This window comes from Mesorhizobium sp. ISC25 (genome assembly GCF_042295465.1).
Lineage (GTDB): Bacteria > Pseudomonadota > Alphaproteobacteria > Rhizobiales > Rhizobiaceae > Mesorhizobium.
On sequence record NZ_CP135441.1, the window covers coordinates 2,074,865 to 2,132,535 of the forward strand.

At 62.8% G+C, this 57,671-nt stretch carries 48 protein-coding genes and 1 tRNA gene (1 of these 49 cut by a window edge); 26 read left to right on the forward strand and 23 right to left on the reverse strand.

All coding sequences use genetic code 11. The features are described from left to right. Nucleotides 1-86 precede the first annotated feature (86 nt). From RQ479_RS10570 to dapA, 4 genes are all read right to left on the reverse strand, one after another. Nucleotides 87-314, reverse strand: coding sequence for a hypothetical protein (locus RQ479_RS10570; protein ID WP_352862677.1), 228 nt, complete (start codon nt 312-314; stop codon nt 87-89). Nucleotides 315-477: 163 nt separating this feature from the next. Further along, the gene (locus RQ479_RS10575; RefSeq protein WP_376705026.1) at nt 478-1,206 is read right to left on the reverse strand and encodes a GH25 family lysozyme; all 729 of its coding nucleotides are present in this window, start codon (nt 1,204-1,206) and stop codon (nt 478-480) included. A gap of 106 nt (nt 1,207-1,312) precedes the next feature. Next, entirely contained in the window at nt 1,313-1,792 is a 480-nt protein-coding gene (gene smpB / locus RQ479_RS10580) for an SsrA-binding protein SmpB (RefSeq protein ID WP_023768487.1), read from the reverse strand. Nucleotides 1,793-1,817: 25 nt separating this feature from the next. Beyond that, nucleotides 1,818-2,699, reverse strand: coding sequence for a 4-hydroxy-tetrahydrodipicolinate synthase (gene dapA / locus RQ479_RS10585; protein ID WP_376705027.1), 882 nt, complete (start codon nt 2,697-2,699; stop codon nt 1,818-1,820). Between the two features lie 327 nt (nt 2,700-3,026). Here dapA and RQ479_RS10590 point away from each other — a divergent pair, with 327 nt between their 5' ends. Both RQ479_RS10590 and RQ479_RS10595 read left to right on the forward strand, forming a co-directional pair. Then, nucleotides 3,027-5,060, forward strand: coding sequence for a lytic transglycosylase domain-containing protein (locus tag RQ479_RS10590; RefSeq protein ID WP_376705903.1), 2,034 nt, complete (start codon nt 3,027-3,029; stop codon nt 5,058-5,060). Between the two features lie 158 nt (nt 5,061-5,218). Next, the gene (locus tag RQ479_RS10595; RefSeq protein WP_376705028.1) at nt 5,219-6,112 is read left to right on the forward strand and encodes an alpha/beta fold hydrolase; all 894 of its coding nucleotides are present in this window, start codon (nt 5,219-5,221) and stop codon (nt 6,110-6,112) included. A 319-nt stretch (nt 6,113-6,431) separates the two neighbouring features. Here the strand turns inward: RQ479_RS10595 and RQ479_RS10600 are convergent, their stop codons facing one another. Both RQ479_RS10600 and RQ479_RS10605 read right to left on the reverse strand, forming a co-directional pair. After that, nucleotides 6,432-7,490 carry a tyrosine-type recombinase/integrase gene (locus RQ479_RS10600; protein ID WP_376705904.1) on the reverse strand — a complete coding sequence of 353 codons (1,059 nt, stop codon included), beginning with the start codon at nt 7,488-7,490 and terminating at the stop codon, nt 6,432-6,434. A 237-nt stretch (nt 7,491-7,727) separates the two neighbouring features. Then, on the reverse strand, nt 7,728-8,909 hold the full coding sequence (locus RQ479_RS10605; protein WP_376705029.1) for a porin: 1,182 nt from the start codon (nt 8,907-8,909) through the stop codon (nt 7,728-7,730). A gap of 448 nt (nt 8,910-9,357) precedes the next feature. Here RQ479_RS10605 and RQ479_RS10610 point away from each other — a divergent pair. Together RQ479_RS10610 and RQ479_RS10615 are read left to right on the forward strand one after the other, a co-directional pair. Continuing rightward, nucleotides 9,358-9,448 (forward strand) — tRNA-Ser (locus RQ479_RS10610). 588 nt (nt 9,449-10,036) lie between these two features. After that, nucleotides 10,037-11,188: a porin gene (locus RQ479_RS10615; protein ID WP_352467224.1), complete on the forward strand. Its 1,152-nt coding sequence runs from the start codon at nt 10,037-10,039 to the stop codon at nt 11,186-11,188. A gap of 257 nt (nt 11,189-11,445) precedes the next feature. Here the strand turns inward: RQ479_RS10615 and RQ479_RS10620 are convergent, their stop codons facing one another. Then, a complete protein-coding gene (locus RQ479_RS10620; RefSeq protein ID WP_376705030.1) occupies nt 11,446-13,098 on the reverse strand; it encodes a sulfotransferase in 1,653 nt (550 codons plus the stop codon). 119 nt (nt 13,099-13,217) lie between these two features. On the opposite strand from RQ479_RS10620, the gene RQ479_RS10625 reads away from it, so the two are divergent. Continuing rightward, a complete protein-coding gene (locus RQ479_RS10625; protein WP_376705031.1) occupies nt 13,218-14,330 on the forward strand; it encodes a pyridoxal phosphate-dependent aminotransferase in 1,113 nt (370 codons plus the stop codon). 31 nt (nt 14,331-14,361) lie between these two features. Here the strand turns inward: RQ479_RS10625 and RQ479_RS10630 are convergent, their stop codons facing one another. Beyond that, a complete protein-coding gene (locus RQ479_RS10630; RefSeq protein WP_376705032.1) occupies nt 14,362-14,862 on the reverse strand; it encodes a MarR family winged helix-turn-helix transcriptional regulator in 501 nt (166 codons plus the stop codon). Between the two features lie 199 nt (nt 14,863-15,061). Between RQ479_RS10630 and RQ479_RS10635 the strand changes: the two genes are divergently transcribed. From RQ479_RS10635 to RQ479_RS10685, 11 genes are all read left to right on the forward strand, one after another. Next, nucleotides 15,062-15,340 carry an acylphosphatase gene (locus tag RQ479_RS10635; protein WP_352467228.1) on the forward strand — a complete coding sequence of 93 codons (279 nt, stop codon included), beginning with the start codon at nt 15,062-15,064 and terminating at the stop codon, nt 15,338-15,340. A 149-nt stretch (nt 15,341-15,489) separates the two neighbouring features. Continuing rightward, nucleotides 15,490-16,152 (forward strand): TetR/AcrR family transcriptional regulator, encoded by a 663-nt coding sequence (locus RQ479_RS10640; RefSeq protein WP_352467229.1) that lies wholly within the window; start codon nt 15,490-15,492, stop codon nt 16,150-16,152. A gap of 48 nt (nt 16,153-16,200) precedes the next feature. Further along, nucleotides 16,201-17,364, forward strand: a complete 1,164-nt coding sequence (locus tag RQ479_RS10645) for an isovaleryl-CoA dehydrogenase (protein WP_352517148.1) — start codon at nt 16,201-16,203, stop codon at nt 17,362-17,364. Between the two features lie 82 nt (nt 17,365-17,446). Continuing rightward, on the forward strand, nt 17,447-17,839 hold the full coding sequence (locus RQ479_RS10650) for an AbrB/MazE/SpoVT family DNA-binding domain-containing protein (RefSeq protein ID WP_352467231.1): 393 nt from the start codon (nt 17,447-17,449) through the stop codon (nt 17,837-17,839). After that, the gene (locus RQ479_RS10655; protein ID WP_023677795.1) at nt 17,836-18,219 is read left to right on the forward strand and encodes a type II toxin-antitoxin system VapC family toxin; all 384 of its coding nucleotides are present in this window, start codon (nt 17,836-17,838) and stop codon (nt 18,217-18,219) included. The genes RQ479_RS10650 and RQ479_RS10655 overlap by 4 nt, the downstream gene beginning before the upstream one ends. 4 nt (nt 18,220-18,223) lie before the next feature. Beyond that, nucleotides 18,224-19,831: a carboxyl transferase domain-containing protein gene (locus tag RQ479_RS10660; protein WP_352467232.1), complete on the forward strand. Its 1,608-nt coding sequence runs from the start codon at nt 18,224-18,226 to the stop codon at nt 19,829-19,831. A gap of 1 nt (nt 19,832) precedes the next feature. Continuing rightward, a complete protein-coding gene (locus RQ479_RS10665; RefSeq protein WP_352517149.1) occupies nt 19,833-20,363 on the forward strand; it encodes an O-acetyl-ADP-ribose deacetylase in 531 nt (176 codons plus the stop codon). Nucleotides 20,364-20,478: 115 nt separating this feature from the next. Then, complete coding sequence (locus RQ479_RS10670; RefSeq protein WP_352467248.1) at nt 20,479-20,853, forward strand: hypothetical protein; 375 nt, start codon at nt 20,479-20,481, stop codon at nt 20,851-20,853. 31 nt (nt 20,854-20,884) lie between these two features. Then, the gene (locus RQ479_RS10675) at nt 20,885-21,265 is read left to right on the forward strand and encodes a hypothetical protein (RefSeq protein WP_352467234.1); all 381 of its coding nucleotides are present in this window, start codon (nt 20,885-20,887) and stop codon (nt 21,263-21,265) included. Between the two features lie 43 nt (nt 21,266-21,308). Continuing rightward, the gene (locus RQ479_RS10680; RefSeq protein WP_352467235.1) at nt 21,309-21,683 is read left to right on the forward strand and encodes a hypothetical protein; all 375 of its coding nucleotides are present in this window, start codon (nt 21,309-21,311) and stop codon (nt 21,681-21,683) included. A gap of 112 nt (nt 21,684-21,795) precedes the next feature. Then, complete coding sequence (locus RQ479_RS10685) at nt 21,796-23,760, forward strand: acetyl/propionyl/methylcrotonyl-CoA carboxylase subunit alpha (protein ID WP_376705033.1); 1,965 nt, start codon at nt 21,796-21,798, stop codon at nt 23,758-23,760. Nucleotides 23,761-23,872: 112 nt separating this feature from the next. Here RQ479_RS10685 and RQ479_RS10690 read toward each other — a convergent pair whose 3' ends face one another. Then, nucleotides 23,873-24,994 (reverse strand): branched-chain amino acid ABC transporter substrate-binding protein, encoded by a 1,122-nt coding sequence (locus tag RQ479_RS10690; protein ID WP_292660052.1) that lies wholly within the window; start codon nt 24,992-24,994, stop codon nt 23,873-23,875. A gap of 388 nt (nt 24,995-25,382) precedes the next feature. Beyond that, nucleotides 25,383-25,649, reverse strand: a complete 267-nt coding sequence (locus RQ479_RS10695) for a sel1 repeat family protein (RefSeq protein ID WP_010915070.1) — start codon at nt 25,647-25,649, stop codon at nt 25,383-25,385. A 460-nt stretch (nt 25,650-26,109) separates the two neighbouring features. On the opposite strand from RQ479_RS10695, the gene RQ479_RS10700 reads away from it, so the two are divergent. Then, nucleotides 26,110-26,454 (forward strand): DUF2147 domain-containing protein, encoded by a 345-nt coding sequence (locus RQ479_RS10700; protein ID WP_352467237.1) that lies wholly within the window; start codon nt 26,110-26,112, stop codon nt 26,452-26,454. 129 nt (nt 26,455-26,583) lie between these two features. On the opposite strand, the gene RQ479_RS10705 is transcribed toward RQ479_RS10700, so the two are convergent. Further along, on the reverse strand, nt 26,584-26,943 hold the full coding sequence (locus RQ479_RS10705; protein WP_376705034.1) for an invasion associated locus B family protein: 360 nt from the start codon (nt 26,941-26,943) through the stop codon (nt 26,584-26,586). Between the two features lie 200 nt (nt 26,944-27,143). Then, nucleotides 27,144-33,833, reverse strand: a complete 6,690-nt coding sequence (locus tag RQ479_RS10710; protein WP_376705035.1) for an autotransporter domain-containing protein — start codon at nt 33,831-33,833, stop codon at nt 27,144-27,146. A 436-nt stretch (nt 33,834-34,269) separates the two neighbouring features. Between RQ479_RS10710 and RQ479_RS10715 the strand changes: the two genes are divergently transcribed. Then, the gene (locus RQ479_RS10715; RefSeq protein ID WP_023718367.1) at nt 34,270-34,422 is read left to right on the forward strand and encodes a hypothetical protein; all 153 of its coding nucleotides are present in this window, start codon (nt 34,270-34,272) and stop codon (nt 34,420-34,422) included. A 29-nt stretch (nt 34,423-34,451) separates the two neighbouring features. Then, nucleotides 34,452-34,646 (forward strand): hypothetical protein, encoded by a 195-nt coding sequence (locus RQ479_RS10720; RefSeq protein ID WP_376705036.1) that lies wholly within the window; start codon nt 34,452-34,454, stop codon nt 34,644-34,646. A 78-nt stretch (nt 34,647-34,724) separates the two neighbouring features. Here RQ479_RS10720 and RQ479_RS10725 read toward each other — a convergent pair whose 3' ends face one another. Continuing rightward, entirely contained in the window at nt 34,725-35,660 is a 936-nt protein-coding gene (locus RQ479_RS10725) for an IS110 family transposase (protein ID WP_352469387.1), read from the reverse strand. Nucleotides 35,661-35,987: 327 nt separating this feature from the next. Between RQ479_RS10725 and RQ479_RS10730 the strand changes: the two genes are divergently transcribed. Together RQ479_RS10730 and RQ479_RS10735 are read left to right on the forward strand one after the other, a co-directional pair. Next, nucleotides 35,988-37,490 (forward strand): AMP nucleosidase, encoded by a 1,503-nt coding sequence (locus RQ479_RS10730; protein WP_352468990.1) that lies wholly within the window; start codon nt 35,988-35,990, stop codon nt 37,488-37,490. 80 nt (nt 37,491-37,570) lie between these two features. Continuing rightward, nucleotides 37,571-38,608: an endonuclease/exonuclease/phosphatase family protein gene (locus RQ479_RS10735; protein ID WP_376705037.1), complete on the forward strand. Its 1,038-nt coding sequence runs from the start codon at nt 37,571-37,573 to the stop codon at nt 38,606-38,608. Between the two features lie 30 nt (nt 38,609-38,638). Here the strand turns inward: RQ479_RS10735 and RQ479_RS10740 are convergent, their stop codons facing one another. The 3 genes from RQ479_RS10740 to RQ479_RS10750 form a co-directional block, all read right to left on the reverse strand. Next, nucleotides 38,639-39,235, reverse strand: coding sequence for a DUF922 domain-containing protein (locus RQ479_RS10740; RefSeq protein WP_352490868.1), 597 nt, complete (start codon nt 39,233-39,235; stop codon nt 38,639-38,641). A gap of 112 nt (nt 39,236-39,347) precedes the next feature. Beyond that, a complete protein-coding gene (locus RQ479_RS10745) occupies nt 39,348-41,027 on the reverse strand; it encodes an electron transfer flavoprotein-ubiquinone oxidoreductase (protein WP_376705038.1) in 1,680 nt (559 codons plus the stop codon). A 106-nt stretch (nt 41,028-41,133) separates the two neighbouring features. After that, entirely contained in the window at nt 41,134-41,316 is a 183-nt protein-coding gene (locus tag RQ479_RS10750; protein WP_352469009.1) for a hypothetical protein, read from the reverse strand. Here RQ479_RS10750 and RQ479_RS10755 point away from each other — a divergent pair. From RQ479_RS10755 to RQ479_RS10765, 3 genes are all read left to right on the forward strand, one after another. After that, complete coding sequence (locus RQ479_RS10755; RefSeq protein WP_376705039.1) at nt 41,267-41,911, forward strand: hypothetical protein; 645 nt, start codon at nt 41,267-41,269, stop codon at nt 41,909-41,911. The genes RQ479_RS10750 and RQ479_RS10755 overlap by 50 nt on opposite strands. 37 nt (nt 41,912-41,948) lie before the next feature. Next, nucleotides 41,949-42,830: a uracil-DNA glycosylase family protein gene (locus RQ479_RS10760; protein ID WP_292660023.1), complete on the forward strand. Its 882-nt coding sequence runs from the start codon at nt 41,949-41,951 to the stop codon at nt 42,828-42,830. A 105-nt stretch (nt 42,831-42,935) separates the two neighbouring features. After that, nucleotides 42,936-43,754, forward strand: coding sequence for a helix-turn-helix domain-containing protein (locus tag RQ479_RS10765; protein ID WP_376705040.1), 819 nt, complete (start codon nt 42,936-42,938; stop codon nt 43,752-43,754). On the opposite strand, the gene RQ479_RS10770 is transcribed toward RQ479_RS10765, so the two are convergent. After that, nucleotides 43,755-44,732 carry a DMT family transporter gene (locus tag RQ479_RS10770; RefSeq protein WP_376705041.1) on the reverse strand — a complete coding sequence of 326 codons (978 nt, stop codon included), beginning with the start codon at nt 44,730-44,732 and terminating at the stop codon, nt 43,755-43,757. Continuing rightward, the gene (locus RQ479_RS10775; RefSeq protein WP_376706083.1) at nt 44,729-44,953 is read right to left on the reverse strand and encodes a hypothetical protein; all 225 of its coding nucleotides are present in this window, start codon (nt 44,951-44,953) and stop codon (nt 44,729-44,731) included. The genes RQ479_RS10770 and RQ479_RS10775 overlap by 4 nt, the downstream gene beginning before the upstream one ends. Nucleotides 44,954-45,107: 154 nt before the next feature. Here RQ479_RS10775 and pepN point away from each other — a divergent pair, with 154 nt between their 5' ends. Next, complete coding sequence (gene pepN / locus RQ479_RS10780; RefSeq protein ID WP_376705042.1) at nt 45,108-47,753, forward strand: aminopeptidase N; 2,646 nt, start codon at nt 45,108-45,110, stop codon at nt 47,751-47,753. Between the two features lie 180 nt (nt 47,754-47,933). Next, the gene (locus RQ479_RS10785; RefSeq protein WP_376705043.1) at nt 47,934-50,261 is read left to right on the forward strand and encodes a PAS domain-containing sensor histidine kinase; all 2,328 of its coding nucleotides are present in this window, start codon (nt 47,934-47,936) and stop codon (nt 50,259-50,261) included. Nucleotides 50,262-50,313: 52 nt separating this feature from the next. Here the strand turns inward: RQ479_RS10785 and RQ479_RS10790 are convergent, their stop codons facing one another. From RQ479_RS10790 to RQ479_RS10810, 5 genes are all read right to left on the reverse strand, one after another. Further along, entirely contained in the window at nt 50,314-50,793 is a 480-nt protein-coding gene (locus RQ479_RS10790) for a hypothetical protein (RefSeq protein ID WP_376705044.1), read from the reverse strand. A gap of 147 nt (nt 50,794-50,940) precedes the next feature. After that, nucleotides 50,941-53,907 (reverse strand): bifunctional [glutamine synthetase] adenylyltransferase/[glutamine synthetase]-adenylyl-L-tyrosine phosphorylase, encoded by a 2,967-nt coding sequence (locus tag RQ479_RS10795; RefSeq protein WP_376705045.1) that lies wholly within the window; start codon nt 53,905-53,907, stop codon nt 50,941-50,943. Next, a complete protein-coding gene (locus RQ479_RS10800; protein ID WP_376705046.1) occupies nt 53,907-55,376 on the reverse strand; it encodes an ATP-binding protein in 1,470 nt (489 codons plus the stop codon). The genes RQ479_RS10795 and RQ479_RS10800 overlap by 1 nt, the downstream gene beginning before the upstream one ends. Before the next feature lie 6 nt (nt 55,377-55,382). Next, a complete protein-coding gene (locus tag RQ479_RS10805; RefSeq protein WP_352469008.1) occupies nt 55,383-56,057 on the reverse strand; it encodes a response regulator transcription factor in 675 nt (224 codons plus the stop codon). A 301-nt stretch (nt 56,058-56,358) separates the two neighbouring features. Beyond that, nucleotides 56,359-57,671 carry the 3' portion of a Do family serine endopeptidase gene (locus RQ479_RS10810; protein ID WP_352469002.1) on the reverse strand. Its footprint extends 244 nt past the window's final position, so 1,313 of the gene's 1,557 nt are visible here — the last part of the coding sequence; its start codon lies beyond the right edge, outside the window; it ends in the stop codon at nt 56,359-56,361.

Here is a 57,671-nt window from a genome sequence, read left to right on the forward strand (position 1 = left end):
TGCGATTTGAATAGTTAGCGGAAGCGTAAAAGGCGGGGCGGTGACGTTCAACTTTTAGGGGAAACAATGAATCGGGCGGCGATTGATCAATCTACAAAATCCCTTGGAATGTCACCTTTGAACCTCGCAATGGCCTCCTCGACTAACTCCAAAGGAATCTCCTTCCGGTAGAGGGTTACCTCTCGGGTTCGCCTTGTGTCGTCACGGAAAATCTCCAACACGAGGTCGCCTTCAATCCAAAGCTCGATGCCGATTCCGTCCCGGTCGGCTACGTCGCTTGCGACTATCCAAGATTTTTTTGGTGCTGCGGCCATTGGCTAATCCAAAAGTATGCGGCCAAGCTATCTCCGCCGATGAAGTCTGCAAACGGTCGTAAGCTGAACTCAAAACTGAGACGCTATCGAATAGCCGTATTTGTCAAGGCTTCGTCGTTCCGTCTTCGGGCCATTGAGGGTGTTTTAGTGGACGGGAATAGCGTCAATCCGACGACATCGCTTCAGGGGCTGCGGCAAACAACGCGGCCAGCGTCGCCGGTCCGCCCTGGAGAACATTCAAATCGACGTCGCCGCTGATGCCGTCGACGCGGCCCCGGTTGTGATACTGCCAGTAGATCCAGTCGTCATGGCCCGGCCGCAGCGCCAGCGAACGCAGCCAGCGCGGGCGGCCGGCCAGCTGCCTGGCATAGGCTTGCGCCGCCTCGTCGGTCACATAGAGGATCGCCGTCTTGCCGAACGCTGCCTCGACCGGGCCGAGGAAGGCGGAGAGTTCGGCGCTCAGCTGTTCGGGAGTTGGCCGTTGCGGGCAATTGCCGCCGAACTCGATATCTACCACCGGCGGCAGCAAAGGCTGATCGCGCGGCACCACCGAGATGAAGTTGCGTGCCTGATCCGCACCCGGCCTGCAGAAGGTGAAGAAATGATAGGCACCCACGGCAAGGCCGGCGGCGCGGGCCGCACGCAAATTGGCGGCGAAGGCATCGTCGACATGGTCGCCGCCTTCAGTTGCCTTGATCACGGCGAAGGCGACATCGTCGGCGGCAACACGCCGCCAGTCGATCTGCCGCTGATGATGGGAAACGTCGATGCCCCTGACCGGATATTTGCCGCGGTCCAGAGAAAACGTCTGGAAGTAGGTATAGCCGCCGGCCAGAACGAGGCCCGCCGTGAGCAGACCGGCCGCGCCCCACAAGACGATCCGGTTTTTCAACAGAGACCTATCGCTATTGGTCCGCCCTGCCCGCCGCTATGGCTCCGGACGTTCGCCGCTCGAAAAGCCAAATCATTGGCTTTTCGTCCGCTTCGCGGGCTGCTCCTCACCCTCGCTCCTTCAGCAGCCGGCCCTTCTCGCGCGACCAGTCGCGCTGCTTTTCGGTCTCGCGCTTGTCGTGCAGCTTCTTGCCGCGGCCAACGGCGAGCAGCAGCTTGGCACGACCCTGGTCGTTGAAGTAGATCTTCAGCGGCACCAGCGTCATGCCCTCGCGGTCGACGCTTTGCGCCAGCTTGGCCATCTCGCGCTTGTTGAGCAGCAGTTTGCGGCGGCGGCGTGGCTCGTGGTTGAAGCGGTTGGCCTGCAGGTATTCCGGCAAATAGGAGTTGATCAGCCAGATCTCGCCGCCCTCGACCGAGGCGTAGCTGTCCTGGATGTTGGCCTGGCCCTGGCGCAGCGATTTCACTTCGGTACCGGTCAGCACCAGGCCGGCCTCGATCGTGTCGAGCACCTCATAGGAAAACCGCGCCTTACGGTTTTCCGCAACGGTCTTGTTGTTGGGATCGGCTTTTCTGACTTGATTCATGATGCGGAGAGGTGGCGCCTCATCCCTAGTTTATCAAGCCGGCGTGCTTCATCGCCGCGTCGATCTTCTCGGCGGTCGACGGCTCGACCGTCACTAGCGGCGAGCGCAGCACGTTCTCGACCTTGCCCAGCTTCGACAGCGCATATTTCGCGCCGGAAACGCCGGGCTCCATGAAAATCGCCTTGTGCAGCGGCAACAGACGGTCCTGCAGGTCGAGCGCCTTGGCGCTGTCGCCGGAAAGCGTTGCCTCCTGGAATTCAGCGCAAAGCCTGGGCGCGACATTTGCCGTCACCGAGATGCAGCCGACGCCGCCATGCGCGTTGAAGCCGAGCGCCGAGGCGTCTTCGCCGGAGAGCTGGATGAAATCCTTGCCGCAGGTGGCGCGCTGCTCCGAAACCCGCTCGACCTTGCCGGTGGCATCCTTGACGCCGACGATGTTCTTGAAGTCGTGCACCAATTGCCCCATCGTCTCCGGGCTCATGTCGATCACCGAGCGGGGCGGAATGTTGTAGATGATGATCGGCAGGCTGGTTGCCTTGGCGACGGCGGCGAAATGCGCATAGAGGCCGCGCTGCGTCGGCTTGTTGTAATAGGGCGTGACGACAAGGGCCGCGTCGGCGCCCGCCTTTTCGGCGTACTGGACCAGACCGATCGCCTCTTCGGTGTTGTTGGAGCCGGCGCCGGCGACGACCGGAACCCGGCCCTTGGCGACCTCGATGCAGACCTTGACGACCTGGCGGTGCTCGTCATGCGACAGCGTCGGCGACTCGCCGGTGGTGCCGACCGGGACCACGCCCGTCGTGCCTTCGGCGATCTGCCAGGCGATGAACGCGCGAAAGGCTTTCTCGTCGAAACGGCCGCTCTTTTCGAACGGTGTAACGAGCGCGGTCAGCGAGCCTCTCAGCATGTCGTCCAACTCCTTGGGACTAGCGCATGACCCCGAAAATCGCAGTCGATTTTCGGAAAGGATCATGAGCCAAATTTAAATTGCTACAGCGTCCTTTGCGCGACTGAGAAGACGCGCGGCGCTGTAGGTGTTTGTCGTGCGCGCCTTCTAGCCGAAAGCGAAGCGGCGCACCATAGTCTCGACATTGTTGCGCGGCAAGCATTGCGCCGGCAATTGCAATTCGAACGACCTCGACAAGGTTTTCTTTACGGGCCCTTCATCACAGACGAATAGGCTTCAGTTCATCTGTGTCTGTTGTAGCGTCGAAGAACGGGGATGATCAAATCCATGCCGACCAGGCGGCCTCATCTTTTCGCGCTTCTCGGCGCGATCGTTGTGCTGATTCCCGGCGCCGCGATCGGCAGCAGCGTCGATGTGCAGGTCACGTCGGCGATTCCGATGACCGAGCCGCAGAACGATGCGCTGCAGCAGTCGCCGTCCGCCAGCGTCGCGGCGCTGAAGAGCGGTCTCGATGCGCTGGCGGCAAACGACATTCAGCGCGCGCGCCAGGTGCGCGAGGCGCTGCCGACAAAATCGCTCGATCGGCACATCCTTGCCTGGGCGATTGCGCTCTATGGCGGCGACCAGGTGCCGAGCGGCGACATCGCCGATGCGGCAAAAATGCTGCCGAACTGGCCGGGCACGATCGCCTTGCGCAAGAACAGCGAGCGCGCGCTCTACCGCGAGAACCCAGCACCGCAGGTGGTGGTGCGGGCGTTCGACGGCAGTCAGCCGTTGACCTTCGAGGGCGTGGTGATCCTAGCCCGCTCCTATGTAGCGCAGGGCGATACTAAGGCGGCGCGCTCGGTGCTGTCGCCATTCTGGCGCACCGAAAAGCTCGAAGCCAGGGACGAGGCGGCGGTCATCCGCGAGTTCGGCGCGCTGATCCCGGCCGCCGACCATCGCTTCCGCATGGAGCGCATGTTCTATGCCGACCGGGTCGCTTCGGCGCTGCGCGTCGCCGGTCTCGCCGGCGCGCAGCAACTGGCCGATGCCTGGGCGGCAGTCACCAAAGGCGACAAGAACGCGGCCAAGCTGCTGAAGGCGGTGCCGGCAGCGCAGCGGGCGGCCGGCTATCTCTTTGCCGAAGCCGAATATCTGCGCAAGCAACAGAAATTTTCCGACGCCGCCGCGCTGGTGCTGAAGGCGCCGGGCAACCGTGACGCTCTGGTCGATCCCGACGCCTGGTGGGTTGAGCGCCGGGTGCTGTCGCGCGAGGTGGTCGACCAGGGCGACATGAAGACCGCCTACAGAATAGTCGCCGCGCATGCCGCCGAAAGTCCCGCCAATGCCGCCGAGGCGGAATTCCATGCCGGCTGGTATGCGCTGCGCGGCCTCAACGACCCGAGCACCGCCGCCAAGCATTTTGCGCGAATCGCGGAGCTCGCCCAAGGGCCGATGTCGCTGTCGCGCGCCTATTATTGGCTCGGCCGCGCCGCCGAAGTCGGCGGCCCCGGCAGTGCCAAGGATTATTTCAGCCGTGCCGCCAGCTACGGCACGACCTTTTACGGCCAGCTTGCCGGCGAGCGCGTCGGCCGGCAGACCCTCAACATCGTCTACCCACAGCCAAGTGCTGCCGACCGCCGGAATTTTGCCACCCGCGAGGCGGTCAGCGCCATCAAGCGGCTGCAGGAGGCCGGCTATGATCGCTATGCCGAAACACTCTACCGCGATCTTGCCGGGCAGCTGAACAGCCCCGGCGAACTGGCGCTGCTTGCGGCGCTGGCGGAAAGACAAGGCAACCATTTCATGGCGCTCAAGGTCGGCAAGATCGCCGGCGCCCGCGGCATCGATGTCGGCGCGCTGTCGCATCCGCTCGGCGTCATTCCCGACACCGCCAACATCTCCGGCTCGGGCAAGGCACTGGCCTATGCGATTGCCCGCCAGGAAAGCGAGTTCAACATCGGGGCTGTCTCCAGCGCCGGCGCGCGCGGACTGCTGCAACTAATGCCGGGCACGGCCAAGCAATTGGCGAAGAAGGCCGGCATGACTTTCTCGCAGGCCCGGCTGACCACCGATGCCGGCTACAATGCAACACTGGGCGCCGCCTTTCTCGGCGAGCAGCTCGGCCGTTTCGACGGCTCCTACGTGCTGACCTTCGCCGGCTACAATGCCGGCCCAACCCGCGCCGCCCAGTGGGTGGCGAAATACGGCGACCCGCGCAGCAAGGACGTCGACGCCGTCGTCGACTGGATCGAGCGGATTCCCTATACGGAAACAAGAAGTTACGTCCAGCGCGTGATGGAGAATTACGAGGTCTACAAGATGCGTATCTCCGGCAAGTACGATATTGTCGGAGACTTGGTGAACGGCCGGGGGTGACGACCGGGCTTCAAGCCAAGTCAGGCTGCGATCCTTCGCGCCGCCCTCTGTCCTGCCGATGTCTCGAAGATTCTCAGCGTCGACGCTTCGATTTGACCGTCTCTGCCATCGCCTGTAGCAGTCGGAAACGATCCGGCGAGTGCGAGGAAGCGGTCCACATGGCAACCGAGCAGGGTTTCTCCGATTTCTTCTACGCCGCGCCGGACGGGCTGTCCCTGCACGCCCGCATCTATGGCGAAACGAATTCCGGCCATTGGCCAGTCGTTTGCCTGCCCGGCCTGACCCGCAATTGCCGTGATTTTCACGAATTGGCGCTTTTTCTGTCGGCGCAGACGAAGCGCAAGGTCGTCGCCTTCGATTATCGCGGGCGCGGGCAGTCCGCCTACGATGCCGACATCGGCCATTACACGGTCGGCATCGAAGCGGGCGACATTCTCGCCGGGCTGGCAGCACTTGGCATTGAGGCGGCTGGCTTCATCGGCACCTCGCGCGGTGGACTGATCATCCATGTGCTTGGGGCGATGCGGCCGGCCATGCTGAAGGCCATGGTCTTCAACGACATCGGCCCGGTGGTCGAGGCGCAAGGTCTCGCCCATATCCGCTCCTACCTCGACCCCGCGCCAAGGCCGAAGACGTACGCGGAGGTGGTCCGCGACCTGCGCAGCACCCATGGCGCGGATTTTTCGGCGCTGACCGATGCGGATTGGGAGCGGATGGCGTCAGCCCTTTACCGCAAGACCGAGGAAGGGTTGTTGCCCGATTTCGATTCGAGATTGGTCGACACGCTGGCCGGCCTGGACCTCTCCTCGCCGCTACCCGATCTTTGGCCGCAGTTCGACGCGCTGACGGCGATCCCGATGCTCGTCATACGCGGCGCCAACTCGAAGTTGATGTCCGCCGAAACGCTCGAGCAGATGCGGACGCGCCATACCGATATCGAGACGATCACCGCCCATGGCCAGGGGCATGCCCCGTTTCTCGAAACCGGCGGCCTGCCGGGCAAGGTCGCTGGCTTTTTCGATCGGGCGGAGCGACGGGGTGGCGGGAAGTAAAGCTCGACCGAGTGAAGTAATTCACGCGCAGGTTTTGCGTCGATCAAAGCATTCCGACGGCCGTTGACAGTTCCGTTGGAATTAGCGGTGAAATAATTTTATCGATGTCGGCGCTGCCCCTCATCCGCCTGCCGGCACCTTCTCCCCGTATAGTGACGGGGAGAAGGGGCTGGCCAGAACGCTGGCGACTAGCGAAATCTTTCGCGAGGGTACCTTTCTCCCCGTCACTATACGGGGAGAAATGCCCGGCAGGGCAATGAGGGGCAGCGCTAACCTGAAGCAACTGCCCTGAAACCCAATGCCAGATCCACCCAAACCGTCAGGATTTGGCGCTTCTCTTCGCGGGCTTTGGGGCCTTGCTTGCGGCCGGCTCGCTTTTTGGCTCTCGCCTTGGCGGAGGTGGAGAAGACAAAGTGCTTGCACCGCCGCTGTCCGAGCCACTGCACCGCGGCGTCTCCAGCACAGTGACGCAGCCGTCGAGGTCGTTGGTGGCCAGATGCGCGTAGCGCATGGTCATCGACAGCGTCTGATGGCCGAGCCACATCTGCACGCGCCTGATGTCGATGCCGCCCTGGACGAGACGCGAGGCGCAAGTATGGCGCAATATATGCGGCACGACCTGATCGTCGGCGCCGAGCCCGACTTCGGCCTTGGCATCGTTCCAGATGGCGCGAAACTGCGCCTGGCTGAGCTTGGTGAACGGGCCTTTGGGCCGGCGGCCCTCGGTGGGCGGCAGCTTGATCACCTCTTTTACCCGCTCGGTCATCGGAATGGTGCGGCTGCGGCCGGATTTGGTGATCCAGAAACTGACGCGGTGCTCCTGGATATCGTTCCAGATCAAGCCCAGCGCTTCGCCGAGGCGGCAGCCGGTGTCGACGAGAAAGACGGAAAGCCGATAAGCGTCCTCGCTGCGGCTCTTGATGGCGGCGAAGAGCCGGGCCTCCTCGTCTCTTTCGAGAAAACGAATCCGTCCCGCCCGCTCCTTTTGGCGGCGGAACTCGGGCAGGCTGTGGATATCCCCCATCTTGTGAGCCTTGCGCAGCAGTTTGCTGAGGGCAGCCATCTTCCGGTTGATGGTTGCGTTGCTGTTGCCGCGCTGGCGCAAGGTGCCGATAAGGTTGTCGAGGGTGCTTTGGTCGAAGGCGCTGAAACGCTCCCCAAGAAGGATCTCGTCTATTTCGCCGATGAAGGAGCTGACATTGTATTTATGCCGCCCGTCATCCCAAAGTATGTCCCGGTATGCTGAAAAAAGTTCTCCGATCCTGTGCGACTTTACTTCCCGTATCTTATTGTAACTGTATTTTATCTTTGCAGTTTGAGAAGAAAACATCGAAAAATGATCAGAGGTTCCTCCCTCTTGAATCGCATCGTTCGTCATTATTCGCCACACCCCCGAGTGGATAGGCATAGACCTACCTGCTTGGCGGTGCCCTTTCAAGAGTTTTAAGCGTTGCGGCCGATTTCATCCACCGGTGGCGGATCCCAACGACATCGTTCCACAACCCTGTTCAGCTACCGAACCCCCTTTTCCTTCTGTTTGCTACCAGTCGCGAAAACAAAACAGCCCGGGCGGTTGAGCGCCCGGGCTGGATTTCACTTGCTTTAGGTCCAGCCCTTAGAACGAGCGCTGGAAGCGGAGGATACCACCGATGGCGTCCTTCTTGTCGCCCGGGATGCCCGTCCAGTTGTATACATAGCCACCGAAGTCGCCGCCGGCCACCTTATGGCTGTTATGAGCATAGTCCACTTCGGCCGTGATCACCAGGCCGGGAACGATTTCGTATTTGATATTGGCCGCGACGCCAGCTTCCTTGGCTTCGTCATACGACGCCTGGAGGTTGAACGAGGTCTTCTCGTTGATGGTGTAGGTACCACCACCCCAGACTGCCCAGTTGCCGCCCCATTGCTTGTAGAAGTTGCGCGGGAGGTTGTCATCAGAGCCGTAGCCGGCCATCAGGAACAGCGACAGGTTCTGCATCGGCGTCACGTCGAGACGAACCTTGGCAGCCCATTCTTCTATGCTGCTGTCATAGGCAGCAACACCGGTGATCGAACCCCAGCCCTGCGTGTACTTCAGGCCGCCGACAACATACGGAACATAGCTGTCGATAGAGTCGGAGCCAAAGTCGCCACCGAGGAAGCCACTAGTGAAGGTGCCTGAACCGGTTTCCAACGAAGCCACGGCCGAGAAGCCGTTGCCGCCGTCGAAATAGTACTGGACGACGTTGGTGTCGAAGCCGCCGTACGGAACGATCGTATCCTGGATGACGTCGCCGGCGTAGCCGATGAACGTATCGAAGGCCGATTCGTCCTTACCGACGCGCAGACCACCGAGCTGGATCCAGGCAAAGTTCAGCGAAACGCCCTGGCTGCCAAAGTTAGAAAAGCCATACGCATCATTACCGGATCCCCAGTTGAACCGGGTTTCGGTGTAGGTCTTCAAGGTGCCCATCTCGGTTTCCTGGCCGGTATAGGTCCTCAGCGTGAAGCGAGCCCGTTTGTAGTAGCCGTCATTTTCATTAAATTCGCCGTTGTCCAGGAAATCCTTGGCGTCGATATATCGATTGCCGTCGAACGAGCCAGCCTGGCCGGCGGAGATATCATAACGGACATAGCCGCCGATGCGCAGGCAGATTTCGGTGCCGGGGATGTAGAAGTAGCCAGCGCCGTAGACGTCGCAGATCTTGACGTATTCAGCGGGTTCCGGCTCGGCGACGACGACGGCGTCGGCGGCGCGCGCACCGGAAACTGCGATCAGTGCCGCAGCGGAGCCGAGAAGCAGGCTCTTGATGTTCATTTTCTGACCTCCAGTCAAAAGTTAAAAAACGGGTCTGGGTATTCTTTGCTGAAGGACAGCGTTCCCTGCCCCATCCCCACTACCGAAAAAGATGCGCACCGCGCCGCTCCTTCAAACCCGACATTACCCATGACACGGCGGCGTTCAACCACGATCATACCGGCAAAAGGTTTGTGTTGGCGCTATACCCCGGCGTTGTTGCACAAATGACACGATTTGGCCTCACTCCGAAAGCTCCCGTTAACCAACAGCCCTTCGCAAGTCCTTGCAGCCCGCGGAATCCGGCGGCGGCCCGCCGAAATTGCGGCCATGACCCGACTCGCCGGCCAGGGAATTGCCGCAGAGTCGCCACATGACTGGGCGGCGCTTTGGCGAAGGTCGATTTTTCAAGGATAATAGCGCCAGCTTGTTGATTGTGCCGGCGCTTTTCTTTATCCACCGGCGCAACGGAGAGGTGGCCGAGTGGTCGAAGGCGCTCCCCTGCTAAGGGAGTAGAGGTCAAAAGCTTCTCGTGGGTTCGAATCCCATCCTCTCCGCCACCCTACGCCCTGCGGGCTTCGGGTGGCAGGCCATTCTGCTTCGCGCTGCGCGCTTCGCAGGACAAGTCCAGCGAAAATCTCGCAAAAACAGGGGCTAACCGCCTTCGGGGCTTAGGCCAGGCGAGTTCACGCAAGCGTTAGGCAATGATCCTGTGGCGCTGAAGGTTAGCGAAATCCTTGGAAAGGTGTCCTTCTCCCCGTCACTATACGGGGAGAAGTGCCCGGTAGGGCGATGAGGGGCAGCGCAACCTGAAGTGATTGCTCTGTTGGAAGCTCAGCGTTTCAGAAAGAGATCACCTCTGGATTATGCTGGAACGACTAATTTAGAGGCCGGCGCTGCCCCTCATCTGCCTGCCGGCATCTTCTCCCCGTATGGTGACGGGGAGAAGGGGCTGGCCGTGACGCTGGCACCCTCTTTCCCGTTTTGTCAGGCCCCCGATTTTTGGCGTTATCTCAAAATCCGGATCCGGCATGTTTTTGCCCAGCAAATAGCTATTTTCCGAAATAACAACGAAATCCCAGATACTTACTACCGAACACACGGCGCCAACTCCGCTCTTTTGTTCGATTCTGACTGGAGGTCAGAAAATGAACATCAAGAGCCTGCTTCTCGGCTCCGCTGCGGCACTGATCGCAGTTTCCGGTGCGCGCGCCGCCGACGCCGTCGTCGTCGCCGAGCCGGAACCCGCTGAATACGTCAAGATCTGCGACGTCTACGGCGCTGGCTACTTCTACATCCCCGGCACCGAAACCTGCCTGCGCATCGGCGGCTACGTCCGCTATGACATCGGCATCGGTGACGTCGGCTCATTTGACGGTGCAAGGACCACCGATCAGCAGGACGGCGACTCGCAGGATACCTACTACAAGCACGCCCGCTTCACGCTGAAGACCTGGACCGGCCAGGAAACCGAGCTCGGCACCTTGAAGACCTACACCGAGACCCGCTTCAACTGGGGTAACCACAATGATTACCTTGATGACAACTTCAATGGCGGTACGAGCGTTTCGCTGAACTTTGCCTGGGTCCAGCTCGGTGGTCTGCGCGTCGGTAAGGACGAATCGGCCTTCGACACGTTCATCGGCTACGCCGGCAACGTCATCCAGGATACGCTGGTCCCCTACGGCGGCTTCGACACCAACGTCGTCCAGTACTACTTCGATGCCGGAAACGGCTTCTCGGCCGTGGCTTCGTTGGAAACCGGTTCGGGCAGCGCCGCTGCGGATCCTGGCATTTTCCAAGACAGCAACAGCGGTAATGATTCCATCGACAGCTATGTCCCGTATGTCGTCGGCGGTATCAAATACACGCAGGGCTGGGGCTCGATCACCGGTGTTGCCGCCTATGACAGCACGTGGGAAGAGTGGGCAGGTAAGGTTCGCGTCGACGTTACGCCGATTCAGAACCTGACACTGTTCCTCATGGCCGGTTACGGTTCCGACGACAACATCGACCGCAACTTCTACAAGCAGTGGGGCGGCAACTGGGCAGTCTGGGGCGGCGGTACCTACACCATCAACGAGAAGACCTCGTTCAACCTCCAGGCGTCGGTTGACGACGACAAGAACTACGGCGTCGCCGCGAACGTCGCCTACGATATCGTTCCGGGCTTCACGATCACTGCCGAAGTCGATTGGGCCCACGACGGTCAGTTTGATAAAGCCTACGATCGCAACTGGACTAATGCCGACGACAAGGACAGCATTGGCGGCATGCTCCGCTTCCAGCGCTCATTCTAACAGTCCGAGCCAGATTGAGATTAAACCCGGCGGGCGACCGCCGGGTTTTTCGTATCGGGCGACGCAGCTATCAACGCTCGATAGATCATGCAGGCTGCTGCTGAGCAGCCGCAGGGCTGGTCGAATGCAACGCTCGCTCCGCACGCTTGTTCGTGCAAAGAAAAACTTGGGCCGATCTGAAGGGCTGGCCTATCGAATCAATGTATCTCGACAGCAAGTCACGATCGACCTCGGCCGATCGAGCGCATCCTACTTGTTCAAAGTTCGGCCAGATCGCCCAAGGCATCAATCAGCGGTTGAATTGTGCTCTCGTACTTTTTCCAGCGTTTGACGGATGAACTATAGATCGGCTGCCGGACCTGCCAGCGGCTGAGGGTATTGACCGACCCGCTCCTCTCGAAAAAGCGCAGGCAGGAATCGTCCCAAGGCAAGCCGAGATGATCGATGAGACGGCGCGATTGGGCCTCCTGATCGGCAATCAGCGTCTCGTAGCGGTTTTCGAAAATACGTCCGGGAAAGACTTTATTCCAATGCCGCATCAAGCGATCATATTCGCGGTAGTATAGGCCGAGTGTCTCAAGGTCGGCGTTGTAGCCGTGCTCCTTGGTGAAATGCAAGACGAAGCACGAGACGCAATTGTCAATGGCATCGCGGCGGCAATGAATGATGCGCGCGTTGGGAAAGAGAACTCCGATTAAGCCGACAAGCTCGAAGTTGTGAGGCCTCTTGTCGACGACGCGGAGCGCGCCAGGCGCGTGTTGACGCAGATAGGACAGGTATTCTTCGGCCAGCGCCCTCGACTGATTCCTCGTCATCGACATGATCGAACTGCGCAAGGCCTCATCAGACTCTGTCCTGAAGCCCATCGAGGTCGCAATTCGCCGTAGCTTCGAAAGCTCCCCGGCGCCATGAACATCCGGATGGCTCGCACAGATCTGCTCGGTGAGCGTCGTCCCCGACCGGGGCATGCCCAGCACAAACACAGGCATCTCGGACGGACTGCCGTGGCCAGCCTTGGCTTCCAATAGTGACGGGCTGAATATCTCGATCATGGAATCGACACTTCGGCGGTAGTACTCCAGGTCAAAATCGTGACCAGCGGCCTTTTTCGCCCTCTTGAAGTGATCCATCGCCTCTTCATAGCGCTGAAGATCGTTCAGCACTTTGCCTGCGGCGTGATGGAGCTGCGATGCAGCAACCGGTTCGAGCCTGGGATTGGACAGTTCGCGCAGGATAGAGTCGAGCTCGGCAGGTTTTTCGGTGAACTTTTGCGTGTCGACCAGGTAGTTGTAGGCTGCCCCAACATCGACGCGACGTTCTATTGCCTGATTGAGATAGGCTCTGGCTTCGTCCATGCGACCGAGGCTGGTGAGCGCACCAGCCAGACCAATCCGGACCATGGGGTGGTCGCCGTTGATCGTTAGCGCCTTCTCGTAAAGGGGCAAAGCCATCTCGGCCTTGTCGAAGTTGACGTAGGCACGCGCCAGTCCGCAAAGCGCTTCCACCAGATCGGGCTTCAATTCGCAGGCATGCTGCAGGTGCTTGATCGCAAGCAAGCTGTCGCCGACCTTCAGACAGGCCTCTCCCAGGCTGAGGTGGAAATATGGGTTTTGAGGCGTCTGGCTTACTGCCCGCGCGAAATATTTAAGAGCCAACTCGTCGTCGATACCGAGCCCCAACGTACCGAGGATGTATAGCGAAAGGGGATGGTTGGGCGTGCGCGCGAGAACGCGATGGCATAATTCCTCGGCCTCCGGGAGCCGCTTGGCTTGCTGGAGTTCGAGGGCCTGTCTCAGCAGCGCATCGTCAGCTTGCGCGCGCGACGGCGGTTTCACTTTCGGCGGTTGCACGTTCGACGCCGAACGGGACTTTATATGCTTGGACCAAGCAGGCGGCAGTCGGTTACTCATCATGTCTCGCTAGCAAAATGATGCGGGAGAATCCAGCCTGACGATTCCCGCTGGCCGCAGAACTTGCGCAGTCCAAGCTGGCAGGCTAGCAAGAAGGCCCCTTTCGAACGAGACTTATCATGCGCCTGCGCCCTCCCCTTACGCCGCTCATCGACGCGCTTCCCTCGACGGTGCCGTTTGTCGGCCCGGAGGCGCAGGAGCGCGACCGCGGCCGCGCCTTTCGCGCCCGCATCGGCGCCAATGAGAGCAGCTTTGGCCCTTCACCGCGCGTGGTTGCCCGCATGGCCGAGATTGCCGGCGACATGTGGATGTATTGCGATCCCGATAATCACGATTTGAAGGTAGCCGTAGCTAGGCATCTCGGTGTCGGTGGCGAAAACGTCGTCATCGGCGAAGGCATAGACGGGCTGCTCAGCCTGGTTGCGCGCATGTATGTGGCGCCTGGCGACGCGGTGGTGACCTCGCGCGGCGCCTATCCGACCTTCAACTTCCATGTTGCCGGCGTCGGCGGGCGGCTGGTCGCGGTACCTTACGAGAACGATCGGGAAAGCCTGGACGACCTGCTGGCGGCAGTCGCCAGGGAGAAGGCGCCGCTGGTCTACCTGTCCAATCCGGACAATCCGATGGGTTGCTGGTGGGAAGCCGCCGAGCTCGGCCGCTTCATCGAAGCGTTGCCGGAGACCACAATGCTGGTGCTCGACGAGGCCTATGGCGAATTAGGGCCATCCTCAGCGCTGCCGCCGATCGATGTGGCGCGGCCGAACGTCATCCGCATGCGCACCTTCTCCAAGGCCTATGGGCTGGCCGGCATACGCTGCGGCTATGCGGTGGCCGAAGCCCAGGTGATTCGCGATTTCGAAAAGATCCGCAATCATTACGGCGTCAGCCGCATGGCGCAGATGGCCGGTGTCGAGGCGCTTGCCGATCAGGCCTGGCTGGAGAGCGTGGTGGCGCGGGTCGCCGCCGGCCGCCGGCGCATTGCCGCAATAGCCGAGGCGAACGGGCTGAAGCCGCTGGCTTCGGCGACCAATTTCGTCACCATCGACTGCGGCCGCGACGGCGCTTTCGCACTAAAAGTGCTGCAGGCGCTGTTGTCACGCGACGTGTTCATCCGCAAGCCGATGGTGCCGGTGCTCGACCGCTGCATCCGGGTCAGCGTCGGCCTCGACCACGAGCTCGACATCTTTGCCGAGGAACTGCCTGGCGCACTGGCGGCAGCGCGAGGAAACTGAAGGGCGCAACGCCGGATCCCGGTGCTGCTCGCTATTTCTCCGCTAGCAGGCGCATGACGCGCTTCAAGGCGTCCGATAATTCGGCAGCCGCTTCATCCGCGAGGCCGGCCGTCAGCCGCGCGAGATCGCGATCCGCCGCAGCCTGAAGCCTGGCGAGCTCCGCACTTCCGCGAGCGGTCAGCGACAGGATGCGTCTGCGCCGATCGGCTGGGTCAGTGCGCATCTCGATCAGGCCGGCGGCGGCGAACCTCCTCAGGACGGGTATGACATACGCCGGATCGAGCCGGAGCTCGGCAGCGATTTCGGAGGCTGCCGGTCCGAGATCGAGGTGGAATGCCCGCGCAAGAAACCCTGCCTCACCGCCGCTATTGGCGGCAGCATGGGATCGGCGGCCCAATTCGAACAGCAGCCGCGCCTCGCCTAGCGTATAGGCGCTGTGCGTCAAGGTCTGGTCGAGCAGCCCGATCAGCCGCGTGTAAAAGCGATTGAAGTCGCGGATCTCCGCGACAAGGGCATTCCGATCGGCCGGCATGTCGACCTCCTTCGGGCTGATCGCTCCGTAAGGACCATGATCGCCTATTATTTGACTTAGTCAATCATTCGATGGAGACGCCGCCCATCTCGCACGTGAAGCTGGCGGATCGCGATCGGCAGAGAGACCTTCGATGCACGCGGCGCGGTTGAATTTGCAAGACGCTGCGCCAGACTCGACTCAAAAGATGGAGAGCGCGATGGACGACCGGACGGTGCAGATACGCATATACGGCAAGGTGCAAGGCGTCAGCTACCGGGTCTGGGCGCGGCGCGAGGCGTCGGCGCTTGGCCTTGCCGGGTGGGTGCGCAACGAAGTTGACGGCTCGGTGACAGCTTTGATTGCAGGGACGGGTGCGGCGGTCTCGACAATGATCGAACGGCTTTGGCAAGGACCGCCAGGGGCAGCGGTTTCGAAGGTCGATGTCGAGGAGATCGAGGCTCGCGACATGTCCGCGGGTTTCAGGATTGTTGCCTAGCAAGGCATGACCCTGCTCATTCGCTTCCATCGCACAAAATCTCCAGGGTGCAGATAGAGCAAACCTGAAGCCATTGCCCTGCCCGGACATACCTCGGCCCTTGAATTAATTGAACGTTTGTTTTATTGTCTGCGAAAAGGCGGTTTGTCATGGCGCGTACGACCGGTTCCGACGGAGAGAAGACCGAAGCTGCGGTCCGCGAGGCGGCGGTCAGCCTGATTGCGCGTCTCGGCTACGAGGCGATGTCGATGCGCCAGCTGGCGGCCGAGGTTGGCGTCCAGGCAGCGGCGCTTTACCGCTACTTCCCGACCAAGCAGGACCTTCTGTTCACCCTGATGCGCGAGCATATGGAAGGCTTGATCGAGGCGTGGCGCGCAACACGCCCTGTCGGCGCCGGTCCGGCAGCGCGGCTCGCCGCCTATGTCGAAAACCACATCGCCTTCCACGTCGAACGCCGCCATTCCACCCATGTCTCGAACATGGAGCTGCGCAGCTTGTCGCACGAAAAACTCACGCAGATCCTGCGCCTGCGCACGGCTTACGAGAAGGAGCTGCGCGCCATCCTGCGCGACGGCGTCGAAGCGGGCTTGTTCAGCATCGAAGACACCGGGCTCACCGCAATGGCGCTGATCCAAATGATGACCGGCGTCATCGTCTGGTTCCGGCCGGGCGAGCGGCTGTCGATCGCCGAAGTCACTGCTACATATCTAGCAATGACAATGCGCCTTGTTGGAGCAAAGAACGATGGCGAGACAACGAGCCACGACGCCGCGCCTCTATTCGGGCGCGCAAAGGACGCTCTAGCAACTTGATTTCGCGCATGATCCCGATTTTCGGGATCGTGCGCCGGGAGGAACGGCATGTACACGCATACGCTCAACTTCGGGCTTGACGAAGACATCGAGGCACTGCGCGACCTGGTGCGGCGCTTTGCCCAGGAAAAGATCGCACCGATCGCCGCCGAAATCGACCGCTCGAACGAATTCCCGGCACATCTGTGGGCGGAGCTCGGCGGGCTTGGCCTGCTCGGCATCACCGCCGATCCCGATTTCGGCGGCAGCGGCATGGGCTACCTCGCCCATGTCGTGGCGATGGAGGAGATTTCGCGCGCCTCGGCCTCGGTCGGCCTCTCCTACGGCGCCCATTCCAACCTCTGCGTCAACCAGATCAACCGCTGGGCAACGCAGGCGCAGAAGGAAAAATATCTGCCTTCGCTCTGCAGCGGCGAGAAGGTCGGCGCACTGGCGATGTCGGAATCGGGTGCCGGCTCCGATGTGGTGTCGCTGCGCCTGCGCGCCGAAAAGCGCAACGATCGCTATGTGCTCAACGGCACCAAAATGTGGATCACCAACGGGCCGGATGCCGAGACGCTGGTCGTCTACGCCAAGACCGATCCGGAACTCAATTCGCGCGGCATCACCGCTTTCATAGTCGAAAAGGCCTTTGCCGGTTTTTCCGTGGCGCAAAAGCTCGACAAGCTCGGCATGCGCGGCTCGAATACCGGCGAGTTGGTGTTCGAGAATGTCGAAGTGCCGTTCGACAATGTGCTGCACGAGGAGGGGCGCGGTGTCGAGGTGCTGATGTCGGGCCTCGACTACGAACGCGCCGTGCTGGCCGGCGGGCCGATCGGGCTGATGGCTGCGTGCCTCGACGTGGCGATACCTTACGTGCATGAACGCAAGCAGTTCGGTCAGCCGATCGGCGAATTCCAGTTGGTGCAAGGCAAGCTCGCCGACATGTATGCGACGATGAACGCGGCGCGCGCTTACGTCTATGCCGTAGCCGCCGCCTGCGATCGCGGTGAGACGGCCCGCAAGGATGCTGCCGGCTGTATTCTCTTCGCCGCCGAAAAGGCGACGCTGATGGCGCTCGACGCCATCCAGCTTTTGGGTGGCAACGGCTACATCAACGATTACCCGACCGGCCGGCTGCTGCGCGACGCCAAGCTCTACGAGATCGGTGCCGGCACCAGCGAAATCCGTCGATGGCTGATCGGGCGGGAAATCATGGCGGAGGGCGCCTGATGGCATCTTTTTAAGATTTTGCCAGAAGCCGCAAGATGTGGCATACTTCGGAATATGTGCCACAATACAGGCGAGACGGACCATGGCGGGCAAAACGGGAAAGTCCGGACTTGAAGAAGACCCGCAAGCACGGTTCGATGCCGGCGCTCGCAAAACGCCGCTTCGGGTTCCGGCGAAACGCGAGCGGGTCAAGCTTGGCGAGGGCGGGCGCTTCGTCATCCCTGCCGCGATGCGCGAGGAGATGGGCGTGAAGCCTGGCGAGGACATGATCCTTCATGTCGAAAGCGGCGAGCTGCGGGTAAGATCGTGGCTGCAGAATCTGCGACGGGTCCAGGCCGAATTGTCAGCGCTGAAACAGCCCGGTGAAAGCGTCGTCGACGAATTTCTGAAGGAGCGGCGGGAAGAGCAGCGTCGAAGCGACAAGCGTCTCGACCGGCTTCACGCCGAAGGGACAACGGGAAAGCGGGCGAAATGAAGCCCTACGTCATGGACAGTTCGGCGGCGCTCGCAATCCTGCTCAACGAGCAAGGCACCGACAATGCTTTGGGGTTCGCGCCGGACGCACAATGCAGTTCAGTCAATGCGGCCGAAATCATCGCCAAGCTGATCGACAAGGGACGCAGCATGGAACAGGCCGCGGACGACCTCGCCAGTCTCGGCATGCCGATCGCCGTTTTCGACGACGCAATGGGCATCGCGGCCGGGCAGCTTCGCCAATTGACGCGGCATCGCGGCTTGTCGCTGGGCGATCGGGCCTGCCTCGCACTGGCAATTCGCGAGAACGCTATTGCCGTCACCGCCGATCGCGATTGGGGCGACCTCGATGTCGGCTGCAAAATCGAGCTGATCCGGTAGCGCCATGGCCCCCCTCACCTCGCAGATCTCGCCCGCCTCCGATATCTTCCGCGCCAATGCCGAGCGCATGCGGGCGCTGGTCGCCGACATCGCTGAAAAAGCCGCCGGCATCGAGCGCGGTGGCTCGGAAGAGGCGCGTGAGCGGCACGTCTCCCGCGGCAAGCTCCTGCCGCGGCAACGCCTCGCGCAATTGCTCGATACGGGCTCGCCGCTCCTCGAAATCGGCCAGTTTGCCGCTTGGTCGATGTATGGCGAGGACATCCCCTCGGCCGGCCTCATCGCCGGCATCGGCCGGGTCGAAGGCACCGAAGTGATGGTCGTTGTCAACGACGCCACGGTGAAGGGCGGCACCTATTATCCGCTGACGGTGAAGAAGCATCTGCGTGCACAGGAGATCGCACTACAGAACAATCTGCCTTGCGTCTATCTGGTCGACAGCGGCGGCGCCAATCTGCCCAACCAGGACGAGGTGTTTCCCGACCGCGATCATTTCGGCCGCATCTTCTACAACCAGGCCAACATGTCGGCCGCCGGCATTCCGCAGATCGCCTGCGTCATGGGTTCGTGCACGGCCGGCGGCGCCTATGTGCCTGCGATGTCGGACGAGACAATCATGGTGCGCAACCAGGCAACCATCTTTCTCGGCGGGCCGCCGCTGGTGAAGGCGGCCACCGGCGAGGACGTCACCGCCGAGGACCTCGGTGGCGCCGACGTGCACACAAGGCTTTCCGGCGTTGCCGACTACTATGCGCTCGACGACGAGCATGCGCTGGCCATATGCCGGCGTATCGTCAAAAACCTGAATCGGAACAAAATTGTAAGCTTGGCCCTGAAGAAATCGATTCCGCCGCTTCACGATCCACATGAACTCTACGGTATCGTGCCTACGGATCTGCGCCAGCCTTACGACGTGCGCGAGGTGATCGCCCGCATCGTCGACGGCTCCGAGTTCGATGAGTTCAAGCAGAATTACGGCACCACGCTGGTCACCGGTTTCGCCCACCTCAGCGGCATGCCGGTCGGCATCGTCGCCAACAATGGCGTGCTGTTTTCGGAAAGCGCGCTGAAGGGCGCGCACTTCATCGAGCTGTGCTGCCAGCGCAGGATTCCGCTGATTTTCCTGCAGAACATCACCGGCTTTATGGTCGGGCGAAAATACGAGGCCGGCGGCATCGCCAAGGACGGCGCCAAGCTGGTGATGGCGGTCGCCACCGCCAAGGTGCCGAAAGTAACGATGATCATCGGCGGCTCGTTCGGCGCCGGCAATTACGGCATGTGCGGACGCGCCTATTCGCCACGCTTCCTGTGGATGTGGCCGAATGCCCGCATTTCGGTGATGGGCGGCGAGCAGGCGGCAACGGTGCTGGCCGTCGTCAAGCGCGAGGGCATCGAGCGCAAGGGCGGCGAGTGGAGCGCCGAAGAGGAGGCAAAATTCAAGAAGCCAATCCTGATGAAGTACGAGCACGAAGGCCACCCGCTCTATTCGTCTGCAAGGCTCTGGGACGACGGCATCATCGACCCGGCCAAGACCCGCGAGGTGCTGGCGCTCAGCCTTTCGGCCGCGCTCAACGCCCAGATCGAGGAGACACGCTTCGGCGTGTTCAGGATGTGAGATGAGCGAAACCGGCCCGAGGATTCGCATTCAAACCGGCGACATAACGAAGCTGGCGGTCGATGCCATCGTCAACGCCGCCAACACCTCGCTTCTCGGCGGCGGTGGCGTGGACGGCGCCATTCACCGCGCGGCCGGCCCCGAGCTTCTGGCCGAATGCCGGATGCTGAATGGCTGCAAGGTCGGAGACGCAAAAATCACCAAGGGCTACAAGCTGCCCGCGCGCTACATCATCCATGCGGTCGGGCCGGTCTGGCAAGGCGGCAGCAAAGGAGAAGCCGAACTGCTCGCCTCCTGCTATCGCCGGTCGCTCGAAATCGCCGCCGCAAAGGACTGCCGGACGGTGGCGTTTCCAGCGATCTCGACCGGGGCCTACCGCTATCCGAAGGATCAGGCGACGCAAATTGCTGTCGGTACCGTGAGTGCCTTCATCGGCCAGAACATCGTTCCGGAAACCGTCATTTTCTGCTGCTTCGACGAACTAACGGCCGAACTGTATCAGCGGGTCGTTGCCGCACTCGGCAAGGTGTAACCCTGCGCCGGCGGCACCCGTCCACATCTCCAGACTATTTTTTGCTTCTTGATCTGGCCAGACGAAAGAATCACGGCTATTGATCATCGCAAATACCAATGGGGATTGGGCGAAGATGAGGCGGCGGGTTTTTCAGAGAACAACTGTGCAGATACTTGCGGCGTTGCTTATATTAGCGACGCATGGCGTTGGTGCGGCGGAGTCGTTGGCGGGAAGCAAGGGCGAGACCCGTTTCTATCCCTATTTGCCGCAGAATCCGAAGGATCAATGTACCATGGCTTACAAGGCCTATGTAGCGGCCGGCGGCCATTCAGCCTATGCAACCACTCCGTATTCCCGGGTCCGTTCGCTGTACATCATCTGCGGCTCGCGCTTGAATGCACCGTCACAGCAAGCTGCCGAAGAGTTGGCGTTGAAATCCTGTCAGGCAACCCGCAATAGTTACAGGGTTACGACAGGTGGGGGCTGCGAAATCGCTGCCTCCAAATAGGCGAATATCTTTCAGTGTTGGGTTTTTTCAAATGGGTTGGGCAATGAAATCTTTATCCATCAGGCGAACAACCATATCGATACTTGCACTGCTCGTGGCCTCTGCACCGAATGTTGGCGCCGCCGAATCGCTGGCGGGAAGCAAGGGCGACAGCCGTTTTCCGGTCTATTTTGCACCGGGTACAATCGGAGGCTGCGGCAAGGACTACAAGGACTATGTGGCAGCGGGCGGTCACTCGGCCTATGCGATGACGCCGTTCAACTGGGCAACCGAATTCATTATTTGCGGTGCTCATCTCAATGCGCCGTCCCAGAAGGCTGCGGAAGCGCTGGCGTTGAAGTCCTGCCAGTCCGCGCGCAGCAAGTACAAGGTCACGACTGCAGGGGCCTGCGCCATAGCTGCCTCCAAATAGGCCGATACTCGTCGGCCTTCGACTTTTTCAATGGTTGGGAAAAATGAAGTCTATAGGCATCAAACAAGCAGTCTTGTCGATAATAGGTGGGTTGCTTCTAATCTCGAGCCCTAATATCGGCGCCGCCGAATCGCTGACGGGAAGCAAGGGCGACATCCGTTTTTACCCGGCTCTATCGCTAGACCCGAAGCGACCGTGCACCAAGGCATACAATGCCTATGTGGCGGCCAGCGGCCATTCAGCCTATGCGACCACACCGTATTCCCGGGTGCGTTCGCTGTACATCATCTGCGGCTCGCGCTTGAATGCGCCGTCGCAAAAGGCTGCCGAGGATACGGCGATGAAATCCTGCCAGGCCACCCGCAACCGTTACAAGGTCACGACCGGGGGAGCTTGCGAAATCGCGGCCTCAAAGTAGGCAGGCCTCGCTTGCCTACCCTTTGACCGCCAGACTACAAAGCAGGGCATCGCCGCAGCTCGCGTGAAGAGAATTCACGCCGTTGGCGGCAAGCTCTGCCTGCGGAGGCCCGATGTTCGCCAAGATCCTGGTCGCCAACCGTGGCGAGATCGCCTGCCGGGTGATCCGCACGGCACGCAGCATGGGTTTGCGCAGCGTCGCCGTCTATTCCGACGCCGACGCTCACGCCTTGCATGTCGAAATGGCCGACGAAGCGGTGCATATCGGCGCCGCTCCCGCCAACGAAAGCTATCTGCGCGGCGACAAGATCATCTCGGCGGCCTTGGCCACAGGTGCCGAGGCCATCCATCCGGGCTACGGCTTTCTTTCGGAAAACCCCGATTTCGTCGACCAGGTCGCGGCGGCTGGGCTGATCTTCATTGGGCCGTCGGCGGCCTCGATCCGTGCCATGGGACTGAAGGACGCGGCCAAGCGGTTGATGGAAAAGGCCGGCGTGCCTGTCGTTCCGGGCTACCATGGCGAAGCGCAGGAGATCGTGTTGCTCGCCTCCAAGGCGCGCGAGATAGGCTACCCCGTACTGATCAAGGCGCGCGCCGGCGGCGGCGGCAAAGGCATGCGGCGCGTCGAGCATCCCGATGATTTTTCGGAAGCACTGTCGGGCGCGCGGCGCGAGGCGAAAGCCGCGTTCGGTGACGACCGCGTCTTGGTGGAAAAATATGTCGACAAGCCGCGCCACATCGAAGTGCAGGTGTTTGGTGACAATTTCGGCAATGCCGTACATCTTCACGAACGTGACTGCTCGGCGCAGCGCCGCCACCAGAAGGTGATCGAGGAGGCGCCTGCCCCGGGCATGACGCCGGCACTGCGCAAGGCGATGACCGAGGCGGCGGTGAAAGCCGCCAAGGCAATCCACTATTCCGGCGCCGGTACCATCGAGTTCATCGTCGATGCCTCGCAAGGTCTAAAGGCCGACCGTTTCTGGTTCATGGAAATGAACACCCGCCTGCAGGTCGAGCACCCCGTCACCGAAATGGTCACCGGCATCGACCTGGTCGAGTGGCAGTTGCGGGTAGCCTCCGGCGAAAAACTGCCGAAGATGCAGAGCGAGATCGCGCTATCCGGCCACGCCTTCGAGGCGCGCATCTATGCCGAGGACGCGGCAAGAGGGTTTTTGCCGGCGACCGGCACCTTGCACCATTTGAAATTTCCGCAGCCGGCACCAGAGGGTGCGACCATGCGCATCGAAACCGGTGTGCGCGCCGGCGATGCGATTTCGCCGTTTTACGACCCGATGATCGCCAAACTGATCGTCCATGGCAAGGACAGACGGGCGGCGCTCACGGCACTTGGCGCGGCGCTGTCGCAGACCGAAATCGCCGGCTCGACGGTCAACACTGGCTTTCTTGCCGCGCTGGCCGCTGATGTGGATTTTGCGGCGGGCGATGTCGATACCGGCCTGATAGCCAGGCATCAACTGGCGTTGACGGCGGTTCCGCCGCCGAGCGGTGAGACAATTGCCGCCGCGGCACTTGCCGCGTCCGGTGCGAGCGACTTGCGGTCCTCGGACGATCCCTGGTCGTCGCTGGCAGGCTATGCGCATTTCCACGCTGTAGCGCGGCGCACCCTGCTGAAATTTGGCGAGCAGGGGATCGTCGCGCGCGTGTCGGTGCGGCCGGACGGACGGTTCGAGGTGGCGCTGGACGCGCCCTATGACAGCGTGAATTCGCATGACCTTCGCGCGACGCCTCGCCTCGCCCGCTGGCCGGGCCACGTCACGGTCTTCGATGGCGCCATCGGCTACGGTTTTGCCGTGCCGGATCCGCTGGCGCGAGCCGACGAAGCCGCCGCCGCTTCCGGAAGCCTGCGCGCGCCAATGCCCGGCCTGGTCAAATTGGTGCGTGCAGCCAAAGGCGAGTCCGTGATCAAGGGCCAGCCGCTGCTGATCCTGGAGGCGATGAAGATGGAGCACACCATTGCCGCCCCCCATGACGGGGTTATCGCCGAGATTGCTGCCGAAGGCGCGCAGGTCACCGACGGGACCGTGCTGGTGCGTTTTGCCGAGGAAGCCCACGGCTGACCGCTGTTCCTCCACAAGTCGATATCGAAGACACGCCCCACAAACGCCGCCCAAAATGAAAATGGCCGGGTCTGACCCGGCCATTTCCGTTTACTGCGGGCGACGCCAGCCACTACGGCTGGATCGGCGCGTATTTGCCGTCGTGCCACTGGTTGATGTCGTAGCTGACGTTCTTGAGGTCGCCCTTTTCGTCGAAAGTGACCGCGCCGACGACGGTGCTGATCGGCTCGCCGCTCTTCAAAGCTTCGGCAACCTTGGCCGGGTCGTCGCTGCCGGCGCGCTTGATGCCCTCCGCAAAGGCCTGGATCACGGCATAGGAGAACAGCGTGAAGCCCTCGGGCACGAAGCCGCCCGCCTTGATCTTTTCGATGGCTTCTTTGGCTTCGGGCTTCGCCTGCGGATCCGACGGGAAGACGAACATGGTGCCTTCGCCGGCCGGGCCGGAAACCTGCCAGAATTCCGGCGTGGCAATCGAGTCCGGCATGATCAGCTGGAATTTCAGGTTCTGTTCCGCCGACTGGCGCAGGATGAGGCCGGCTTCGGGGTGGTAGCCGCCGAAATAGACGACGTCAGCCTTCAGGTCCTTGAGCTTGGTGACAAGCGCCGCGTAGTCCTTTTCACCGGCGTTGATTCCCTCATAGAGGATCTCGTTGAGACCGTTCTGGTTCATCGTTGCCTTGACGACATCGGCGACGCCCTGCCCGTAGGCGCTCTTGTCGTGCAGGATGACGACGTTCTTGCCGGCATATTTCTTGGCGATCCATGGACCGATGAAAGCGCCCTGCGCGTCGTCGCGCGTATAGAGACGCATGATCGTCGGCCAGCCGGCTTTCGCCGCCGCGTCGGTCAGCACCGGGTTCGACGAAGCCGGGCTCATCATCAGCGCGCCGGCTTCGGCATAGACCGCGGAGGCCGGGATGCTCGAGCCCGAACAGGCATGGCCATCGACGAACTTGACGCCGTTGGCAACGACGCGGTTGGCGACCGAAACCGCCTGTTTCGGATCACACTGGTCATCCTGGACGTCGAGCTTGATCTGGCGGCCATCGACGCCGCCGGCCGCGTTGATCGCGTCGGCGGCGGCTTGCGCGCCTTGCTTGAATTGATCGCCGATGGTGGCAAGCTGACCGGTCATCGGTCCGACCACTGAAAAGGTGATGTCATCGGCGAAGGCGACCGGCGCGGTCATCATCAAGCCAAATATGGCTGCGCTCAAAATACTGAATTTCTTCATGGTGACATAACTCCTCCACTCTCGCGCGACCATCCCGGCCGCGCCTCTTCCAGAGTGGCCGGAGAATTTCATCCTTCACCGGAGCTGTCTAGACGCATCGTCGGCGCTCGATTGGGCCTGCAACACGCTGTCGCAAAGACAAAGCCGCGCCAGCCTTGTTCCGGCCGGTCGCAGCTTTTCTCATCGAGCTTCCCGAGATATCAGCATCGGGATCCGCTCGCCTTCCCTGTTTTGTACGGTTTATTGCACGGCTCGTCCGCCTGCCGTGTTCTTGTTGGCCCAGCCGTCTTGCGCGGCCTTGATTTTCGGGTCCAGCCGTCTGCGCGGCTTTGATCCGAAGCGTCCCTGTCGTGAGGTCAGTACCCCTGTGAAGTCGATGCCGGCGAATTCAGTGCATCGTCATCCATTCGCGGGCTTCGCGCAGCGCCTTGGCGATCTCGACCTTCGACATGGCGGCCGACAATTCAGAGCGCAGTTCCGCGGCGCGGGCCGAACCCTTGATCGCGGCGATGTTGAACCATTTGTGGGCGGCGACGACATCGGTCTCGCAATCGCGGCCGGTCGCATACATCATGCCCAACTCGAAAAGAATATCGGCCTGGGCAGTTGCCCCCATGGCGCCGAAGCCGGCTTCAAGCATTTCAAAACGTGCCATTTCAAATCCCCTGTTCTGGCTCCCGAGAGCTGTCTCCGTCTGTCCCTCGGTGTTCTTGATTACCTTCGGGGGCGGCCGCTCTTTCGATGCTTTCGAGAATGCCGCGGAGGCTTGAATCCGTCGTTAAATGGCGTGCTTAATTTGAGGAAAACAAAGCTAAAACAAGAGGTAAACGCGAAAATTCGTTAAGGATACAAAGCCAGCAATCGCGCCGGTTTGCACAAAATTTGAAGAAAACTTGCGAGGCACGGATCAAGACTCCGCTAACCACAGAAGACAAAGACGTGTGCGGCCCGTTTCATTTTTTCGCCGGCGCGGCCGTTCGGGAGCGGGCAAAAACCCGCAACCCCTCCGTGGCGGCACCGCTTTTGTTTTTCCGGGAGCTGGACTAGCTTACGTTTGCGTAAGGGGCAGACAGCCGGGACGGAGCCCGATTGGACTTGCCTGAGGGAGGAGAGACATGTTTCGACAAGTGAGCCCGGCCCTCGCGGCCGCAATAATGATGACCGGCGCGGCATGGGCCGATCCGATCGAAGGCAGTTGGAAAACGCAAGCCGGATCGACTGCCGCCATTTCGGGTGGCGGCGGGGCGTTTTCGATTACGCTCAAATCCGGCAAATTTGCCGGCAAGAACATCGGTTCACTGAAGGTGGCCGGCGACAACAAATATGCCGGCACCATAACCGACCCGGAAACCGACAAGACCTATTCGGGCAAGGCTTCGCTTTCCGGCAGTTCACTCAAGATGAGCGGCTGCGTTTTCGGCGGGCTGATCTGCAAGAGCCAGACCTGGCACAAGCTCTGATTGTGCCCTTCCTGCCGTGGTGAGCGGGGCCAGTCGGCCGCGGCGACGACCGTGCCCTGCTCAGCTTACCGCGAGGTCAGTTTGCAGCCTGTCGAAAAACATATGGAGAGTGACGAGAAGAGCTCGGGATCAAACCCCGCCGAGAACCTGCAGCCTATCGAGCGCGGCAGCCAAGCCTTTCAGCGAAATCGACAGAGCGAATTCTTTGCTGTCGGTGGATTGCGCCTTCACCCGCAGAGCGGTACCGGCCCGCAGCGCTGCAATCATCGCGGCATCGAAGCTGAGCGGCACGATACATCCGCCCGGCAGACAGGTCGAAAAGCGCAAAGGCTTGCGTGACTGCCCATCGTCGATCTGAAGCGTGGCGCCGGCATCGAGCAGCAAACCGAAGGGTAAAACCAGATCGCCGGAAAGAGTATCTTTGCCGTTTCGACGCAATTCGATCGCGAGCACGCGCTGGCCATTCTTCTGCGCCTGTTGCTGGGACACAGTGCAAAGCGCCCGGGGCGCGGCACTTTCGCAGGAGAGGCGCCAGTCCTGGTAAGTTTCCTGGAGAGACGACGCGCCTCCCGGCAGGGTCGACGCAGGCTCTTGCGCCGGCGCGGACACAGGCACCGAGACGATCAAAGCCGCCCTTATTGTCGGGCGTATTTTTCGCCACATCACGGCGACCCTCTTCTCTGTCGTTGTCAGAATTTGACGCGGAGATCCGCCTTGGCGCCATTGTCGACGACGCCGCCGTCGAATTGGCCGGAATAGGACAGGCCGAGCGTGGCATTGGCCGACATTTGCAGGTCGAGGCCGGCCTCGACGAGGGCTGCATCCTGCGCGATCGGCACGCCGGCTATGGTAAAGGCATCGCCGCCGGCGAAGGCGAAGGTCGAAACCGGCGTGACATCGCCAAAGGCGTGGCGCCAGCCGACCATGCCGCGCGCCGTCGCGTTCATGCCGCCAAGCGCGACGTCGGTCGATGCGCGCAGCCCGAGCGTGGTGAAGGTCGCATCCGTGGTCGAACTGGCGCTGGTCAACGCCGCGCCACCACCCTTTTCGGTGAAGCCGTCCGTATGCACGCTGACATAGGCGAGATTGGCGAAGGGCTCGAATTTGAAGCGGCCGGCATCAGTCTTGTAGCCGACTTCGCCGAAGACCTGCGCGGTGGACGCGTCGTAGTCGCCGGTCAACTGGTCGGCAAAGCCATTGAAAGCGACGCTGCGTTTTGTCGAGAGGCTGCTCCAGCTGTAGGCGGCACCGGTGCGGAAGGCGATGGCGCCCCAGTTCGTGCCGCCATAGAGGCCGAGATGATAATTGTCGGCATCGCCCGAGGAATGACGATCGTCGGCGTCGAAGGACGAACGGCTGTAGCCGCCGAGCAGGCCGACACGCCAGTCGCCGACCAGAGTATCTGCACCGGCCAGCAGGCCGCCGATCGATCGGTCGAAGGCGGCAGCGTTGCCGTCCGACTCGCTACTGCCCCACGAGCCGAAGGCCTGGCCCCAGACGGCGAAGCGGTCGGTGTCGGCCGCGACCATCTCCGGCCCGCCCTCGCCATAGGCCATGACCGGCAATGCGGCGGTGCCGGCATCGCCAAAGGCGGTACGGATGCGGTTGGTGGCCGCATCGCGCACGAACTGGCTGTCGTTGAGCAGCATGCCCTTGGCCGACGCATGGATCTCGCCCGACAGCTGGTCGAAGGCGCTGCGGGCCTCCGCGTCGGTGGCCAGATTGGCGACGGCGTTGAACAGGGATCCGGATTCCGGAATGCTGTCCAGTCCCTGACCCGTGGCGATCTGGTTGCGCGTCACGCCGGCATCGGCGAAATCGCGCACCTTCAACACGTCGAGGTAGGCATTGTTGACGTCATAGGTATCCACCATGCCCAGGAAGGCGGTGTTGGCGGGCAGGCCTGTCACCGAGGCGAACTCGCCGGTCAGCCCGGCATCGGCGGTCAGCACCGTATAGTGAGCACCGAAAACCAGACCGCCTAGCCCGTTGACAGCGAGCGTCGAGCCAGTGATCGTCACGGCACCCGCTGCATGAAGCAGATCCGACTGAAGTGCCGCGTCGATATCAATGGCATAGGTGGATCCGGCGGCCAGCGTCGCATCGCCGGAAAGCAAGGTACGGTCGCCGGCGCCGCCGTCCTGCATGGTGAGAAGACCGTTATTCGACAGGGATTCGAGGCCGCTGAAAGTGGTCGTTTCGAGCGTTGCGCCATTGCTGGCGGTGACGAGGGATGCTCCGGCCGCGTTCACCACGCTATCGATGCCAGCGCCGAACAGGCTGGTGCCCCCGGTTGTCCAGATGGCGTTGTTGGTCACCAGGTCGGCGAAGTCCCCGAGCTCCACCCGGCCGGTCAACGCGCCGCCATTGGTGAGCATCGTGGCGCCGCCCGAGGTGGTGATGGCCAGCGCTGTCGCGGTCAGCGCGCTGTTGTGCGTCGCACCGGAAAGGGTGATGCCGATCGCGTGGCCGGTGTTCGATAGCGCGATGATCGCGGCGACATCGCCTTCGATCGTGCCGTTGGCGGTGATGCCGATCGCGCCGCTGCCGTTGTTCAACGCAAAGATGCCGGTCGTGCCCGAGACGTTGCCCGCGGTCACGTCGACCGCACCCGCACCGGCGGCCGAGGTCTGCTGGGCGACGATGGCGGTATTGCCGGTGGATGTGACATCGCCCGCGGTCACCGTGACGGCGCCGCCGGTCGAGAGCGCAAAGATGCCGTTGCCGCTGGTCGCATTGACCGGGCCGACCGTGGTCACCGTGGTCGAGCCCGAGCCAAAGTTCTCGGCGTCGATGCCGAACCGCGCGTCGATCAACCCGTTGGCGGTCACGTCGATGTTGCCCGTGCCGGCGGCCGGGAAGATCGCCGCCACCATGCCAGCATTGCCGGCCTGGATGTTGCCGTTGGCGACCTCCGTGATATTGCCAGTCAGCGACTGCGTCTGGACGTCAATGCCGTCCTTGCCCGCCGTCAGCGCGGTGACCGCACCCGTGGTGACGCTGATGTTGCCGCCAGCTACCGTGTCGCGCACGAAGATGCCTTCGCCGCCGCTCGAACTGCTCGCGCCCGAGATGTCGACCGTGACCGTGCCCGAACCGTTGTTCTTGATGTTGGCCGCATCGCCGGTGCCGCCGACGAAGCCGCCGGTGCCGGTCACGCTGATGTCGCCGCTGCCGCCGGTCCCGCCGATCAGGCTCAGACCACGCGTCGCGCCGGTCACCGTGTCGGCGACATTGACGGTCACGGCGCCCTTGCCGCTTGCGTTGATGCCCTCGGCCGCGGTGCCGGTGACCGTGCCGTTGGCGGTGATGCCGATCGCGCCGCTGCCGTTGTTCAACGCAAAGATGCCGGTCGTGCCCGAGACGTTGCCCGCGGTCACGTCGACCGCACCCGCACCGGCGGCCGAGGTCTGCTGGGCGACGATGGCGGTATTGCCGGTGGATGTGACATCGCCCGCGGTCACCGTGACGGCGCCGCCGGTCGAGAGCGCAAAGATGCCGTTGCCGCTGGTCGCATTGACCGGGCCGACCGTGGTCACCGTGGTCGAGCCCGAGCCAAAGTTCTCGGCGTCGATGCCGAACCGCGCGTCGATCAACCCGTTGGCGGTCACGTCGATGTTGCCCGTGCCGGCGGCCGGGAAGATCGCCGCCACCATGCCAGCATTGCCGGCCTGGATGTTGCCGTTGGCGACCTCCGTGATATTGCCAGTCAGCGACTGCGTCTGGACGTCAATGCCGTCCTTGCCCGCCGTCAGCGCGGTGACCGCACCCGTGGTGACGCTGATGTTGCCGCCAGCTACCGTGTCGCGCACGAAGATGCCTTCGCCGCCGCTCGAACTGCTCGCGCCCGAGATGTCGACCGTGACCGTGCCCGAACCGTTGTTCTTGATGTTGGCCGCATCGCCGGTGCCGCCGACGAAGCCGCCGGTGCCGGTCACGCTGATGTCGCCGCTGCCGCCGGTCCCGCCGATCAGGCTCAGACCACGCGTCGCGCCGGTCACCGTGTCGGCGACATTGACGGTCACGGCGCCCTTGCCGCTTGCGTTGATGCCCTCGGCCGCGGTGCCGGTGACCGTGCCGTTGGCGGTGATGCCGATCGCGCCGCTGCCGTTGTTCAACGCAAAGATGCCGGTCGTGCCCGAGACGTTGCCCGCGGTCACGTCGACCGCACCCGCACCGGCGGCCGAGGTCTGCTGGGCGACGATGGCGGTATTGCCGGTGGATGTGACATCGCCCGCGGTCACCGTGACGGCGCCGCCGGTCGAGAGCGCAAAGATGCCGTTGCCGCTGGTCGCATTGACCGGGCCGACCGTGGTCACCGTGGTCGAGCCCGAGCCAAAGTTCTCGGCGTCGATGCCGAACCGCGCGTCGATCAACCCGTTGGCGGTCACGTCGATGTTGCCCGTGCCGGCGGCCGGGAAGATCGCCGCCACCATGCCAGCATTGCCGGCCTGGATGTTGCCGTTGGCGACCTCCGTGATATTGCCAGTCAGCGACTGCGTCTGGACGTCAATGCCGTCCTTGCCCGCCGTCAGCGCGGTGACCGCACCCGTGGTGACGCTGATGTTGCCGCCAGCTACCGTGTCGCGCACGAAGATGCCTTCGCCGCCGCTCGAACTGCTCGCGCCCGAGATGTCGACCGTGACCGTGCCCGAACCGTTGTTCTTGATGTTGGCCGCATCGCCGGTGCCGCCGACGAAGCCGCCGGTGCCGGTCACGCTGATGTCGCCGCTGCCGCCGGTCCCGCCGATCAGGCTCAGACCACGCGTCGCGCCGGTCACCGTGTCGGCGACATTGACGGTCACGGCGCCCTTGCCGCTTGCGTTGATGCCCTCGGCCGCGGTGCCGGTGACCGTGCCGTTGGCGGTGATGCCGATCGCGCCGCTGCCGTTGTTCAACGCAAAGATGCCGGTCGTGCCCGAGACGTTGCCCGCGGTCACGTCGACCGCACCCGCACCGGCGGCCGAGGTCTGCTGGGCGACGATGGCGGTATTGCCGGTGGATGTGACATCGCCCGCGGTCACCGTGACGGCGCCGCCGGTCGAGAGCGCAAAGATGCCGTTGCCGCTGGTCGCATTGACCGGGCCGACCGTGGTCACCGTGGTCGAGCCCGAGCCAAAGTTCTCGGCGTCGATGCCGAACCGCGCGTCGATCAACCCGTTGGCGGTCACGTCGATGTTGCCCGTGCCGGCGGCCGGGAAGATCGCCGCCACCATGCCAGCATTGCCGGCCTGGATGTTGCCGTTGGCGACCTCCGTGATATTGCCAGTCAGCGACTGCGTCTGGACGTCAATGCCGTCCTTGCCCGCCGTCAGCGCGGTGACCGCACCCGTGGTGACGCTGATGTTGCCGCCAGCTACCGTGTCGCGCACCAAGATGCCTTCGCCGCCGCTCGAACTGCTCGCGCCCGAGATGTCGACCGTGACCGTGCCCGAACCGTTGTTCTTGATGTTGGCCGCATCGCCGGTGCCGCCGACGAAGCCGCCGGTGCCGGTCACGCTGATGTCGCCGCTGCCGCCGGTCCCGCCGATCAGGCTCAGACCACGCGTCGCGCCGGTCACCGTGTCGGCGACATTGACGGTCACGGCGCCCTTGCCGCTTGCGTTGATGCCCTCGGCCGCGGTGCCGGTGACCGTGCCGTTGGCGGTGATGCCGATCGCGCCGCTGCCGTTGTTCAACGCAAAGATGCCGGTCGTGCCCGAGACGTTGCCCGCGGTCACGTCGACCGCACCCGCACCGGCGGCCGAGGTCTGCTGGGCGACGATGGCGGTATTGCCGGTGGATGTGACATCGCCCGCGGTCACCGTGACGGCGCCGCCGGTCGAGAGCGCAAAGATGCCGTTGCCGCTGGTCGCATTGACCGGGCCGACCGTGGTCACCGTGGTCGAGCCCGAGCCAAAGTTCTCGGCGTCGATGCCGAACCGCGCGTCGATCGACCCGTTGGCGGTCACGTCGATGTTGCCCGTGCCGGCGGCCGGGAAGATCGCCGCCACCATGCCAGCATTGCCGGCCTGGATGTTGCCGTTGGCGACCTCCGTGATATTGCCAGTCAGCGACTGCGTCTGGACGTCAATGCCGTCCTTGCCCGCCGTCAGCGCGGTGACCGCACCCGTGGTGACGCTGATGTTGCCGCCAGCTACCGTGTCGCGCACCAAGATGCCTTCGCCGCCGCTCGAACTGCTCGCGCCCGAGATGTCGACCGTGACCGTGCCCGAACCGTTGTTCTTGATGTTGGCCGCATCGCCGGTGCCGCCGACGAAGCCGCCGGTGCCGGTCACGCTGATGTCGCCGCTGCCGCCGGTCCCGCCGATCAGGCTCAGACCACGCGTCGCGCCGGTCACCGTGTCGGCGACATTGACGGTCACGGCGCCCTTGCCGCTTGCGTTGATGCCCTCGGCCGCGGTGCCGGTGACCGTGCCATTGGCGGTGATGCCGATCGCGCCGCTGCCGTTGTTCAACGCAAAGATGCCGGTCGTGCCCGAGACGTTGCCCGCGGTCACGTCGACCGCACCCGCACCGGCGGCCGAGGTCTGCTGGGCGACGATGGCGGTATTACCGGTGGATGTGACATCGCCCGCGGTCACCGTGACGGCGCCGCCGGTCGAGAGCGCAAAGATGCCGTTGCCGCTGGTCGCATTGACCGGGCCGACCGTGGTCACCGTGGTCGAGCCCGAGCCAAAGTTCTCGGCGTCGATGCCGAACCGCGCGTCGATCGACCCGTTGGCGGTCACGTCGATGTTGCCCGTGCCGGCGGCCGGGAAGATCGCCGCCACCATGCCAGCATTGCCGGCCTGGATGTTGCCGTTGGCGACCTCCGTGATATTGCCAGTCAGCGACTGCGTCTGGACGTCAATGCCGTCCTTGCCCGCCGTCAGCGCGGTGACAGCGTTGGTGACCACCGAAATCCCGGTGCTGGTCGCTACGTCACGGACGGTGATGCCTTCGCCAGACGCCGCAAAGACATTGCCGGAGACGTTGATATCCACCGAGCCGACACCACCTGTCTGCCTCGCATCGAAGGCGTTGCCGGTGCCATTGTTGGTGATGTCGCCGCCCGTGTAGGCGATCACGCCACCGGCCGCCGAGAGCGACAGCGCCGCGGTGCCGCCCGCGGTCGGCGTGTTGCCGGCATCGACAATGATCGCACCGTTATTGGTGACAGTGATACCGCCGGCGCCGGTGTTGCTAACCGCAAGACCGTTGCCGCTTACCGTCGTTCCCGCATCGACATTGAGGACAATCGGAGTTGCAATCAGGCCCGCGTAAGCTCGGTCATTAGGTGGGTTGACGGGGAATGTCGTGTCTGTGGTGACGGTATTATTGCACTGGACAATGACACCGCCGACTAAGCAAGCGGCCCAGGCCTGGCTTGGAGCCAACAGGCTCGCGCCGGCCGCGGCCGCAAGGCCGATGGCTGATCTCAGGGCAAGCTGGCTCGCCTGCGAACGCAGGATTCTCCCCGCATTGCCAGTAGGCTGTCGAGGCGTCGAAAAAAGATCGAGATTCCGGGTACACATCATGAAGCCGCCCCCCATGCAGCCAATTCGTGCGACTCCGGATCACCCGAAGCTTACGACTTGTAGGGGTGGCCTCGATGCGAGTCAATCAAGCGCGTCGATTGGAAAAACGAACGTACTTCCGGGAATCAAAGAGCCCTGGCTGGAGGACAACACCCTCCCGTGTCAGATCCTCCATAGCGTAGAAAACTCACGCCCAGAGATCATCAACCATTTTGAACCCCGGATGAACGGCGCCATCAGAGCCGGTTCAGGCTGGGCAAGGCATTGTCATGCGTGTTGAAGGAGACACCGCGCAATGCTTGCCCGCCGCTTCACCATCGTCTGCCTGCTGATGAGCCTGTTCGGCATGTTGTTCGCCGTCCTTGTCGCCGAAGCCGGCCGGCCGGCCCGCGCGTGGGACGTCGCCATTTCCTGCCGGCTCGGTTGCCCGAACCAGCTTCGCCACTGAACCCGACAGCGAGATTTAGAAACCACGCCATGACCCGCCTCACCGCCAATATCCTCAAGAGCCTTCGGCTTCTGCCGCGGACTGCGCTCATCCTGATGTTTCTGGCGGCCCCGGTCCTGGCCGTGCCGACGATGCGCGCCGATGCTGGTTCGACCATCGAGGCGCCTGCGCCGAGGAAGTCCGGCGTCGGCTTTGTGCTGCTGGTCAGCTTGCGGCGCGGCTAATGCATGTCGCGCAAAGGTGTGCAGCGGTTTTGCGACAACGGCATGGATAAAAACAAGAACCTAAAGTATCCGTTTTGATCAAGGGGTTTTAGGGGCCCATTTTCGCTGCGCCTTGAGGAGAGCGTTTGCGAGGATGATGAGCTTTCGCATCAATGCGGTGATGGCGACCTTTGCGGGTTTTCCTGCCGCCTTTAGCGCCTGGTATTTTGCCTTGAGGTCGGGGTTGAAGCGCATGGCGACGAGGGCCGGCATGTAGAGAGCCTGGCGAACATTGGCCCGGCCGCCGCGAATGAAGGCGCGGCCGGTCCATGTGCCCGACTGACGGGCGACCGGAGCGAGGCCGGCGAGGCTTGCGGCCTGTGGCGGCTCGAGAGTTCCGAGTTCCGGCATGTCGATGATGAGTGCGCATGCGGTGGCATCCGAGACGCCGGGTATGCTGGTCAGGATGTCGAGGCGCTGGGCAAGGTCGGGATCGGCTTTGAGGAGCGTAAGGATCGTCTGATCGATATCGCCGAGCTGACGTTGGATCTGCTTCAGGCGCTCGTTGTTGTGGCGCCTGAGCAAGGCAAGGGTCAGGGTTTTGGCTCTGTTGCTGGCTGCGGTGCGATCCTTGATCAGAGCCGCACGGGCCAGGTGCAGGTCCTTGAGTTCATTGAGTAGTGCGCTGCCAAGCGGCCGCGCCGTCAAAGCCAGCACTGCCCCCATGCGCGCCAGCATGGCGGCGTCGCATCGGTCGGTCTTGGCCAGCTTGCCGGTCGCCTCCGCGAAGCGGCGCGCCTGGCGCGGATTGACCTTGACCAGTGGCAGTCCGGCCTTGGCGAGGCGGCGCTCAAACCCGCGATGGTAAGCTCCGGTCGGCTCGTAGACGATCCGGGTGACCCCGGAGCCGATCCAGCGCATCAGCGCCTTGTGGCCCTTGGCCGTGTTGTCGAAGCGGCAGCTCTCGCCGCTTGGGAAGCGATAGGCGTCCAGCGCCTCTTTCGAGATGTCGACGCCAATGGTAATGTCTGTCATCTTTTGCCGTGCCTCTGCTTGTCATGCGCAGCTCAAACTGCGCGTATCCGTTCAGGCCTTCGGGAAAAGACGAGGGTGATCAAACTTTAGCTCGGCCCTCAAATGGCCAGCGCGTCGACGATCCATCCCTCGCCGCTGACGAGAGAGCTGCTACTCTCTCCCAGCGGTTCATTCTCGCCTCTTCGCAATGAATGTCATAAGACAAGCGCGTCGCATGCGGCCGGACGAACGCGACGCGCTGTAGGCCGCTGGAAAGAAAACGCCAACAGGCGTTCTGAGATCACCTTACCCCCTCCCAACTGCGCGCCCAACTCTCTATATTGGGTCATGGAAAAGCGAATCTATCCCCAAGCCATTGAATCGGTCGTCACGCCGGAGCCGTTTGGCCGACAGAGCTTCAACGATGCCAAAAAGGCGGTCGCGGCCCTGCAGGTGCTTTACGATCGCAATACCAAATTCCTGCGCGATTCATTTACCGCTCTCGCCGCGGGCGGCGACAACAACAAACGCTACCGGGCCTTCTATCCGGAGATCGGCGTCACCACGAGTTCATTCACCCAGATCGACTCGCGGCAGGCCTATGGCCACATGCCGACGCCGGGGCATTTCTCGACCACCGTCACCCAGCCGGCTCTTTTCGAGAGTTATCTCACCGAACAGCTTCGCCTGATCATGCGCAACCACGGCGTTCCGGTCACGGTCTCGGAATCGACCACTCCCATCCCGCTGCATTTCGCCTTTCTCGAGGGCACTCATGTCGACGGCACTGCCGCGGAACGCATCAAACGGCCGATCCGTGACCTGTTCGACGTGCCGGATCTCGACGGCACCGACGACCAGATCGCCAACGGCACGTTCGAAGTGGCATTGGGCGAGGCACGGCCGCTGGCACCGTTCACCGCGCAACGGATCGACTATTCGCTGCACCGGATGTCGCATTATACGGCGACCAGTCCCCAGCATTTCCAGAACTTCGTGCTGTTCACCAACTACCAGTTCTACATCGACGAATTCGTTGCCCGTGCACGCGATTTGATGGCCAATGGGGGTGACGGATACGTCGAGTTCGTCGAGCCGGGCAATATCGTGACCAAAGTCGGGGACAGCGCGCCCGGTGAGGGTGCCGCGCCGCCTCGCCTGCCGCAGATGCCGGCCTATCATCTGAAGAAGCCGAACCATGGCGGCATCACCATGGTCAATATTGGCGTTGGCCCTTCCAACGCCAAGACGATCACCGACCACATCGCGGTGCTCCGGCCGCATGCCTGGGTGATGCTCGGCCATTGCGCCGGCCTGCGCAACACGCAGGCGCTGGGGGATTATGTGCTAGCGCATGCCTATGTGCGGGAAGACCATGTCCTCGACGACGATCTTCCGGTCTGGGTGCCGATCCCGCCGCTGGCCGAAATCCAGGTGGCGCTGCAGGAAGCGGTCGCCGAGGTCACCGGGCTTTCCGGCTACGACCTCAAGCGCATCATGCGCACCGGCACCGTCGCCACTATCGACAACCGCAATTGGGAGCTGCGCGACCAGCGCGGGCCGGTGCAGCGGCTGTCGCAGTCGCGGGCGATCGCGCTCGATATGGAATCGGCGACGATCGCCGCCAATGGCTTCCGCTTCCGGGTGCCCTATGGCACGCTGCTTTGCGTATCCGACAAGCCGCTGCATGGCGAATTGAAGTTGCCGGGCATGGCGACCGAGTTCTACAAGCGGCAAGTAGCGCAGCACCTGACCATCGGCATCAGGGCGATGGAGAAGCTGGCTGGAATGCCGATGGAGCGACTGCATTCGCGCAAGCTCAGGAGCTTTTCGGAAACTGCCTTCCAGTAAATGCCGAATTGCATGTGTCGGTCCAGGTCAGGACATTTCGTCATCTTGATTGAGCCGCATTTCTGCCGATAGACAAAGCGATGGCACGTGTTCTGGACATGACGGTTGCGCTGGCATTCGTCGCAATGCTTGCACTCTCGGCCGCGCTGGTGGCCGGGTTCTTCGGATCGCTGCATCCGGCCCTCGATTCCTTTGCTCATTTCCGCGTCCATTTTTCCGTGCTGATGGCGCTTTGCGCGCTGCCGCTGCTCGCCACCTCGTTTCGCCTGCAGGCGGCGGCCGCATTGCTGTTTGCGGTAGCCTCCTTTGCCACCACGTCGAATGCCTTGCCGCTTTCGCGGCTATGGCAGGTGCAGGCGGCCTACGAAGCCAAACCCGGTGACGAGCCAGTCTACCGCCTGCTGCAGATGAACCTCAGGTTCAACAATCCAACGCCTGAGAAGGTGCTGTCGCTGATCGGCCGGACCCAGCCTGATGTGATCACCCTCGACGAGGTGTCCGAGATGTGGAAGGCAAAGCTTGGGCTGCTATCCGGCGCTTATCCCTACCGGATACTCTGCCCGTATCCCAATGGCGTGTTCGGCGTTGCGCTGCTGTCCAGACGACCGTTTGCCGTAGGCACGGAGCCGCACTGCGACAGCCGCGGCGCGATGGCGATCGCCACGGTCGATTTCGGCGGAACCGACGTCGATGTCGCCGCCATCCACCTCACCTGGCCATGGCCGCACAACCAATCACGGCAGATTGGAGGGTTGTCTGACGAAATCGCCTCGCTTGGCGAGACGTCGATCCTGGCAGGCGACTGCAACGCAGCCCCATGGAGCGCCGCCGTCCGGCGCGTCGCATCGCTTGGCAAGCTGACCGTAATGCCGTCGGTCGGGCCGACCTGGCTCTACAGAAGGCTGCCGGATTTCCTGCGCTTCGCCGGACTGCCGATCGACCAGGTTTTCAGCAAGGGCGCCATCGTTATCCGTTCGGCGTCGACCCTTGAGGACACCGGCTCAGACCATCTGCCGGTGCTGGTGGAGTTTTCGCTACGGTCGGATGAACAAAAGCCGCTCGACGAGCACCAGACGGCGACCGCGCTTGCGGCGCTGCCTGGCGGGACGCGAAGCTGAAAATCCGCAGTCCAATCTCGACCTGGCTTATTACTGGCCCACAAAAGCGCGGATGAGGTGCTCGACAGGGCCGCCGTCGCGATGCTCGTGCGCATCAAAGGCGATCTGCTTTGCCTCGTATTCGGCATAGATGGCATTGATCCGGCGCTTTGCCTCGCGACGTGCCGCGAAACAGTGCGGGTCATCACCGACTGTCAGCCCTCGAACCGACTTTTCGGTGGCCCGCATCATCTGTCTGGCGATGCGGCCATGGGTCTCTTCATGGGCGCGGACGCCAGCGAAGAACCGCTTCCACCGCTTCTGCAGCGCCGGCGACGTGGCTGAGGCTAGTTTGGGATAGGTATAGAAGAGATTGAGCGTCCCGTTGGCCTGGCGCAGGCGGCAGACGCCGTTTTCCGTGTAGGCGTCGAAGGTCCAATCATCGACGCTGTAGCCGGTCTGCGCGATGGCGTGGGTCATGAAGCCGTGCTTCGGCCCACCGCGATCCATGGCCTCGATCAGGGCCGCGCCGGTGGTTCCGGCAATGTTATAAGTTCGTGTTTTGACCAATACTTTAGTGTCGGCCAAGGCTGAAGGGGTGCACAACGCCCCGATCGCCACAGCGCTCGTCAGAACTGCCAGACGCATTTTTCCTTCCTCCCTGTCGCCACAGAAAGGAAACACAGGCAGGCGGTCTATTCAACAATCCTACGGTTGCGCTGCTCCTCATCTTGTTTGGTCCGGAGCCAAACCTTGTGACTTACATGTTCTGGTAGACCGGGCCCTCGCCGCCCTGTGGCGGCACCCAATTTATGTTCTGGTTCGGGTCCTTGATATCGCAAGTCTTGCAGTGCACGCAGTTCTGCGCGTTGATGACGAAGCGCACATCCTTGGCGGCAGGATCGGCGGCGGCATTGCCATCCTTGTCGACCCACTCATAGACGCTGGCCGGGCAGTAACGCGTCGAGGGCCCGGCATAGACGTCATGCTCGGAGCGCTTCTGCAGGTCCATGTCGGCGACGAGCAGATGCACCGGCTCGTTCTCCTCGTGGTTGGTGTTGGACAGGAACACCGACGACAGCCGGTCGAAGGTCAGCACCCCGTCCGGCTTCGGGTAGGCGATCTTCTGGTGCGCGGCGGCCGGTTCCAGCGTGGCGTGGTCGGCCTTGCCGTGCTTCATCGTGCCGAAGGGCGAAAAGCCGAACAGCGTGTTCAGCCACATGTCGAGGCCGCCAAGGCCGACGCCGACAATGGTGCCGAAGCGCGACCATAACGGCTTGACGTTGCGCACTTTCTTCAGGTCCTTGCCGATATCGGTAGCGCGCCAGGCGGCCTCGTAGGAGGCCAGCTCGTCATTGGCGCGGCCGGCGGCTATCGCATCACAGACATGCTCGGCCGCCAGCATTCCCGAGAGCACGGCATTGTGCGAGCCCTTGATGCGCGGGACGTTGACGAAGCCGGCCGCGCAGCCGATCAGCGCGCCGCCGGGGAAGGACAGTTTCGGCACCGACTGCCAGCCGCCTTCGGTGATGGCGCGGGCACCATAGCCCAGACGCTTGGCACCTTCGAAGGTGCCGCGGATCGCCGGATGGGTCTTGAAGCGCTGGAACTCGTCAAACGGCGACAGATAGGGGTTCTTGTAGTTCAGGTGAACGACGAAGCCGACTGCCACCTGGTTGTCCTCGAGATGGTAGAGGAAGGAGCCGCCGCCGGTCTTCATATCGAGCGGCCAGCCGAAGGAATGCTGGACAAGGCCCGGCCGGTGGTTTTCCGGTTTGACCTGCCAGAGTTCCTTGAGGCCGATGCCGTATTTTCCGGGCTCGCGGCCGTCGGAAAGGTGGTATTTGGCGATCAGCTGCTTGGCCAGCGAGCCACGCGCGCCCTCGCCGATCAAGACATATTTGCCCATCAGCGCCATGCCTGGTGCAAAGCCCGGGCCGTGCGTGCCGTCCTTCTCGACGCCCATGTCGCCGGTGACGACGCCGGTGACCGCACCGGCCTCGTTGTAGAGCAGGCCGACCGCGGCAAAGCCCGGATAGATCTCGACGCCCAGCGCCTCGGCCTTGGTCGCCAGCCAGCGGCAGACATTGCCGAGCGAGACGACATAGTTGCCGTGATTGTTCATCAGCGGCGGCATCAGGATATTGGGCAGACGGAACGAACCGGCGGCGCCGAGAACCAGGAAATGGTCATCGGTGACCGGTGTCCTGAAGGGATGACCCTCCTCTTCGCGCCAGCCGGGCAACAGCCGGTCGATGCCGATCGGATCGACGACGGCGCCGGACAGGATGTGCGCGCCGACTTCGCCGCCCTTTTCCAGCACGACGACGGAAAGCTCGGGATTGACCTGCTTGAGACGGATGGCGGCAGCGAGGCCGGCCGGGCCGGCGCCGACGATGACCACGTCGAATTCCATGCTTTCGCGTTCGATATCGCTCATCGACCCCTCACTGGCTCGCTAGTCCCGGCATCTTGCTGGCTCACGCGCTGCATAGCGCATCAAATAGCGACGGGAAACCGGCGCGGACGTGACAATACCGATTTCGTCAAAAAGTCACGTCCTGCCGCACAGATTCGCCTTGGCGAGCATCAATCTTCAATCCTATTCCGTTTGCAGAGATATGTCGCACCGATGTTTTTAATTGTTCGACGGCTTGCTTATCGGCCATACTTCCCGCCATGCGCATATTCGGGCCGGCTGGCTTTTCATCGACGCGCTTTTTTTTCACGCCCGGCCGGATTTGCCGTGCGGCACTCTTGGCGCTTCTGTCGCTGACGGCCCTCGCTGCGCATGCCGAGCAGCAACTGGTCTGGGCAACCGGCGCCTATTCCTTTTCCGACGAGCGCGGCGGCTTCCGCATCACCGGGGCTTCCGGCATCGGCACGAAGGAGGATCCGCTGGTCATCACCGAAGAGCTGAATTCAGCGACGCCGGTAACGCTGGCCATTCGCACGACCAAGCCGATCCAGCCGTTCGGCAAGGCGGGAGACTTCGCCAATGGTCTGATGTACATGCGCATCGACGTGCTCAACAATAGCGGCCAGGCCTGGGTCGAGTTCCAGTTCGAACTCCAGGAGATCCTCGACCAGCCGAGCGTGTTCGGGGACGGGCTGTCGTTCGACCAGCGCAACAAAACGCCCGAAAATATCTGGTCGAGCAGCTACGCCGATTTCGACCGCAATTTCGAACCCTATGACCGCCTGCTGTTCAAGAACGGCAAGATCGACCCGCTGAAGACCGCCAGCTTCTATTTCCTGATTACCGACTACACGCCGCGCTGGACGTTCTATCTGGTGCAGGATCCACGCATACCGTCGAGCTGAACTTGCAAATTCAAGCTCCGCGGCCGAATGTGAAACCATGACTGCCGCCCCCCACAATAGCCGAGCCGATCTCGCCGAGTTGCTGGCCTTCTACGCCAGCGCCGGCGTCGACGAGGCACTTGAAGAACAGCCGGTAAACAGGTTTGCAGAAGCCAGGCCACCGGTGCGGGTTCCTGCGGCGGCCGCTATGCCGGCCGGTGAAAATGCGGCGCCACAACGCTCGACGAGCGTGTCGCGCGCCGAAATGGGCGAGAGACCGAATACAGCACCGGCAATGCGAACGTCCCCGGCCATGTCAACGGTGCCCGACGAGGCGCAAGCGGCATTGGCGCGGCAACTGGCGAGATCGGCGGCAAGCCTCGACGAGCTTCGCCAGCACATGGCGGCATTCGACGGCTGCAATCTCAAATTCACCGCCAAGAACCTGGTGTTCGCCGACGGCAATCCGACTGCCGAGGTGATGCTGGTCGGCGAAGCGCCGGGGCGCGACGAGGACATAGAGGGCTTGCCGTTCGTCGGCCGCTCGGGCCGGCTGCTCGACCGCATGCTGGCCGCGATCGGTCTTGACCGGACATCTGCCTACATCGCCAACGTGATTCCCTGGCGGCCGCCGGGCAACCGCACGCCGACGCCGCACGAGACCGAGATCTGCCGGCCGTTCATCGAGCGGCAGATCGAACTGGTCAATCCGAAGGTGCTGGTCAATCTCGGCGGCCCGTCGGCAAAGACCCTGCTCAACACCTCCGAAGGCATATTGCGGCTGCGCGGCAACTGGCGCGTCCACACGACCCCGTCCGGCGTCGCCATTCCTGCCATGCCGACCCTGCATCCGGCCTATTTGTTGAGAACGCCGGCGCACAAGAAGCTGGCGTGGCGGGATTTCCTCGAAGTGAAGGCGAAGTTGCGGGCGCTTGGGTAAGATTGCCGAGCGCGTCTTCCGTTCTCCCCTTGCGAGGAAGGAAGGGCGGCATCATGACCTCGCAGGTAATTGAAATGCTCCCACTGCCGGCCTAGTCATCTCGTCATGACAGCAGCCCAGATTTCCGCCGGCAGTCTCATTCGCGAATGGCGTACACGCCGGCGCATGAGCCAGCTCGACCTTGCTATGGAGGCCGAGATCTCGCAGCGGCATTTGAGTTTCGTGGAAAGCGGCCGCGCCGCACCCTCGCGTGATATGGTGCTGCATCTGGCGGAGCAGCTTTCGATCCCGCTCAGGCAGCGCAACCAGCTGCTGCTGGCCGCCGGCTTTGCCCCGAGCTTCAGCGAACGACCACTTGACGATGCCTCGATGGCACCGGCGATGGCGGCGGTCGAGACCGTGCTCAAGGCGCACGAGCCTTTCCCGGCGCTTGCCGTGGACCGGCATTGGAACCTGGTGTCGGCGAACGCCGCCATCGGCCCGTTCCTCGCCAATGTCGCCGATGCCTCCCTGCTGAAGCCGCCGGTCAACGTATTGCGCCTCAGCCTGCATCCCGGCGGCATCGCACCGCGCATCGTCAACCTTGCGGAATGGCGGACGCATCTTCTGGAGCGGCTGAAGCGGCAGAACGACGCTACCGCCGATCCGGTTCTGGTCGAGCTCGAGCGCGAGCTTCGGGCCTATCCGTCCGGCCTTAAAGGCAGCCGGCCAGCGCCGGTCGAACCGAACGCGATTGTCCATCCGCTCAAGCTTGCCCATGGCGACGCGGTGCTGTCGTTCATCAGCACCATCACCGTGTTCGGCACGCCGCTCGACGTGACGCTGTCGGAGCTGGCGATCGAATCTTTTTTCCCCGCCAACGAGCAGACGCGGGCGGTGCTGATGCGGCTGGCGAAAGAGCGGACCGACGCAGCGAAGGGCTGATCACCCTTCCGGCGCGACGGCCTTGCGGGTGCGGGTGCGTTCGAGACCCAGCTGGCGCTCGCGCCAGATGATGAAAATCCCCGCCGCAACCACGATCATGCCGCCGACCAGCATGTTGATCGTTGCGACGTCGCCAAAGACCAGATAGCCGACGACGACGCCGAGGATCATCGAAGTGTATTCGAAAGGTGCCACGACGGAAGCCTCGGCATGGCGATAGGCCGAGGTCATCAGGATCTGGCCAAGCCCGCCGCAAAAACCCGCGGCAATCAGAAGCCCCGCCTGTGCTGGCGTCAGCGCCTGCCAGCCAAATGGCAGCGAAAGCAGCGCCATGACGCTCGCAGTTACCGAAAACCACAGCACGATGGTCGCCGTCCGCTCGCTCTGGACGAGGTTGCGAACCAGGAGCATGGCGATGGCCGAGATCGCCGCGGCTATGAGGGCGGCGATGACGCCGAGCACCTCCTGATCGCCAAGGGCAGCGCCCGAACTGAGCAGCGTCAGTTCCGGCCATGAGATGATCAGCACCCCGACCAGGCCGACGGCAACCGCACTCCAGCGATAGATGCGGATGGCTTCGCCGAGGAAGATCGAACTGAACACCACGACCAGCAGCGGCTGCGCGTAGTTCAGCGTGATCGCCTCCGGCAGCGGCAGCCGCGTCAGCGCGAAGAAGCCGAGCCCCATGGCACAGACACCGACGACGCCGCGCGCAATGTGGTTGAGCGGGCGCTTTGTCGAAAAGGCGGTTCCGAGTTTTCCCTGGAAGGCGAGGAAGGCGATGATCGGAAAGATGGCAAAGAAGGAGCGGAAGAAGACGATCTGGCCCGCCGGCACGGTGCCTGCCGCCTTGATGCAGGACGACATGCCGACGAAGACCGCCACCGATACGATCTTGAGGACGATCCCGGTCAGCGTGCTGTGTTCGCCGGCGTGGTCGCCGGCAGCAAGCACTGGCAAGTCCGGTTCGGCTGTCACGCCCCTTTTGCTTCCTCGATCGCCGCCCAGATGCGCGCCGGCGTTGCCGGCATGTCGATATGCCTGATGCCGTAGGCGCGGTAGATCGCGTCGGTCACCGCATTGAGCGCGGCAGGCGTCGAGCCGATCGTACCCGCCTTCCTGGCGCCTTTGAGGAAGGCCTGATCCTCGCGACGCAACACAGAGGCGCTCATCCCGAATTTCGGCGTGACGACGGTCATGGAAGCCTCGCGATGATGCTTGGGAGATGATCGCCTGAAATAGACGTCGCTGCAGTTTTGTCGAGGGAGCGTTTCGTGTAAAGAGCGCAGACTTCAAATTATTTGGACCAGCGGACCCGCCCGCCGCTCCCGGATCGACAGGAAAAATCAAGGAATGCGCACAGATACCGGCCAGGTCTTCAAGCTCGAAGACTATCGCCCCAGTGATTATCTCATTCCGGAAACCAGCCTGACTTTCCGCCTTTCGCCTGAAGCAGCGCATGTCACCGCCGTGCTGACGGTCGAACGTCGCGACGGGATTGCGGCGTCGGTGCCACTGGTGCTGGATGGCGACGGGCTGACGCTCCGCAGCATCGCCATCGACGGCCAGGAACCGAGCCCTGCGGATTTTCTCACCACGCCCGATCAACTCACAATCATCAGCCCCCCTGCGGTAAGGCGCTTCCAGCTGAGAATTGAAACCGTGTTGGCGCCGGCGCAGAACGAAGCGCTGATGGGCCTCTATCGCTCCAGCGACGTCTATTGCACGCAGTGCGAGGCCGAAGGCTTTCGCCGCATCACTTATTTCCTCGACCGTCCCGACATCCTGTCGGTTTATACGGTGCGCATTGAAGCTCAGCGCCGTGAGGCGCCGCTGCTTTTGTCCAACGGCAACCCGGTCGACGGCGGCGAGCTTGCCGCCGGCTGGCACTATGCGGTCTGGCATGACCCGTTCCCCAAGCCGTCCTATTTGTTTGCGCTGGTGGCGGGCGACCTCGGCAAGATCTCGGACAGTTTCGTTACCCTGTCTGGTCGCAAGGTCGAGCTCGGAATCTATGTCGAACCGGGCAAAGAGAGGCTCGCCGGCTACGCCATGGACGCTTTGAAACGGTCGATGAAATGGGACGAGGAGGCGTTCGGCCGCGAATACGACCTCGACGTCTTCAACATCGTCGCCGTGTCCGACTTCAATATGGGCGCGATGGAGAACAAGGGTCTTAACATCTTCAACGACAAGTATGTGCTGGCCGACCAGGAAACTGCGACCGACGCCGATTTCGCCAATATCGAAGCCATCATCGCGCATGAGTACTTCCACAATTGGACAGGCAATAGAATCACTTGCCGCGACTGGTTCCAGCTTTGCCTGAAGGAAGGGCTGACGGTTTTCCGCGACCACGAATTCTCCGCCGATCAGCGCTCGCGCGCCGTCAAGCGCATAGCCGAGGTTCGTACGCTGCGCGCCCATCAATTTCCCGAGGACCAAGGGCCGCTGGCGCATCCGGTGCGGCCGCGCCGCTACCGCGAGATCAACAATTTCTATACGGCGACGGTCTACGAAAAGGGCTCGGAAGTCGTGCGCATGATCCATACTATCCTCGGCGCCGAGACGTTCCGCGCCGGCATGGACCTCTACTTCGAGCGTCACGACGGCCAGGCGGCGACGATCGAAGACTTCATCAAAGTGTTCGAAGACGTCACAGGTCGCGACCTGTCGCAGTTTTCGCTGTGGTATCATCAGGCCGGTACGCCGAACCTGACCGTCAGTTCGGCGTATAATCCGGCAGCGCGCGAATTCACGCTCGAAATCGAGCAGTCAGTGCCGCCAACGCCGTCGGAAAGCCGCAAGCGGCTGATGCACATCCCGCTTGCCTTCGGCCTGGTTGGCGCCGCCGGAGAGGCGATAGCCAATAGCGGCGTCGAAGGGGCGAACGTCGAGGATGGTGTCATCCATATCCGCAAACGCCGCCATGTCGTCAGGTTTTCCGGGATTGCCGAGCGTCCGGCCATGTCGCTCAACCGTGGCTTTTCGGCGCCGGTGACGCTTTCGGTCGAGCAGCGGCCCGACGACCAGTTTTTTCTGGCTGGCCACGACAGCGACGCCTTCTCGCGCTGGCAGGCGTTCAACACGCTTTTGACCGATGCGCTGATTGCAGCCTTCCGTCAGATCCTGGACCACCGGCAACCCGAGTTCAGTGCCCGGCTGACCGAGCTTGCCGGCAAGATAGCCGGCGACGAAGCACTCGAACCCGCCTATCGGGCGCTGGCCCTGGCGCTGCCCGGCGAGGCCGATATTGCCCGCGACATAGGCAAGAACATTGACCCCGACGCCATTTTCGCGGCGCGCGAGGCGCTGGCGGTTGCGATCGCCGAGACCAACAGCGAGATATTCTCCAAACTTTACGATCGGCTCGCCGACAATGATCCGTTCAGCCCGGATGCGACCAGTGCCGGGCGGCGGGCGCTGCGCAATGTCCTGCTGGATTATCTCTCCTTGCTACCGGGAGGTGCGGAACTCGCTGCCCGGCACTTCCAATCGGCGACCAACATGACGGATCGGGCCGCGGCATTGACCGTGCTTGCGCACCGTCACCACGGCTCACCTGAGGCGACCAAGGCGCTGGCCGATTTCGAGGCGAAATATGCAACCGATCCGCTGGTGATGGACAAATGGTTCCAGATCCAGGCCAGCGTGCCCGGCCCGCAAACTGTCGACGCGGTGCGCGCCTTGACCAGCCATCCGGCGTTCTCGATGGCCAACCCGAACCGGGTACGCGCGCTCATCGGCACGTTCTGCAGTGCCAACCAGACCGGCTTCCATAGCGCCGACGGCGAGGGCTACCGGCTTTTCGTCGAAACGGTGCTGCAGGTCGAAAAACGCAACCCGCAGGTGGCCGCCAGGCTGGCGACGGCGCTCAGGTCGTGGCGCTCGCTCGAACCGGTGCGGCAGGCCAAGGCAAGGGAGGCGTTGCTTTCGATCGCCAATACCGAGAAGCTGTCGGCCGATTTGCGAGACATCGTCGAGCGCACCCTCGCCTGACAACGCGCCAACTCACCACCACAATGCCATCCCGCCCGAAAACCCATTATTTTAGTCGATTTTTAATCTTTTTTCGCCGCGCCTCTGGACAAGGCGAATCACGTTTGATTCTTTACTGACGATTCGGAAGTGCGGCGTTGCCGGATCGCCAAGCAGATTGAAAATCGGGGAGTGCCATTTATGGCGAAGGCGGACGCGTGGGGCGCGCCCGGTGGGACGGCTTTTGAGCGACGCGAGGCGCGAAGCGACGGTCTCGCAGGCAATACGCGGCTCATCGCCGAACCTGCCTACCGACGGCTGCTGGCAGCCGAGCCGCTGTTGCGGCGATCGATACCGGCCCTCATCATCATGTTTCTGTTGATCATCGCAGTGCTGCGCTTTCTGTCGCTGATGAACGAGCGCGACGAGATCGAGCGCGACGCCAAGGCGATCCTTGCGCTGGCCGCCGGCCAACTGGCCAGTTCGATCGCCGCCGACGCGACGGTGGTTTCCGCGCCCGGCGCAATCCAGGACCTGTTGGAGAGCACCGGTCGTCAGGGCGCGATGGGGCGAAGCCACGTACTGGCGATCACCGACAGCGCTTTCAAGATTATTGCCGTATCGCCGCAGTCGATGCGCTGGGAGGGGCGATCGCTCGATGGAGTCGTCCAGGGCGGGCAGCCGCTGTTCATGTTCGGCAACCGCGCCGGGGTGATGGAGGTCAGCATCGGCGGACAGGACTGGTACGCGGCAGTGAGCCTGGCGAATGGCCGAAGGGGTGCCGCGGCAGCGTTTGTGCCGCAGGAGGCAGTCTTTGACGCCTGGCGCAAGACGGTCTCGCTCAACGTCACGCTGTTCGTGCTGACGGCCGGCGTGCTGATCATCATCCTCTACGCCTATTTCGGCCAGGCGGCGCGCGCCCAGACCGCCGACCGCATCTATCTCGAAGCCCACCAGCGCATCGACATGGCACTGGTACGCGGCCGCTGCGGTCTGTGGGATTGGGACATGGTGCGCGGCAAGATGTACTGGTCGCGCTCGATGTACGACATGCTGGGCTACGAGCCTTGCGACACGATGCTGTCGTTCGGCGAAGTCGACGAAATCATTCATCCCGAGGACGGCGATTTGTTCGAACTCGCCAGCAGGATCGTCGCACGCGAGATCGACCATATCGACCAGGTGTTCCGGATGCGCCATGCCGACGGGCAATGGGTTTGGATGCGCGCAAGAGCACAGGTTATCGATCCGGAAGCGCCGGAGATCCAGCTGATCGGCATCGCCGTCGACGTCACCGAGCAGCGGCACCTGGCGCTGCGCTCCGAAGCCGCGGACCTGCGCCTGAGGACAGCCATCGAAAACATCAACGAATCCTTCGTCTTGTGGGATTCGTCCGAGCGCCTGATCATGTGCAATTCCAAATACCAGCAGGACAACGGCCTGTCGGATCGCGACGTGATGCCGGGCGCTCCGCGCGCCGTGCTAGAGGAACGCATGCTGGCCTTCGCCTCGGAGCGGCGGCTTGCCAATACCAACGGACCGCAGGGGGGCGTGACCTTCGAGCGCCAGCTTGCCGACGGCCGCTGGCTGCAGGTGAACGAGTTGCGGACAAGGGACGGCGGCACTGTCTCGGTCGGCTCCGACATCACCCAGATCAAGCTGCACCAGGAGAAGCTGGTCGACAGCGAGCGCCGGCTGATGGCGACAATCCACGACCTCAGCCTTGCCCGCCGCGCGGAAGAAGAACGGGCTCGTGAGCTCGTCGAGCTCAATCGCAAATACATGAAGGAAACCGAGCGCGCCGAAGCGGCAAACCGGGCCAAATCCGAATTCCTGGCCAACATGTCGCACGAGTTGCGCACCCCGCTCAACGCGATCATCGGCTTCTCGGAACTGATGGAACGGCGGCTGTTCGGACCGCTGGGTTCGCCGCGCTACGAAGAGTATGCCACCGACATCAACGGCAGCGGCAAATATCTCCTCGGTGTGATCAACGACATCCTCGACATGTCGAAGATCGAGGCCGGCCAGTTCGCGCTGGATCAGGAAGAAATCGATCTCTGCCCGCTTATCAGGGAAACGGTTCGCGTCGTTTCGCTGCAGGCGGCGGAAAAGTCGATCACCGTCGAAACCCGCATCGCCGATTCGCTGACGCTGTTCGCCGACCGCAGGGCGATCAAGCAGATCCTCATCAACCTTCTGTCCAATGCGGTGAAGTTCACCGGGCAAGGCGGCCACATCTCGGTCAGAGCCCGCAGCATTTCCAGCGCGCTGATCCTGACGATCGAGGACAATGGCTGCGGCATCCCGAAGGCGGCGCTGAGCAAGCTCGGGCGGCCATTCGAACAGGTGCAAAACCAGTTCTCCAAGAGCCATGCCGGCTCCGGCCTCGGCCTCGCCATCTCGCGCTCGCTGGCCGAGCTTCAGGGTGGCGCGTTGAAGATCCGCTCGACCGAAAGCATCGGCACGATCGTCTCGGTACGCATCCCGATCAAGAAAACCGCGCAGGCGGTCAGGGCCGCTGCCTGAACGACAAAATAAATCTCCGGCGGCTCGCGCCGCCGGAGCGGTTATCAAATTCTCACTGCATGCCGTCAGCGCCACCATTGCCCTCGCCGTCCCATTGGCGGTGACGGCCGGGACCCTTCGGCAGTTCGTTCTTCTCGATCTTACCGTCATTGTCACGGTCGAGCATGGCGAAGACCTTCTTCTGACGGCTGGCGATGTCGTCGGCGGTCGGCGTGCCGTCGCCCTTGGTGTCGTGACGGGCGATGATGCGCCTGGCCATCTGCTCGAAGCGCGCCTTCTCCAGTGCGTCGGCGAGCTGTGCCACGGTCAGCTTGCCGCCATTGTCGGCGACCATCTTCTTCAGCCGCGCGTTCATGGCGTCGGAGAACTGGTCGAAGGTGATGGTGCCGTCATTGTCCTTCATTACCTTGCCGAGTCGCATCATCATGCCGTCGCGCGGCCCGGCGCCGGAGTGCTCGTCTGCATAGGCTGCGGTGCCGACTGCGCCGGCCAGGGCTGCGAAAACGAGTGCAAGTCTGGTTGTCTTTCTCATGGTCTTCTCCTGTTGCATCGTCACCCCCGATGCTAGAGCGGCGGACCTTCAATCCCCCGCTCTAATCTCTTTGATTGAACATCGGAACCTCCCAAAAACAGGTCGCAATGTTCGGTCCGATGCTCTCGCCCGTACGGCTGGTTGCCGTCACGGTTGTTTCGCACGAAGCAGAAGGTCGAAATCCTTTCTGACCTTCTGCGACGTCTCCTTGAGATGCGCTTCAAGCACCCCGAAATCCGGCAGGTCGGTGACCGCCAGAAGCAGATCCGAAAGCCCTGGCGGAACGTCGTCGCGTTCGAACGCGCCGGTGAGGCAAAGCCGTATCATCTGGGTCAGCGCCAGATAGAGCGAATAGGCATCCACCAGTTCCTGCCTGACCTGGGCGCTGGCGAAATCCGGCGCCAGGCGCGACAGGACCTCAGCCGTGCCGGTGGCCCTGCGGCCTGCCTCGATCTTTCCCGTGATCAGCGCAACCTGGGCAATGAATTCGAGATCGATGAGGCCGCCCGGGATCAGCTTGATGTCCCAGGGATCGCGCGGCGGCTTCTCCTTGTCGACCATGGCGCGCATCTCGGATGCCTCGGCCATCACCTTGGCTGGATCGCGCGGCAGAGCGAGCACTGCGGCAACTTCCCCTTCGACCTCGCGGCAGAGCTCGGCATCGCCGCCGATCGCACGGGCTCGCGCCAGCGCCATGTGCTCCCATGTCCAGGCGTCCTGGCGCTGATACTTCTTGAAGGCGTCGACATGGGTGGCAACCGGCCCCTTGTTGCCGGACGGCCGCAGGCGAAGGTCGAGTTCGTAGAGCACGCCCTCGGCCGTCGGCGCTGAAACGGCGGCGATCAGCCGCTGCGTCAGCCGGCTGTAGTAATGCGACGGGGCAAGCGGCTTGTCGCCGTCGGACTCCTCCGCATCGGCGTCGTGATCGTAGAGCAGGATGAGGTCGACGTCGGAGCCCGCCGTCAGTTCGCGGCTGCCGAGCTTGCCCATGCCGAGCAGCGCGACCCGGCCGCCGGCAATATAGCCATGACGCAAAGCGAATTCCGCCATCACCGCCTGCAATGCCGCCTCGATGGTCAGGTCGGCAAGATCGGAAAAAGCGCGGCCGGCGCGCGGCGGGTCGATCGACCCGGCAAGCAGCCTGACGCCGATCAGGAATTTTTGCTCCGAAGCAAAGATGCGCAATCGGTCGAGCACGTCCTCATAGGCCCTGTCGCCTTCGAGGAAGGCGGCAAGGCGCGCCGACAGATAGGCGCGGTTGGGCAGTTCGCTCAGCAGCGCCGGATCGAGCAAGCCATCGAAGACATGCGGCCGGCGCGTGATGATGGCGGCCAGCCGCGGTGCCGCGCCCATGATCGTGGCCATCAGCTTCAGCAAAGCCGGATTCGACTGCAGCAGCGAAAACAGCTGGATGCCGGCAGGCAGGCCGGCAAGGAATTCGTCGAAGCGGATCACCGCCTCGTCCGCTCGCCGCGTCTGGCCGAAGGCTTGCAGCAGCGCCGGCGTCAGTTCCGTCAGCCGCTCGCGCGCCTCCGCCGACCGGGTGACGCGGTAACGGCCGAAGTGCCAGCCGCGAATAACCCGGCAGATGTCGCTCGGCCGCTGGAAGCCGAGCCGCTGCAAGGTCTGCAGGGTATCGGGATCGTCGACGTCGCCGGTAAAGACCAGATTGCCGATGCCGGCCGAAAGCTCCGGCGCGGTTTCGAACAGCGCTGCATAGTGGCGCTCGACCTGGTGCAGCGCCGCGCGGAACGTTTCGGCAAGGCCTGCCGCATCGGCAAAGCCCAGCATGCGGGCGACGCGCTCCAGCCCCTCTTCGTCCTCCGGCAGAATGTGCGTCTGCTCGTCGGCAACCATCTGGATGGCATGCTCGACGCGGCGCAGGAACCAGTATTGCCTGGTGAGCGCATCACGCGCATCGGCGGTGATCCAGCCGCGCGCGGAGAGTTCGCCGAGCATCGGCACGGTCTCGCGGCCGCGCAGTTCGGGAAAGCGGCCGCCGGCGATGAGCTGCTGGGTCTGGACGAAGAACTCGATCTCGCGGATGCCGCCGCGGCCGAGCTTGACGTTATGGCCCTTAACCGCGACCTCGCCATGGCCCTTGTGGGCGTGAATCTGGCGCTTGATCGAATGGACGTCGGCAATCGCCGCATAGTCCATGTATTTGCGCCAGATATAGGGCTGCAGTTCCTTTAGGAAGACGGCGCCGGCGGCAACATCGCCGGCCACCGGGCGCGCCTTGATCATGGCGGCGCGCTCCCAGTTCTGGCCGCGCGCCTCATAGTAGCGCAGCGCCGCCTCGACCGGGATCGCAAGCGGCGTCGAGCCGGGGTCGGGACGAAGTCTGAGATCGGTGCGGAAGACGTAACCGTGCTCGGTGCGGTCCTGAAGAATGCGGACCAGCCGGCGGGTCAGGCGCGAAAACAGCTCTGTGGCGTCGAGCGGATCGACGACGGCTGGCGCATCGGGGTCGAAGAAGACCACGAGGTCGATGTCGGAGGAAAAGTTCAACTCATGCGCGCCGAGCTTGCCCATGCCGAGCAGGATCCAGCCCGAGCGTCGCGCCGGATTTTTGGCATCCGGCAATCGGAGCTTGCCTTGCTCATGCGCGTCGCGGAGCAGGAAATCGACGGCCGCACGCGTGCAGGCGTCGGCAAGGTCGCTCAGTCGCCTCACCGTCAACGAGGTCTCGGCCTCGCCGGCGAGATCGGCCAAGGCGATCAGGAAATGCGCCTCCGCCTTGCATTGGCGCAGCTCCATCATCAGGCTGCTTTCGGAGACGGCCTCTACGCGTGCTGCCTTGTCGACCGCGGTGCCGATCGATGCCAGCCGCGCCTCGATGGTCCCGTCGAAAAGCGCATCGAGTATCCGCGGCCGGCGGCGCGCGGTATCGCGCAGGAACGGCGACAGGTCGAACACGGCGGCGAGGAAATCCTGGACGACCCCCTTGCCTGCCAAGAATTTCGCCAGTCGCGGCAGTTCTTTTTGCCGCGCGGCGTCGGCGATCTCCGACAATTCCTGCCTGGCGCGGCTTGCATCCAGCGGAACGAGCTTTATCGCCGGCTTCAACAGCCAGTCCGTTTCGAGGCGTCGCACTGCCATCCTCGCTACCATCAGCGGCCCTCCCGCCCGGGAAAACTCATGACGACGGACAATCCGGGATTGCCGGGCAGAAGCTCAAGCCGTCCATTGTGGAACGTCATGATCGCCTTGGCGAGGCTCAAGCCAAGGCCGGAACCCGGCTGCGAGCGGCTCTTTTCCAGCCGCACGAAACGCTCGGTCACCCTGGCACGGTCGACATCGTCGGGAATGCCCTGGCCGTTGTCGGAGACGGCGAGTCTGATCTCGCTGTCGACACGCTCCAGCGTCACGCGAACCGTAGGCCTGGAGGTCGAGTCGGTCGAATATTTGATCGCGTTGTCGACGATGTTGGACAGCGCCTGGCCGATCAGCTCGCGATTGCCGTTGACGACGAAAGAACCTTGCACCGAAGTTTCGAGCGTCACGCCCGCCTCCTCCGCCACCGGCTCGTAGAGTTCGACGACGTCGTGCACGGCAGCGGCTAGATCAACCCTGGCGGTGCTTTCCGAGGAATAGCCGGCTTCCAGTCGCGAGATCATCAGGATGGCGTTGAAGGTCTTTATCAGCTGATCGGATTCGGCGATCGTTCCTTCCAGCGCCTGCCGGTAGTCGCTGGTGTTGTGCTTGCCGGAAAGCGTCGCCTCGGCGCGATTGCGCAGCCTGGTCAGCGGCGTTTTCAGGTCGTGGGCGATGTTGTCGGAGACCTGCTTCAGGCCCTCGTTCAGCGTGGCGATCCTGGCCAGCATGGAGTTGAGGTTTTCCGACAGCCGGTCGAACTCGTCGCCGGCGCCGGTGACCGGCAGCCGGCCGGAAAGATCGCCGCCCATGATGCGGCGGCTCGCCTCCGACACGCTGTCGATGCGCTTCAGCGCCGCGCGCCCGACGAAGAACCAGATCAGCAGCCCGCCGACGCCCATCATGCCGAGCGCCAGCATCAGAGCGCGGCGAATGACGGCGCGGAAGCGCTCCGGCTCGCCGAGGTCGCGGCCGACCAGCATGATCATCTGGTTGGGCAGGCGCAGCACCAGGGCAATGGCGTTGTGGCCTTTCTCGCCTTCGGCCTGTACTTCGCTCTGGGCGGGCTCGTTCGGGTCGGAGACCGGGTTGCGCTGCCGCTCGAGCTCGCCCTCGCCGAAGCGGCGGTAGGAGAACGGTTCGGTGGTCCAGCCCTCGGCCTCGATCACGCCCGGCTCCAGGCTCTGCACGTTGCCGGTCAGGATCTGGCCGTTGGCATCGGCGATCAGATAGAGATTGGCGCCGGGCTGGCGGGAGCGTTGCTCGACGACGCGGACCAGCAACGGCAGGCCGCCGCGCTGATAGGCTCGGGCCAGGCCGAGCACCTCGTCGTTGATCGTCTCCTGCGTCTGGGCGGTCAGCATGCGCGCCGACAGCGAGGTCATGTACAAGACCAGCAACACCGCGCACAGCGCAAAAAGCAGAAGATAAAGCGCTGAAAGCCGCGCTGCCGTCGTCCTCATGATGGCCGGCACGGAAAGAGCCATGGGGTTCTAGCCGCTTTTCAGCATATAGCCGGCGCCGCGAACCGTGTGCAGGATCGGCTTGTCGAAGCCTTTCTCGATCTTGCCCCGCAGCCGCGAGATATGAACGTCGATGACGTTTGTTTGCGGATCGAAATGGTAGTCCCAGACATTCTCGAGCAGCATGGTGCGCGTCACCACCTGGCCGGCATGGCGCATCAAATATTCGAGCAGGCGGAACTCGCGCGGCTGCACCGTTATCTCGCGCCCGGCGCGCCGCACCGAGTGCGACAGCCGGTCGAGTTCGAGATCGCCGACCCGGTAGACGGTTTCGGCTTCCCTGGCGCTGGCGCGGCGGTTCAGCACCTCGACGCGGGCGAGCAGTTCGGAAAAGGCGTAGGGTTTGGTCAGATAGTCGTCGCCGCCGGCGCGCAGACCGGTGACCCGGTCGTCGACTTCGCCCAGCGCCGACAGGATCAGCACGGGCGTCGTATTGCCCCGGGACCTGAGCCCGGCGATGACGGACAGGCCGTCGCGGCGCGGCATCATGCGGTCGACGACCATGACGTCATAGTCGCCGGAATCGGCGAGCGCGAAGCCGGTTTCGCCGTCGCCCGCGACATGGGCGGTATGGCCGGCCTCGGCGAACGCCTTCTGCAGGTAGTCGGCTGCCTCGCGATCGTCTTCTATGACGAGAATCTTCATAGAACCGTTATACGCGATTTCGCTGGAAGATTGAGTGGCCGGCATATGCATCGTGGCCTTCTCCATGGCGTATCGCGAACAAAGTGATTCAGGGATACGCGGTAAGTCTTTGTTTTAGCATGTCGTAGCCTAAAACCGCTTCACGCCTTGAGCGGCATGTTCGAGCGGCAGCGGACGATGGGAAGCCCGCTGCCGCTGGGGCGGAACACGATGACTGACTAACGCATTCAGGCCCCGTGCTTTCCCGTGCGGCGGCTCGGGGGTGTTGAAAACCGCCACTCCGGAAAAGTCGAACCGGTCGTCAGCCCTTGGCGACAGGCAGCGCGACGAAGCGGTTGCTGTCGTCGCGGGTGATCTGCATCAGCACTGCCTTGCGTCCAGACTTCACCGCGTCGGCCATCGCCTTGTCGACGTCGCCGGTGCCGGTCACTTCCGTCGAATTGACGGAGGTGATGACGTCGCCGGGCTGGATGCCGCGATCGGCGGCATCGCTGTCGGGGTCGACGTCGGTCACCACAAGGCCCTTGCCATTGTCGGACTTGGTGACGGTCAGGCCGAGATCGGCGAGCGTGTCGGTCTTCGGCGCGGGGGCAGGCTGCTGGTCGGCCGAGGCCTGCTTGTCGCTCGACGGCAGCTTGCCGAGATCGACCTTGACCGCCTCGCTCTTGCCGTTGCGCCACACTGTGACATCGACCGATTTGCCGGGCGGGTAAGCGCCGATCAGACGGGCGAGTTCCTTCGGCGAAGCAACGTCCTTGCCGTCCACCTGGGTGATCACGTCACCGGCGGTGATGCCGGCCTTCTTGCCGGGACCATTGTCCTGCGCGCTGGCAACGAGCGCGCCCTTGCCGGACCCAAGGCCAAGCGACTCGGCGATTTCGGGGGTGACCGGCTGGATCTCGACGCCGAGCCAGCCGCGCTGCACGGTGCCGTTCTTCATCAGATCCTGTACGACCTGCTTGGCGGTCGAAGCGGGAATGTCGAAGGCAATGCCGACGCTGCCGCCCGACGGCGAGAAGATCGCGGTGTTGATGCCGACGACCTGGCCGTTGAGGTTGAAGGTCGGGCCGCCCGAATTGCCGCGGTTCACCGAGGCATCGATCTGGATGAAGTCGTCATAGGGGCCGGCGCCGATATCGCGGCCGCGGGCCGAAACGATGCCTGCGGTAACCGTGCCGCCGAGGCCGAACGGATTGCCGACAGCCACCACCCAGTCGCCAACGCGAACCTTGGAATCATCGGCGAAGTCGACATAGGTGAACTTGCTGCCGTCATCGACCTTGAGCACGGCAAGATCGGTGCGCGGATCGGTGCCGATCAGCTTGGCGTCGAGTTCCTTGCCGTCATTGGTCACCACGGTGAAGGCGGTGCCCTCCTCGACGACATGGTTGTTGGTGACGAGATAGCCGTCATCGGAGATGAAGAAGCCGGACCCTTGCGCCACCGGCCGCGGCTGGTCGTTGTTGCGGTCACGATGTCCAAAACGGCGCATTCCGTTCGGGCCCTGATCGCCGCCTTGATCGCCAAAGCCGCGGAATTCGCGGAAGAACCGGCGCAGCTGCGGGTTGTCGGGAAGATTGCCTAACCCGTCCTCGTCGTCCATCTGGCCGGAAC

Excerpts from the sequence above, each read along its gene's own strand:
- RQ479_RS10625 (WP_376705031.1), top strand. The coding sequence starts at position 13,218 with ATGCGCCTGCGCCCTCCCCTTACGCCGCTCATCGACGCGCTTCCCTCG.
- RQ479_RS10720 (WP_376705036.1), top strand. The coding sequence starts at position 34,452 with ATGACCCGCCTCACCGCCAATATCCTCAAGAGCCTTCGGCTTCTGCCG.
- dapA (WP_376705027.1), bottom strand. The coding sequence starts at position 2,699 with ATGCTGAGAGGCTCGCTGACCGCGCTCGTTACACCGTTCGAAAAGAGC.
- RQ479_RS10680 (WP_352467235.1), top strand. The coding sequence starts at position 21,309 with ATGAAGTCTATAGGCATCAAACAAGCAGTCTTGTCGATAATAGGTGGG.
- RQ479_RS10670 (WP_352467248.1), top strand. The coding sequence starts at position 20,479 with ATGAGGCGGCGGGTTTTTCAGAGAACAACTGTGCAGATACTTGCGGCG.
- RQ479_RS10690 (WP_292660052.1), bottom strand. The coding sequence starts at position 24,994 with ATGAAGAAATTCAGTATTTTGAGCGCAGCCATATTTGGCTTGATGATG.
- RQ479_RS10785 (WP_376705043.1), top strand. The coding sequence starts at position 47,934 with ATGGCGAAGGCGGACGCGTGGGGCGCGCCCGGTGGGACGGCTTTTGAG.
- RQ479_RS10620 (WP_376705030.1), bottom strand. The coding sequence starts at position 13,098 with ATGAGTAACCGACTGCCGCCTGCTTGGTCCAAGCATATAAAGTCCCGT.
- RQ479_RS10685 (WP_376705033.1), top strand. The coding sequence starts at position 21,796 with ATGTTCGCCAAGATCCTGGTCGCCAACCGTGGCGAGATCGCCTGCCGG.
- RQ479_RS10715 (WP_023718367.1), top strand. The coding sequence starts at position 34,270 with ATGCTTGCCCGCCGCTTCACCATCGTCTGCCTGCTGATGAGCCTGTTC.
- RQ479_RS10590 (WP_376705903.1), top strand. The coding sequence starts at position 3,027 with ATGCCGACCAGGCGGCCTCATCTTTTCGCGCTTCTCGGCGCGATCGTT.
- RQ479_RS10760 (WP_292660023.1), top strand. The coding sequence starts at position 41,949 with ATGACTGCCGCCCCCCACAATAGCCGAGCCGATCTCGCCGAGTTGCTG.
- RQ479_RS10595 (WP_376705028.1), top strand. The coding sequence starts at position 5,219 with ATGGCAACCGAGCAGGGTTTCTCCGATTTCTTCTACGCCGCGCCGGAC.
- RQ479_RS10725 (WP_352469387.1), bottom strand. The coding sequence starts at position 35,660 with ATGACAGACATTACCATTGGCGTCGACATCTCGAAAGAGGCGCTGGAC.
- RQ479_RS10675 (WP_352467234.1), top strand. The coding sequence starts at position 20,885 with ATGGGTTGGGCAATGAAATCTTTATCCATCAGGCGAACAACCATATCG.
- RQ479_RS10570 (WP_352862677.1), bottom strand. The coding sequence starts at position 314 with ATGGCCGCAGCACCAAAAAAATCTTGGATAGTCGCAAGCGACGTAGCC.
- pepN (WP_376705042.1), top strand. The coding sequence starts at position 45,108 with ATGCGCACAGATACCGGCCAGGTCTTCAAGCTCGAAGACTATCGCCCC.
- RQ479_RS10775 (WP_376706083.1), bottom strand. The coding sequence starts at position 44,953 with ATGACCGTCGTCACGCCGAAATTCGGGATGAGCGCCTCTGTGTTGCGT.
- RQ479_RS10805 (WP_352469008.1), bottom strand. The coding sequence starts at position 56,057 with ATGAAGATTCTCGTCATAGAAGACGATCGCGAGGCAGCCGACTACCTG.
- RQ479_RS10605 (WP_376705029.1), bottom strand. The coding sequence starts at position 8,909 with ATGAACATCAAGAGCCTGCTTCTCGGCTCCGCTGCGGCACTGATCGCA.
- RQ479_RS10635 (WP_352467228.1), top strand. The coding sequence starts at position 15,062 with ATGGACGACCGGACGGTGCAGATACGCATATACGGCAAGGTGCAAGGC.
- RQ479_RS10655 (WP_023677795.1), top strand. The coding sequence starts at position 17,836 with ATGAAGCCCTACGTCATGGACAGTTCGGCGGCGCTCGCAATCCTGCTC.
- RQ479_RS10665 (WP_352517149.1), top strand. The coding sequence starts at position 19,833 with ATGAGCGAAACCGGCCCGAGGATTCGCATTCAAACCGGCGACATAACG.
- RQ479_RS10755 (WP_376705039.1), top strand. The coding sequence starts at position 41,267 with ATGCGCATATTCGGGCCGGCTGGCTTTTCATCGACGCGCTTTTTTTTC.
- RQ479_RS10615 (WP_352467224.1), top strand. The coding sequence starts at position 10,037 with ATGAACATCAAGAGCCTGCTTCTCGGCTCCGCTGCGGCACTGATCGCA.
- RQ479_RS10645 (WP_352517148.1), top strand. The coding sequence starts at position 16,201 with ATGTACACGCATACGCTCAACTTCGGGCTTGACGAAGACATCGAGGCA.
- RQ479_RS10660 (WP_352467232.1), top strand. The coding sequence starts at position 18,224 with ATGGCCCCCCTCACCTCGCAGATCTCGCCCGCCTCCGATATCTTCCGC.
- RQ479_RS10640 (WP_352467229.1), top strand. The coding sequence starts at position 15,490 with ATGGCGCGTACGACCGGTTCCGACGGAGAGAAGACCGAAGCTGCGGTC.
- RQ479_RS10790 (WP_376705044.1), bottom strand. The coding sequence starts at position 50,793 with ATGAGAAAGACAACCAGACTTGCACTCGTTTTCGCAGCCCTGGCCGGC.
- RQ479_RS10765 (WP_376705040.1), top strand. The coding sequence starts at position 42,936 with ATGACAGCAGCCCAGATTTCCGCCGGCAGTCTCATTCGCGAATGGCGT.
- RQ479_RS10795 (WP_376705045.1), bottom strand. The coding sequence starts at position 53,907 with ATGGTAGCGAGGATGGCAGTGCGACGCCTCGAAACGGACTGGCTGTTG.
- RQ479_RS10735 (WP_376705037.1), top strand. The coding sequence starts at position 37,571 with ATGGCACGTGTTCTGGACATGACGGTTGCGCTGGCATTCGTCGCAATG.
- RQ479_RS10700 (WP_352467237.1), top strand. The coding sequence starts at position 26,110 with ATGTTTCGACAAGTGAGCCCGGCCCTCGCGGCCGCAATAATGATGACC.
- RQ479_RS10730 (WP_352468990.1), top strand. The coding sequence starts at position 35,988 with ATGGAAAAGCGAATCTATCCCCAAGCCATTGAATCGGTCGTCACGCCG.
- RQ479_RS10740 (WP_352490868.1), bottom strand. The coding sequence starts at position 39,235 with ATGCGTCTGGCAGTTCTGACGAGCGCTGTGGCGATCGGGGCGTTGTGC.
- smpB (WP_023768487.1), bottom strand. The coding sequence starts at position 1,792 with ATGAATCAAGTCAGAAAAGCCGATCCCAACAACAAGACCGTTGCGGAA.
- RQ479_RS10650 (WP_352467231.1), top strand. The coding sequence starts at position 17,447 with ATGGCGGGCAAAACGGGAAAGTCCGGACTTGAAGAAGACCCGCAAGCA.
- RQ479_RS10745 (WP_376705038.1), bottom strand. The coding sequence starts at position 41,027 with ATGAGCGATATCGAACGCGAAAGCATGGAATTCGACGTGGTCATCGTC.
- RQ479_RS10630 (WP_376705032.1), bottom strand. The coding sequence starts at position 14,862 with ATGCCGGCCGATCGGAATGCCCTTGTCGCGGAGATCCGCGACTTCAAT.
- RQ479_RS10600 (WP_376705904.1), bottom strand. The coding sequence starts at position 7,490 with ATGACGAACGATGCGATTCAAGAGGGAGGAACCTCTGATCATTTTTCG.
- RQ479_RS10695 (WP_010915070.1), bottom strand. The coding sequence starts at position 25,649 with ATGGCACGTTTTGAAATGCTTGAAGCCGGCTTCGGCGCCATGGGGGCA.
- RQ479_RS10800 (WP_376705046.1), bottom strand. The coding sequence starts at position 55,376 with ATGGCTCTTTCCGTGCCGGCCATCATGAGGACGACGGCAGCGCGGCTT.